Source organism: Mesorhizobium salmacidum (SeqCode), from assembly GCF_037179605.1.
Lineage (GTDB): Bacteria > Pseudomonadota > Alphaproteobacteria > Rhizobiales > Rhizobiaceae > Mesorhizobium > Mesorhizobium salmacidum.
In genome coordinates this window covers 1-56,622 of record NZ_JAPYKS010000012.1, presented here as the reverse complement: position 1 = coordinate 56,622, position 56,622 = coordinate 1, and the positions used below count along the sequence as shown (strand labels likewise).

The following is a 56,622-nucleotide window of genomic DNA, read 5'->3' as shown; positions in this document are numbered from 1 at the left end:
TTTGGCGATCACTTCCGGCGTCATCATGTAGTTGATGAATTCAAGCGCCTCGGCGACATGCGGCGCGTCGGCGGGGATCGCCATCTGATCGAACCACATCTGGGCGCCTTCCTTCGGCACGGAATAGCCGATTTCCACGCCTTGCTTGGCTTCGACCGCCCGGTTGCGAGCCTGGAACACGTCACCCGACCAGCCGACCGCCAGGCAGATGTCGCCATTGGCAAGTGCGTTGATGTATTCGGACGAGTGGAATTTCCTGATATAGGGACGGATCTTGAGAAGAGCTTCCTCGGCCTTGGCAATGTCGTCAGGCGAGGTGCTGTTGGGGTCCAGACCGAGATATTTCAGCGCCGCCGGCAGGATGTCGGAGGGAGAATCCAGCACATAGACCCCGCAATCCTTCAATTTGGCCAGGCTGTCCGGATTGAAGAAAGCATCCCAGCTGTCGATCTTGTCGGTGCCGAGCGCTGCCTGCACTTTCTTGGTGTTGTAACCGATGCCGACCGTGCCCCACATGTAATTGACCGAATATTCGTTACCGGGGTCGTATTTGGCGGTGCGCTCCGTAACCGTATCCCACATGTTGGAGAGGTTCGGCAGCTTCGACTTGTCGAGCTTCTGGAACACACCGGCCTGGATCTGGCGAGCCAGGAAATTGCCGCTCGGCACGACGACGTCGTAGCCGCTGCCGCCGGCGAGCAGTTTGGTTTCAAGGATTTCGTTGGAATCGAAGGTGTCGTAGACGACTTTGATGCCGGTCTTCTTGGTGAAATCGTCGATGATCGAACTGTCGATATAATCCGACCAGTTGAAGACGTTGACGACGCGGTCGGCGGCGTGACCGGCGGGCGTCAAAAGCGCCAGAAATACCGAGGTTGCCGAAAGCCAGAGCGCTTTGCGGATCATGCTATTCTCCTTTGGTGAGTGTTCCATTGCCGGCGCGTCGCGACATGCTCGCGCTGCCGGGCATTTTGCTTCAGACTATTGAGCTTTCCAGGGGCCGACAAGCGCCATCCGGCACGCCGCCTGCGGCAACCCGGCCGTTCGGGGCGGGAAGGAATTGCGGTGCCGTCAGAAGCTTTCGCCGCCGCGCGGAGAGAGATACAAGAATGTGGTCCGGTCTCGATCGAGCCGCCGGGGAGACTTGGCAAGATAAGCCTGTCTTGTTGTTGCCGTAGTCCCAGCCTGCCCGGGCGGCAGCGACATTGTCAATGGGCAAAGCTTCGGCGCCGGCATCAATTAGGCGAAGGCACTCCGGTGACCCCAGCCCGCTGCGGCCGCGCCTGGCGCTTGAATTCCAGCCCAATATGGACAAGCAGCGCCGTGACCACCACCGCGCCGCCGATCATGGTGCGCCCGGACGGCACCTCGGAATGAATGAGCCAGACCCATATCGGCCCCAGGATCGGCTCGAACGTGCCGAGCAGTGCCGCGATCGCCGCCGGGATCAGGCGCGCGCCGGTGGCGAAGAAAGCAAGGCCAAGGCCGAGATTGACCACGCCGAAGACGAAGAGAAAGCACATGTCACCGGCCGACACCATGAAGGTCGAGGCTTGCGAGGCAGCCAAGCCCGCCGCCAGGATCGTGCCGAGACAGGTCGCCGGCGTCATGCGCACGCTGGAGAAGCGCCGGGTGATGACGGTGGCGATCGAGAACATGAACGCGATCAGCAACGCAAGTCCATCGCCTATGGGCGAGACGGCACCATCCAGTGATTCCGACACCATGATGGCTACGCCGGCGATAACGGCGGCAATGGCCATCCAGGTCGCGACGGTTACTCTTTCGCGAAACAGTGCCCAGGCAAACAAGGCCGCCAGGAGCGGCACGCCGGCCTGCATCAAGAGGATGTTGGCGACGGTGGTATAGGCAAGCGCCACGACGAATGAGGTCGAGGCAATGGCGAAGCAGAATCCCACGGCAATGCCTGGCAAGCCCATGTCCCGGAATGACGTCACCATGCCGCGCCAGCCGTCACGCCAGACCATGAAGCAGAGCAGGAAGGCGGCGGCCCAAACGGAGCGCCAGAAAATAACCGTCCAGCTGTCACCGGCGCTGAGGAAGCGAGCGATGGTGCCGCCGAAACTCCACATCAGCGCCGACAGGAAGACCAGAAGCATGCCGACTCGTTCGTCGCGCGGCGAGACTGTCGAGGTAGCAAGGCCGGTCGATGCAACAAGGGTCGGAGATGATGCTGTGTCTGTCATGGGCGCGACTGTCGAGCTTTTGTGGACGGGACGATGCGCAAGGGACGACAAAGAACTACTCTGTTCACGTAACGCAAAGACTTAAACCGCGGGTGATCCAGAGACCGGCGACGATTGTGGCACCTTTGCCGCAACGTTACTGAAAATCGAACGCGCTCAGGCCGGTCACCATCTCGTCGAGGCCGAGGGGTCGCGTCACCGGCGGCTCGGCGCGCGCCAGGCAGCCGACGCGCTCGCAAAGCCGGCAGGCCGGGCCGACAGGCGTCGCCGCGATGGTGCCTGCCCCCACCTTCGCGCCGACTGCCGCGCCAGGCAGCACCGCGCCATAGACGATGTCGTCGCGAAAGCCGATGTCGCAGCCGAGCAGCAGTGCCGTGCGGCGCGGGCGTTCGGAGAATGCGCCTTGCGGCCCCTCCAGCGTGCGGGCGATGCACAGGAACTCGGCGCCATCAGGCATTTCCACCGCCTCGACGAAGACCTGACCGGGCTGGGTGAAGGCGACATGCACGGGAAGCTTGGGACAGCCGCCGCCAAAGCGGCTTTGCGGAAACCCCTGGCTGCCGGCCTTGCGAAAGCGGTTTCCGGCATTGTCGACCTCGAGCATGAAGAAAGGCACGCCAGAAGCACCTGGCCGCTGCAGCATGGTCAGCCGGTTTGCCGCCTGCTCGAAGGAGACGCCAAAGCGCGAGCGCAGGACTTCGATGTCGTAGCGTGAGCGAACGGCCGCCGCGTGAAAAGGCTGATAGGGCATCATCAGCGCGTGGGCGGCATAGCGGCCGAGTTCGAAGCGGGCAAGGCGGCGCGCCTCGTCCGTGGCCAGCCTCAGCGCCTGGATCTCGCCGGCGATCGCGACGGTCATGCGGATCAGGCAGGCCTCCATCGCGACTTCACGCAACTGGTCGAATGGTGACAGGCGCTCGGACAGGAACAGGCGCTGCGAGTGGCGGTCGTAGCGGCGGCGCCAGTTCGGCATGGTGGCGACCGGCAGAACCTTGACCACGATGCCGTATTCGCGCTTCAGCCATGCCTTCAATGCGCCAAACAAGTCGTCGCCGGGGTCAAGCACCGACGTGAACGCCTCGGCCTCTTCCTCGAGCGAGGAAAAATGGTTCGGCTGCCGCTCGAAAATCTCGCGCACCTCGTCGATCGGCAGGCGGGCGCCGGAGAGCGCTGTCGTCCGACCCTCGCGCGCCAGAAGCTCGTTGATGTCGGACAGCCGCTCGGCCTGCTCGCGATAGGCGCGGAACAGTTTTATCACCCCGGCGGAGGCATTTGGCGCCGCCTCGGCAAGCTCGATCAGTTCCTGATCTCCCAGCAGTTCGCCAACCAGCAGCGGATCGGTGAACACCTCCTTCAGGGCAGCGACCGATCCCCTTGCCTCGCCCTGAAGCTCGTGCGGATCTACCTTGTAGACGGAGGCCAGCTTCAGGATCAGCTGCACAGTCAGCGGCCGCTGGTTGCGCTCGATCAGGTTGAGATAGGACGGCGAGATGCCGAGCCCCTCGGCCATTGCCGTCTGGGTCAGGCCCTTGGCGTTGCGGATGCGGCGAATGCGCGGCCCGGCGAAAATCTTCTGATCAGCCATCGACCATCCTTGACAGGACTTTACACGACATCAGCCGCGATCCCAGCCTGCTTGTCTTTACAGGATTGACAAATTTACAGCGCCTCCCTGTCAAACGCAACACAGATTTTCCCTTATGTCCGGTGAGGTTTTCTGATTTTTCTGGCTCATTTTGCATCGCAATGTAAATTCAGTCACACAGAAATATTCCCACAACTGGCGCGCGGACGTCGTGCAGAAACCCTTCGGAGCGACCAATGACTGATTTTTACAACCTCGTCCCCTCGGCGCCTGAAGGCCGCTTCGACGGCATTGAGCGTCCCTATTCGCCGGAGGATGTGAAGCGGCTGCGAGGTTCGGTGCAGATCAGGCAGAGCCTTGCCGAAATGGGTGCCAACCGGCTGTGGAAGCTCATCCACGAGGAGGACTTCGTCAACGCATTGGGCGCCATGTCCGGCAACCAGGCGATGCAGCAGGTGCGCGCCGGGCTGAAGGCGATCTATCTGTCGGGCTGGCAGGTTGCCGCCGACGCGAACACCGCCTCGGCGATGTATCCGGACCAGTCGCTCTATCCGGCCAATGCGGCGCCCGAACTGGTCAAGCGCATCAACCGCACGCTGCAGCGCGCCGACCAGATCGAGACCTCCGAAGGCAACGGGCTTTCGGTCGAGACCTGGTTCGCGCCGATCGTCGCCGACGCGGAAGCCGGCTTCGGCGGCCCGCTCAACGCCTTCGAGATCATGAAGGCGTTCATCGAGGCGGGTGCCGCCGGCGTCCACTATGAGGACCAGCTGGCGTCGGAGAAGAAGTGCGGCCATCTCGGCGGCAAGGTGCTGATCCCGACCGCGGCGCATATCCGCAACCTCAACGCCGCGCGGCTCGCGGCCGACGTGATGGCCACGCCCACCCTGGTCGTGGCGCGCACCGACGCGGAAGCGGCAAAGCTGCTCACCTCCGATATCGATGAGCGCGACCAGCCCTTTGTCGACTATGATGCCGGCCGTACGGTGGAAGGCTTCTACCAGGTCAGGAACGGCATCGAGCCTTGTATCGCACGGGCCGTTGCCTATGCGCCCCACGCCGACCTGATCTGGTGCGAGACCTCGAAGCCCGACCTGGCGCAGGCCAAGAAATTCGCGGAGGGGGTGCGCAGGCACCATCCAGGCAAGCTGCTCGCCTATAATTGCTCGCCGTCGTTCAACTGGAAGAAGAACCTCGATGACGCGACGATCGCCAAGTTCCAGCGGGAACTGGGCGCCATGGGTTACAAGTTCCAGTTCATTACGCTGGCCGGCTTCCACCAGCTCAACTACGGCATGTTCGAACTCGCCCGCGGCTACAAGGCGCGGCAGATGTCGGCCTATTCCGAGTTGCAGGAAGCGGAATTCGCGGCGGAGGCCAATGGCTATACCGCGACCAAGCACCAGCGTGAGGTCGGCACCGGCTATTTCGATGCCGTCTCGATGGCGATCACCGGCGGCCGGTCATCGACCACCGCCATGCATGAGTCGACCGAGCACGCGCAGTTCAAGCCGGCGGCGGAGTGAGTTCGCCAAAAAAGACGACCAACAGAGGAAACGCCCGAGAGGGCAAGGACATAGGAGACGACCAATGGCATCCATAAGCCGCGTCAAGGAACGGGCAGAAGAGCAATCGACCACGATGAGCGTCGACCAGCAGGCGACGATCCGCATGCTGGCCAACGATCTGCACAGGCTCAACCAGTCGGTGATGAAGGCGGTGGAGGCGGGCGTCTCGGTGGAGCTCGTGCGCTCCGCAAGGCATCATGGCGGTGACGGCAATTGGGGTGACCTTTTGATCCCGGTCATCGTCACGCAACAGAGCCATGGCTGATCCGAAATCGTCTAGGCGGCCTTTCACCTGCGCAATGAATGCGCAGGTGAATTTTATTTTTACGCAACCAAGCCATGGACAGAGCAGTACAGTACTGTTGCTTTGAATCCACTGTTGTGGAGGACGCCTCCAGGTTCTTTTATTTCAACTTGACAAGGGTGCGATCTCACGCCAATTGTCGCCCAGATTTCAACTCTGCATTGAAATAGGGGCGAACTTCTTGGCCGACTTGGGTGCCCAGTGAACCGCGAGAGCGAGACCGCAAAACATGTGAATCTGGGGACCCGGGATTCAAGCACCAACACGATCCGCGATCTCTCGCGGGTGCTTGTTGTCGGGAAATCGCCGATCAACCGGGTCGTCGTATCAAAGATCGTCGAACGGTCCGGGCTCAGACCAATCTCGGAACCGCCTGATATCGCAGCGAAAACCTTGCGGACGCTGGTGCCGGGAGCGATCGTCCTCGATGGTGGCCCCGACAACAAGGACTGCGACAATCTGATGCCCGGCATCGAAATGTTGCGCCGGACTTCGGGCAAATCGCTTCCTCCCGTGATCCTGCTTTCAACCAAGAATGGCACGCCGGAGAGCCTTGGCCTGGCGAAAGTCGTCGACGTGGTGGTGGCAAAGCCGATCACGCCCGAACGGCTGCAACCGGTGATCGATCGCCTGATCAACCGCTGAGGCAATTCCGGGAAAGTCGTGCCGCGGTTTTCCGCCCGGATTTATTCAAAAAGCAAATAATCGCAGTCGCGATCAGCTTGGCTTCGCGATGCTTTCTATCAGTTCCGGCAATTGACCGAGATCCGATATCTGGCGGAAACGCGGCTCTGCGACTGGCGCCTCGACATGTTCGAGCACCCAGGTCAGTTCGTGCGGCACATGGACACCCCAGCCGCCGGCCTCGATGGCGGGCACCACGTCCGACTTCAGCGAATTGCCAACCATCATGCTCCTCGCCGGGCCGTCGCCATGGCGGTTGAAAAGGCGCGCATAGGTCGCGGCCGTCTTGTCGCTGACGATCTCGACGGCATCGAACAGATCGCCCAGCCCGGAGCCGGCCAGCTTGCGCTCCTGATCGAACAAATCGCCCTTGGTGATCAGCACGAGGCGGAAGGTGCCGGCGAGTTTCTCGACCGTCTCGCGCGCATAGGGCAAGGGCTCGATCGGATGGCCCAGCATCTCGCGACCGGCGTCGAGAATCTCCGATATGACCGAGGCCGGCACGCGCCCGTCGGTGACCTCGATCGCCGTTTCGATCATCGAGAGTGTAAATCCCTTGATGCCGAAACCATAGATCGCAAGGTTGCGCCTCTCGGCCTCCAGCAGTCGCGCCGAGATCTGCTTCTCCTCGCCATGATCGGCCAGCATGGCGGCAAAGCGCTTCTCCGTCATGCGGAAGAATTGTTCGTTTTGCCAAAGCGTGTCGTCGGCATCGAAGCCGATCGTGGTCAGTTCGCTGCTGGTTCGCATCACCGGCTTCTTGAATGCGGGAAGACACCAAACCTAAGCCGAGCGGCGGGCGGTTTTCAACCTGCAACGGAAAATGCCGGCGGTGGCTCCCTTCCCTTCCATCGCGCGGCACGGCTATACTCCGAAATCCGCAACCCAATCTGGTGAATGATGCCGCCTGCAAAAAAGGAAGTCCGTCCGTCGAGCCGCGGAGGACGGGCGCGCATGCCTGCCTTTGTGAAAAACCTGCGTGGTGTGAAGAACTGGAAGGAAGTCAGCGATTGGCTGGAATGGCGCGGCATCGAAGATATCGAATGCATCACACCCGATCAGGCCGGCGTGGCGCGCGGCAAGATGATGCCGTCGAAGAAATTCACCTCCAACACTTCGCTGGCGCTGCCTTCGGCCGTCTTCATGACGACGATTTCCGGCGGCTATCCAGAGGACGGCAACGGCTTCCACTACCCTGAAGACGACGGCGACCTCAAGCTGATGCCGGACCTGTCGACGCTGACGGTGGTACCTTGGGAAGAAGACCCGACGGCGGCCGTGATCTGCGATCTCGTCCACCAGGACGGCCGCTCGGTCGAGTTCACGCCGCGCAATGTGCTGAAGCGCGTCCTTGCAGCCTATGACAGGCTTGGGCTGAAGCCGGTCGTGGCGCCTGAGATCGAGTTCTACCTCGTGCGCAAGAACCCGGACCCGGACTATCCGTTGACCCCGCCCGTCGGCCGCTCGGGGCGCGCGATCGGCGGCGGCGCCGGCTATTCGATCGCCGGCGTCAACGAGTTCGACGAACTGATCGACGACATCTACCATTTCTCCGAAAGCCAGGGGCTGGAGATCGACACGCTCATCCACGAAGAGGGCGCCGGCCAGCTCGAGATCAATCTGCGCCATGGCGACCCGATCGAACTTGCCGACCAGGTGTTCATGTTCAAGCGCACCATCCGTGAGGCGGCACTCAAGCACGAGATCTACGCGACCTTCATGGCCAAGCCGATCCAGGGCCAACCGGGCTCGGCCATGCATATCCACCAGTCGATCGTCGACAAGAAGACGGGCAGGAACATCTTTTCGGCCGAGGATGGTTCCGAAACCGAGGATTTCTTCCATTTCATCGGCGGCATGCAGAAGCACGTGCCGAACGCGTTGGTGATGTTCGCGCCCTACGTCAACTCCTACCGGCGGCTGACGCAGGCGGCGTCGGCTCCCGTCAACAACAAATGGGGCTACGACAACCGCACCACGGCGTTCCGGGTGCCGCGCTCCGACCCCGCGGCGCGGCGCGTCGAGAACCGCATTCCGTCCTCCGACGCCAATCCCTACCTGGCGCTGGCAGCCTCGCTCGCCTGCGGGCTGATCGGCATCACCAGGAAGATCAAGGCCGAGCCGCCCGTGCTGACAACCGCCAACGCGGACGAGATAGACCTGCCGCGCAGCCTGCTCGAAGCCGTGGACCTGTTCGAAGGCGACGAGGAACTCTGCGCGTTGCTGGGCAAGTCCTTCGCCGCCACCTATGCCGCGATCAAGCGCGCGGAATTCGAGACGTTCATGGAAGTGATCAGTCCGTGGGAGCGGGAATATCTGCTGCTCAACGTTTAGGGGAGTAGGGGAGTAGGGGAGTAGGGGAGTAGGGGAGTAGGGGAAAATGACGGAGAAAACGGGCTCCTACAAGGATCTGGTAGTCTGGCAACAAGCAATGGATCTTGTGGTGGCGGTTACGGCGCGACGAAATCCTGGCCCAAGGAGGAGCTTTACGGACTGACCAGCCAAGTGCGGCGAGCCGCAACCTCGGTGCCAGCGAACATAGCCGAGGGCTATGGCAGAGAAGTCCGAGGTTCCTACCAGCAATTTCTCCGTATCGCTCAAGGCTCATTGAAGGAGCTGGAAACTCAGCTTCTCATCGCCGGGCGTATCGGTATCGCGCCGCAAACGACGGCATCCTCGTTGTTGGTAAGCACCGAAAGTGTGGGAAAACTCCTTCGGCTGCTAATCCGTAAACTTGTACTCGACTAGCTTCCCCTACTCCCCTACTCCCCTACTCCCCTAACAGAGCATCATGCCTTATCAATCCCCAATCTCCCCTGGCCGTTCCTGGTATGAGGACACGGCCGGCCCGCGGCCTGAATATCCGGCGCTCGATGGCGACCGGACCTGCGATGTGGTTATTGTCGGCGGCGGCTTTACCGGTTTGTCGGCGGCAACGCATCTGGCAAAGGCAGGGACCAATGTCGTTTTGATCGAGTCCTACCGCTTCGGCGATGGCGCTTCGGGACGCAATGGCGGTCAGCTTGGCACCGGCCAGCGGGCCTGGGCCGAGGATCTGGAGGCCGAATACGGCCTTTCCCGCGCCAGGGCGCTGTTCGATCTTGCCGAGGAGGCCAAAGCCCACCTGCTTGATTTCGCGGCCATCAACCAGATCGATATCGACTACATGCCGGGCCAGCTTTCGGTTGCGCACAAGCCGCGCTATGTCGACGACTACAAGGCTCATGCCGAGATCATGGCCGGCCGTTTCTCCTACCCGCATATTTCCTTCATGGATGCGAAGGAGACGGCGGAGCGGCTGGGCTCGAGCGCCTATTTCGGCGGCACGCGCGACACCGGCACCGGCCATATCCATCCGATGAAGCTGGTGATCGGCACGGCGCGGGTGGCGGCACAAGCCGGCGCGCACCTGTTCGAAGGGACGCCGTCGACCGGCATCATTTCCATCGGGGGCAAGGTCAGGGTCTCCACGCCGAGAGGGACGATCTCGGCGCAGAAATGCCTGATCGCGGTCAATGCCTATGGCGGAACGCTCGAGCCGGTGAGTGCCGCGCACATCATGCCGATCGGATCCTTCATCGGCGCGACCGTGCCGCTGGGTTCGGATTCGAAAGTGTTGCCGGGGGGCGAATCGGTCGACGATTCCCGTTTCGTCGTGCGTTATTTTCGCAAATCCAGGGATGGCCGGCTGTTGTTCGGCGGACGCGAGGTCTATGGCGTCAACGATCCGAAGGACATCCACATCCACATTCGCCGCCAGATCGCGGAACTCTATCCGGCGCTGAGCGATGTCGAGATCACCCACGGCTGGGGCGGTTATGTCGGGATCACGGTGCCAAGAAAGCCGTTCGTGCGTGAAGTGATGCCGAATGTGATCTCGGCCGGCGGCTATTCGGGTCACGGCGTCATGCTGTCCAACTTCTTCGGCAAACTCTATGCCGAAACCGTCACCGGCAACCGCGACCGGATGAAGCTGATCGAGGAATTGAAAATTCCGCCATTTCCTGGCGGCCGCCGGTTTCGGGCGCCGCTGCTTTTCCTCGCACTAAACTGGTTTGCGCTGCGGGACAGGATCTAATGCGTCGTGCAAAAGTGATCTGCCTGGGAAGAACGACGCGCATCAAAACAAGATCTAAAAGCGCGTTGTATAAGTCCGTTTCCACGCGACGTGCTTTAGGCAGGGATTGGATGGCCGTTATCCCATACGATCACGATCTCATGTAATATTGTAATATCTATGTAACATTTGTTGCCCGGGCGACACATTGCGGAATTGCCGGCGAAGGTGCAGAATCCTTGGTAATGGCGTACTGATGCCACAATCGCGAGCGAAAGGTCCGCGTCTGGGCGATTGTTCGGGGATTGTTGCGGGCCTGTCCGCGTTTTGGGACCGATGCTGATCGAACGCATGATTTGCGATATCTGATCGAAAGAACACCGGCCCGCTTATGGAGGTGGCAAGAGTGAGAGAGCCCTTCAGTTTCGGTGCTCCGGAACGTCGGCGCTTTGCCATGCAGTTCGGCTATGACATGCGCCCGTCATTCTGGCAGGGAGTCCGCTCGAACTCGCACCTGGTCATTGCCGCGGTCGGTACCGCAGCCCTGCTTGGCGTTGCCGCGGTGGCACTCTGGCTGGCATTGCCGACCAGCGAGAGGCAAGCGGTCGCCAGCCCCGAGCAGAGCATTCCGAGCATTCCGGTGAAGACGACGAAAGTTTCCCCTTCGGGAACTACGGTGACAGCGGCTGCCGTGACACCGCGGGTAGAGCGCAAGTCCAGCCAGGTCCCACCGACCATGATAGCGGCGGCGGGCAACATACAAGCGCTTGCGGCCAACGATCCTCGCTGGACCGGGGCACAGCAGAAGGCTGCTGCCGCAGCAGCAGATCCCGATCAAACGGCTGCCCCCAGCCAGGTAGCCAAGCAGCCTGAGCCGACGCCTGACAAAACAGCGGCAGCATTCGCCCAATCGTCTACCGATACCGATGCCACCGACGAGCTTGCCAAGGTTGCCGCGCCGAGCCCACCTGCGAACAGCAGCAATCCCGATGGCGCGCAGACCGCCGCCATTCCGGAGACGCAGCCGCAAGTGGCGGACCAAAAGCCCGCGAATGCACAAGACGAGGACAACGCAGCCAAAGCGAAGCCGCGCAAGGTGGCGGCGGCGGGCGGCGGCCGTATCCTCAGGACTGTGACCATGCGCAGTGCTCCGAAGAAGGGCGCTACCTCCATCGGCACGGTGCCTGCCCGGACTTCAGTGCAACTGATAGGCTGCAAGAAGTGGTGCGAGATCGTCTACAACGGCAAGCACGGCTGGGTGTACAAGAGCTACGTCAAGCCCGGCGCGTAATATCCGAAGATTGCCGCATTCAGATGCAGCGGCCGCCATCGACCTCCAGCGCCACGCCGGTGATGAAGGCGGCCTCGTCCGATGCCAGCCATAGCGCCGCGTTGGCGATATCGAGCGGGGTCGACAGCCGCCCGAGCGGGATCGAGGCGCGGAATGTCTCGCGGATCTCGGGCGTGTCGGCGCCCATGAATTTCTCCAGCATGCCGGTCTCGCCGGCGACCGGGCAGAGGCAGTTGACGCGGATGTTCCTGGGCGCGAGTTCCACCGCCATCGACTTGGTGGCGGTGATCGCCCAGCCCTTCGAGGCATTGTACCAGGTGAGGCCGGGCCGAGGCCGCAGGCCAGCGGTGGACGCCGTGGTCAGGATGACGCCACCGCCCTGCCGCTCCATAATCGGCACGACGGCACGCGCGGCGTGATAGATCGCCTTCATGTTGACTGATGTGATCAGGTCGAAAGTTTCCTCGTCGACCTTGAGCATGTCGCCATTGCGGTGGGTGAACCCGGCGTTGTTGACCATGATGTCGATGCGGCCGAAGGCGCTTTTGGCCGCATAGACCATCTCGTCGAACTCGGAGCGCAAAGAAACATCGGTCTGCGTCCAGATCGCCGCGTCGCCGATCTCGCCTGCGACGCGTTCCGCCCCCTTGGCGTTGAGATCGGCGACAACGACCCTGGCGCCCTCTTGCGCGAAGCGCTTGGCCATACCTTCGCCGAAGCCTGATGCCGCACCGGTGATAATGGCGACCTTGTTTTCCAGACGCATGCGTTACCGCTCCTTGGGTACATCGCGCAGCTTGCGCGAAAGGGCTGACAGTCCGGCCGGTGCCGCGACAGGTACGATTTCTCCCTTACAGCATGTCGCGGCGAATAGGATTCGCCCGACCTGCTGCAAGCTTCTGATTTTATGCATGTCGTTATCCCGGAACCGAGGACACTTCCGGGCGACATGCATTAGCTTTCGTCACATTCACGTTCTATGCTGCAACTGCGAAAGCTTCCGGAGTCTTCGTTCACCGACAAGCCTCCCGGTACCGTCAGTGTCAAGCGCACAGGGCGACCCAATCAATATCCAGCGATTGGTCCTCGATGTGACAGCATGGCACTGGAAAATTTAAATCGATTAGAATATATCAGCCGCGTACTCGCGACCGGCGTCACAGCGGACAGACCATGACCAGCCAGATCATCCCCGTCGACCCTTTCGACTTCATCATCTTCGGTGGTACCGGCGACCTGTCGGAGCGCAAGTTGCTGCCGTCGCTCTACTATCGCCAGCGCGACCATCAATTCTCCGAGCCGACGCGCATCATCGGCACGTCGCGCTCGAAAATGAGCGACGAGGAGTTCCAGGCCTTCGCCAGGCAGGCGATTTCGGACCACGTCAAGTCGGCCGATATCGATGCCAAGGAGTTGAAGACCTTCCTCGCACGGCTTTCCTACGTCCCGGCCGATGCGACGAGCGGCGCCGGCTTCGACAAGCTAAAAAAGGCGATTGGCGAAAGCGACCACATCCGCGCCTTCTACCTGGCCGTGGCGCCGGCGCTGTTCGGCGATATCTCGCACAAGCTCAAGGAGCACAATCTGATCACGCCGAATTCGCGCATCGTGCTGGAGAAGCCGATCGGCCGCGACCTCGCCTCGGCGCAGGCGCTCAACGACCTGGTCGGCGACGACTTCCATGAAAGCCAGATTTTCCGCATCGATCATTATCTCGGCAAGGAGACAGTGCAGAACCTGATGGCGCTGCGCTTTGCCAATGCGCTCTACGAGCCGCTGTGGAACTCCGCCCATATCGACCACGTGCAGATCACCGTCGCCGAGACCGTCGGCCTGGAAGATCGCGTCACCTATTACGATAAGGCCGGTGCGCTGCGCGACATGGTGCAGAACCACATGCTGCAGCTGCTTTGCCTGGTCGCCATGGAAGCGCCGTCGTCGATGGACGCCGACGCGGTGCGCGACGAGAAGCTGAAGGTGTTGCGGGCGCTGAAGCGCATCAACGGCAATGAAGCGCCGAAGCACACCGTGCGTGGCCAGTATCGTGCCGGTGCGTCGGCGGGCGGACCGGTGAAAGGTTATGTCGAGGAACTCGGCAAGGACAGCGACACCGAGACCTTCGTCGCCATCAAGGCCGAGATCGGCACCTGGCGCTGGGCAGGTGTTCCGTTCTATCTCAGGACCGGAAAGCGGCTGGCGACCCGGGTTTCTGAAATCGTCATCGAGTTCAAGCCGATCCCGCATTCGATCTTCGGCGACAGCGGCGCTGGGCCGATCTTCGCCAACCAGTTGGTCATCCGGCTGCAGCCGGACGAAGGCGTCAAACAGTTCATCATGATCAAGGATCCAGGCCCGGGCGGCATGCGGCTGCGCCAGATCTCGCTCGACATGAGTTTCGCGCAGTCTTTCGACGGCCGCGCGCCCGACGCCTATGAACGGCTGATCATGGATGTCATCCGTGGCAACCAGACCCTGTTCATGCGTCGCGACGAGGTGGAAGCCGCCTGGAAGTGGATCGACCCGATCCAGAATGCCTGGGAAGGCGCCAAGCAGGAAGCACAGGGCTATACGGCAGGCACATGGGGGCCGTCGGCCTCGATAGCGCTGATCGAACGCGACGGGCGGACATGGCACGAGAGCAATTGAACAGCGCCAGCTATAACTGGAATGCCTTTGCCGACCGTCCGCAGCTGGCCTCGGCGCTGGCTGCAAAGGTGGCCGATCGCCTAACGAGGGCGATCGACCGGCGCGGCAGGGCGTTTCTGGCTGTCTCCGGCGGCACGACGCCGGCAAAATTCTTTGCCGATCTCTCCGCAGCGCCGATCGCCTGGGACAAGGTGATCGTGACGCTGGTCGACGAACGCTTCGTGCCGGCCTCCTCGCCGCGATCGAATGCCGGGCTGGTGGCCGCGAACCTGCTGCAGAACGCGGCCAAGGCCGCCCGTTTCGTTCCGCTCTACCACGAGGCGGCCGGCATCGAGGATGCCGCGACATCCGACGATGCGGCACTGCGATCCCTGCCCTGGCCGCTCGACGTCGTGGTGCTCGGCATGGGACCAGACGGCCACACCGCCTCGTTCTTTCCTGACGCCGACGATCTGCCGAAGTTGCTCGACCCGGCCTCCGACAGGATGATCCTGCCGGTCCATGCCAAAAGCGCCGGAGAGCCGCGGCTGACCCTGACGCTCGCCCGCATCATCGATGCGGATTTCCTCGCCTTGCACATAGAGGGCGAGGACAAGCGCGTCGCCTTCGACAACGCTGTCGCGCCCGGACCGCGCAAGCCGATCCGCGCCGTGCTCGACGCATCGCCCAAACCCGTGGAGGTTTTCTGGGCGCCCTGATTTCAAGTTTACAAATGGTCCCGGCAACGGCGGGAGGATGTTTCCGGGACCTCGGCTGAAAGGACCTGATGCCATGACCGCAAGACGCGATATCGAAACCATCACCGAGCGGATACGCCAGCGCTCCAAACCGGGCCGAGAGCGTTACCTGAGCCGTATCGCCGAAGCGTCGAACCAGACCGCCAACCGGTCGGTGCTGTCCTGCGGCAATCTTGCCCACGGCTTCGCGGTGTGCAGCCCCTCGGAAAAGCTGGCGCTCGGCGCCGACAAGGTGCCCAATCTCGGCATCATCACCTCCTATAACGACATGCTGTCGGCGCATCAGCCCTTCGAGACCTTCCCTGCCCTGATCAAGCAAGCCGCGCACGAGGCCGGAGGCATCGCCCAGGTCGCAGGCGGCGTGCCGGCGATGTGCGATGGCGTGACACAAGGCCAGCCCGGCATGGAGCTGTCGCTGTTTTCGCGCGACGTGATCGCCATGGCAGCCGCGATCGGCCTGTCGCACAACATGTTTGACGCCGCCGTCTATCTGGGCGTCTGCGACAAGATCGTGCCGGGACTGGTGATCGCCGCACTCACCTTCGGCCATCTGCCGGCAGTGTTCATCCCGGCCGGGCCGATGACGACAGGCCTGCCCAACGACGAGAAGGCCAAGGTTCGCCAGCTCTATGCCGAGGGCAAGGCAGGTCGCGCCGAACTCTTGGAAGCCGAGTCCAAGTCTTACCATGGGCCGGGCACCTGCACCTTCTACGGCACGGCGAACTCCAACCAGATGCTGATGGAGATGATGGGCCTGCACACGCCGGGCGCGTCCTTCGTCAATCCAGGCACGCCGCTGCGTGATGCCTTGACCCGCGAAGCGACGAAGCGGGCGCTGGCGATCACCGCACTCGGCAACGCCTATACGCCTGTCGGCCGGATGATCGACGAACGCTCGTTCGTCAACGGCATCGTCGGCCTGCACGCCACCGGCGGCTCGACCAACCACACCATCCACCTGATCGCCATGGCGGCGGCCGCCGGCATCGCGCTGACCTGGCAGGACATTTCCGATCTCTCGGAAGCGGTGCCGCTGCTCGCGCGCGTCTATCCGAACGGCCTAGCCGACGTGAACCATTTCCACGCGGCGGGCGGGCTCGGCTTCCTGATCCGCGAACTGCTCGACGAAGGTGTCCTGCACGAGGATGTGCAGACAGTGTGGGGCGAAGGCCTGCGGCCCTATGCGGTCGAGGCAAAGCTCGGCGCCGACGGCAGCGTGCTGCGCGAGGCTTCGCCGCGCATAAGCGGCGACGAAAAGGTGCTGGCGCCGTTCAACAAGGCGTTCCAGCCGACGGGCGGGCTGAAAGTGCTGGCGGGCAATCTCGGCCACGCTGTCATCAAGACCTCCGCCGTCAAGCCGGAGCGGCGCGTCATCGAGGCGCCGGCCAAGGTGTTCGACAGCCAGCAGGGGCTGAACGACGCCTTCAAGGCCGGCACGCTCACCGGTGATTTCATCGCCGTCATCCGCTTCCAGGGGCCGAAGGCGAACGGCATGCCGGAACTGCACAAGCTGACCACCGTGCTTGGCATCCTGCAGGACCGCGGCCAGCGTGTCGCGCTGGTCACGGACGGACGCATGTCGGGCGCCTCCGGCAAGGTGCCGGCGGCGATCCATGTGACGCCGGAAGCGGTCGAGGAAGGACCGATCGCGCGGATCCATGACGGCGACGTCATCCGCCTCGACGCCGATGCCGGCACGCTGGAGGTGCTGGTGCCAGGGACCGAGCTCGCGCTGCGCCGCACGGCCGAAGCCGACCTGATCGGCAACGAGTTCGGCTTCGGCCGCGAGCTGTTCGCCGGTTTCCGCCAATTGGTAGGGCGTGCCGACCACGGCGCCGGTGCGTTCGGAACCGTCTGACGCATTCTGTACGGCATGAAAAAGGGCGGCTCGTGGCCGCCCTTTTTGCTGGTCGACATCGCGAGCCTTATTGCACCGTCAATTCAACCCGCTCGCCAGCCTTCACGGTCACGGTGCCTTCCTTCTTGCTGTTGTCCGACTTCTCCGAGACCACCGCGTAGTCGCCCGCCGCTATCGCGGCCTGATACTTCTCGTCATAGGCGTAGCCGATCGACTTGCGATTGCCATTGATGTCCTTCTTCGTCTCGAAAATCTCGATCTTGGAGGTGCCGGGCGCCGTAATAGCCAGCACGCCGGCGTCCATGGCGACCTTGAGGTCCTGGAACTCGCCGACCTTGACGCTGAAAGGCTGTTCCACGACCGCGAGGTCAACCGTCGCGATCAACACATAGTCATCCGGCGGCAGGTCGAACTTGCTGTCGGGGCCATAGGCATACGTGACCTCGTCGCGGGTGCCATCGATCTTCTTCTTGGCCTTGAGCACCTTGAAGCCGATGCCTGAACCATCGGCCTTGTCGCCTCCGGCCGCATAATATGCGTTGGCAAGGACATGGCCGACGCCGACGATGATGTCCTTGTCGATCACCCTGCCGGCAGCGAGCGGAATCGTTTCGGTGACCACGCCCTGTCCGATCGTGACGGTCACTTTCTCGTCGCCGGCCGGCAACACGACTTTCGTGTCTCCATAATAGGTCGGGGGGTTGCCGACGCCCGGATAGGCGATCACGACAGCCGCCCCGCTCACGACATCCGCACCTTGGCTGGGACGCGGATGCAGGATAAGCGTGCCGGCATTCAAGGTGAACAGCGGCTTGTAGACCTGGCCTGCCTCGATCTTGACCTTCTGCTCCACCTTGGCCTCGCCGTCGCGCGCGACGACGATGTAGTCGCCTGGTTCCAGATTGGCTTTGTAGTCGCCGTATTCGGTGGTGATGTTGTCGCCGCGCGTGCCGTCCGATTTGGCCTTGTAGACTTCCCAGGCATTGCCGTCGGTGACGGGATCGCCGCCCTCGGCCAGCACAACGGTCGGCATGAAATTGAACTCGGACTTCGCCGGCTCAGGCGCTGGTGCCGGTGCTGGCTCGAGCGTCGGTGCCGGGGCCGCCACAGTCTCGACCAGCGCTTCCTGCAGCGCCTTCTCGTCGGATGCCTGGATGTATTTGCCGCCGGTGTTGTCGGCGAGGCAGGCGATCTGCTTGCCTTCGTCGGCGGTCAGGCCGAAGCCGACGACATCGGCGGTGAAATCGACGCCGGAGGCTTCGAGTTCCTTGCCAAGCGCACAAGGATCGCCGCCGCAGGTTTCGAGCCCGTCGGTGATGAGGACGACGGTCGCCTTGTCCTCGGTGTATCTCAGCGCTTCGGCCGCCTGCTTGACGGCTGCCGTCAGCGGCGTCTTGCCGAGGAACTTCATACTGTCGGCGGCCGCCGAGATGGCGCTTGCCGAGCCCGCCTGGGGCGGCACGATAAGCTGGATGTCGTCGCAGCTGCCTTTCTCACGATGGCCATAGGCCATGAAGCCGATCTCGTCGGCGGCGGGAACCGATTGAAGCACGGTCCTCAGCGATTCGCGGGCGATTTCGAGCTTGGGCTTGCCATCGATCTGCGCCCACATCGATCCCGACGCGTCGAGGATGATGATGATCTTGTTGGCGGCAAAGCCGAATGTCGTCGTCGACAAAAGGAGGATCGCCGCAGCGAAGCTCCGCGCAAGTATCGCCATCGAAATCTCCTGAATAGCCACCCCGTCCGCCGGCTGAAGCTATTTGAGCGCGTGCCGGGACACAAGCCATCGCTGTCAACGAAGCTCGCATAGGCTCTGCGTACCTAATTCAGTATGTGGTGCGGCGCTCTTCCGAGGGCGGGCGGCCAAATTGCAGCCGATAGCTCTGGGCAAAATAGGAATGCGAGGTGAAGCCGGTCGCGATCGCCACGTCGAGGATCGGCATGTTGGTCTGACGCAGCAATTCGCGGGCCCGCTCCAGCCGAAGCCGCATATAGTAGCGCCCGGGCGTGACGTTGAGATGGCGCAGGAACAGCCGCTCCACCTGGCGCACCGAAAGGCCCGCCGACTTGGCGAGCTGTACCGCCGACAGCGGCTCGTCGAGATGGTCGGCCATCAGTTCGACGATGCGCCTGAGCTTCTCCGACTTGCCCGTCAGGTCACGCTCCGGCCCGACGCGCTGGCGGTCTCCGGCGGAGCGGATGCGCTCGTGCTGAAACTGGTTGGCGACGCCATTGGCGAGGTTGGAGCCGAAATCGCCGCGCACGATCTCCAGCATCAGATCGATCGAGGTGGTGCCGCCGGCGCAGGTGTAGCGCTTGCGGTCGATCTCGAAGACATTGCCCGTGCAGTTGATGTCGGGAAAGCGCTCGACGAAGCCGGCGCGGTTTTCCCAATGGATGGTGCAGCGATAGCCTTCGAGCTGGCCGGCCTCGGCCAGCAGGTAGGATCCGACCGACAAAGCACCCAGCGCGTTGCCGCGCCGGCCCCAGCTGCGCAAGGCCGCCAGAACCTTGCTCTTGCCCGGAAATTCCGTCGTCAGGCCGACCGAGACGAAGAGTATGTCGACCGGCGGCAGATCGGCGACGGCGTAGTCGATCTTGAGCGGCAGGCCGTTGGAGGCCATCACCGGATCGCCATCGGCGGACACCGTCGTCCAACCGTAGAAATCGCGACCGAGCAGGCGGTTTGCCGACCGGAACGTGTCGATCGCGGCGGCCAGCGAGAACATGGAGAACTTGTCGACCAGCAGGAAAGCGAACTGCCGGCCTCCTTGAACGGGATCATTCGTGACCGGCCGTTCCGGGGAAATAGTGGGATTCGGCAAAGCTGCGGCTTTCAGGGTCAACCCGGGCTTAGAAGGAAGGCCGCTTCAATCCGGCCGCAAGGTAGGCCGAAGCTAACGTATTGGCCATCAGCATGGCAATGGTCATCGGCCCGACACCGCCGGGCACCGGGGTAATCGCGCCCGCCGCCTTGGCCGCCTCGGCATAGGCGACATCGCCGACGAGACGCGACTTGCCTTCGCCCTTCTCGGGCGCGGGAATGCGGTTGATGCCGACATCGATAACGGTGGCGCCAGGCTTGACCCAATCACCCCTGATCATTTCCGGCCGGCCAACGGCGGCGACAAGGATGTCGGCCGTGCGGGCAAGCTCCGGCAGGTCCTTGGTGCGGCTGTGGGCGATGGTGACGGTGCAGTTGGCGGCAAGCAGCAGACTGGCCATTGGCTTGCCGACGATGTTGGAGCGGCCGACGACGACCGCGTTGAGGCCGGACAGGTCCTTGCCGCGCACGCGCTCGATCAGGAGCATAGAGCCGGCGGGCGTGCAGGGAACGAACGCCGTGTCGAGTTCGCCGGTGCCGAGCTTGCCGACATTGATGAAATGGAAGCCGTCGACATCTTTCTGCGGCGCGATGGCCTGGATGATCTTGCCGGCATCGACATGGGCGGGCAGCGGAAGCTGGACCAGGATACCGTTGATGGCCGGGTCGGCGTTGAGCTCGGCGATGAGCTTGAGCAGTGCCGCCTCTGACGTCTCGGCCGGCAGCGTGTGCTGAAGCGAGTGAAAGCCGCATTCCTTGGCGGTGCGGGATTTGGAAGCGACATAGACCTGGCTCGCCGGATCCTCGCCGACGATGACCACGGCCAGACCTGGCTTGGCCTTGCCCTTGACAACCAGCTCGGCGGTCAGCGCCTTGACCGATCGCACCACGTCTTCGGCAACGCTCTTTCCGTCAATCACTTCGGCCATGGACCACCCTCAATATCGTTCCGCCCAACGCCGCTTTCGAGAACACAATGCAGCGGCGCAGGCAATCTGCAGCGCGGCATTGTCACGAAAATACAAGCTCGCAATCCCGTCAAAGCGCCTTCCCATGCCGTTTACGCGAAACCGGCATGGTTTTGTTCGGCCTCCGCAACCTATCTGGTGGCTCAGAAGTAGCGGCGACGGGTGCGGCTTTCCGTGAGTTCGCGGACCGCTTCGTGGAATTCGCGCAGGCTGGCGCGAATCTCTTCGACCGATGGTTGTTCGCCACCCTCCTTGACCGGGATCGGCCTCGCATGCGGGGCGGCTGGTGGCCGCGTCGGAGCGGGCGGCGGCGGGTACGGCATCTGCGCCGCATAGGGTCCCGCCGTGGCTTGCGTATGACCCGCCTGCGACCAGGGCTGCGCCGGAGGATAGCCCATCGGCTGCGCATAGGGGGAGGATGGCAAGGGCGGAGCTGGATGCAGTCCCCATTGCGGCATCAGGGGCGAGCGCGAGGGCGACGCCATTTGCCGCCCATACCCGGCCTCGGAGCCTGGCTGGAAAGGCGACTGCGAATAATCCAGGCCGGCCGCCTGACGAGGTCCGAAACCAGGCTTCGGATACGTAGGGAATATCGGAACGTTGGCCGGCCGTCCGTTGTCGGCGAAGGCGGGTAGGCCGAACTCGCTGGACAGGTCGTCGGCTTCGACCGACGGCTTGCGGGACATGGCCTTGCGCAATCTCGATATGAGTGCGCCGATCCTTCCGGGGCTTTCGTCCGTACCGCCATTGGAAGATGGGCCGGCTCTGCCCGTTGCGCGGGATCCGGTTGCATCATGAGCGCGACCCGCCGCTGGAGGTTCTTCCGGCGCCAACCTTGCGCGCGGCATCTCGGGAGGCAGATCGCTGGTGCCGATCTGTCCCCGCGAACGCCAGGCGTCGTCGGCTTCAAACGGCTGCTCCTCGTCAGGGGGGAACCGCGAAGCCTCACCGGCGACAGACTGCGGCGGGCTCGCCTTCGTCTCGCGCCGGGAACGGGCCAGGCGATGTCGGGTGGCGGCATCCTCGCGCCATGAGGGGTCCGCGCGGTCTCCTATCGACACCAGCGACGCGTCGTCCTCGCCACGCAAGGCCTCGCCAAGCGCCAGCAAGGAGCGCTCGCGCTTCCAGTCCTCACGGTTTTTCCTGTCGACCATTGTCGTGGAGCTTTACTCTTTAGTCGCTTGGCGGCGGCGGTCGGCCATTCATTAAGCCACGCTAAACAGGCATGGGAAACAAAAGGTTAATTTGCGGAGGATGATGGCAGGAATTCACGCCATGGTTGCGGCAACTTTCAACACATCTGAAAGCTTCAGAACCGTGCTGATGGGCATCCCTGCCCTTTGCGTGGCGACCTATCTCATCGCACAGTTGCGCGACTACATGCGCATTCCGCTGCGCAAGGAGAACAGCTATCTCGGCGATTGCTTCATGATGGTGGTGCTGTTCACCGCATTCAACGCCGATCGCGGTGCGCATGCCCGTCCAGCGGTCCTGAGAGGGCTTCCCCACCGATCCGCGAGCGTCTATGTCATGGCCTTTCCTAGGAGGGCTCTCGATGACGATCAGGCTTGTTCTCGCCGGCTGCGGCAATATGGGTTACGCCATGCTCTCGGGCTGGCTGAAGTCCGGCAAGCTTGCACCCTCGGCGGTTTTCGTGGTCGAGCCCAATGGAGACCTGCGCCAGCGCGCGGCGACTCTGGGCTGCGGTACGGCGGCGGAAGCCGGAGGTATTCCGGCGGATGCCGTGCCTGAACTCGTCGTCATCGCCGTGAAGCCGCAGGTGATCCGTGACGTCGCCGCCGCCTACAAGCGCTTCGGCGACGGCCGCACCACTTTTGTAAGCATCGCCGCCGGCACGCCCGTCGCTACCTTCGAGCAGGTCCTGGGCAACCGTGCGCCGATCGCGCGCTGCATGCCCAACACGCCGGCCGCCATCGGCAAGGGCATGATGGTGGTGTTTTCCAATCCCCTGGTTTCCGGAGACACCAAGCGTTTCGTCGCCGACCTCTTGTCGGCCAGCGGCGAAGTGACCACCATCGATGACGAGAGCCTGATGGATGCGGTGACCGCCGTGTCCGGATCGGGTCCGGCCTACATCTTCCATTTCATCGAGGCACTGACCGTTGCCGCCGAGAAGGCCGGGCTCCCGACGGCAACCGCCAAGCTGCTTGCCATGCAGACCGTCTACGGCGCCGCATCGCTCGCCGCCGAAAGCCAGGAGGATCCGGGTGTGCTGCGCCAGCAGGTGACCAGCCCTAACGGCACGACGGCAGCCGCGCTTGCCGTGCTGATGGGCGAGGATCGGCTGACAAACCTGCTCACGCAAGCGGTGGAAGCGGCGCGACTAAGGTCGATCGAACTGGGCAAGTAGGCTGTGGGTCCGGCGTCATCAGGGCGACTGCGGGTACCGATGCGACGACGTTATGGATTGCTCCACATCTCGTCGATTTCGTCCTTGCTCACAGCCCGGCCAAGGCCGCCCGCTTTGGACCCGAGATCATCGGCAATGCGGCTAGGCGTCTGCAAGGGATGCTTGTTCTTGTTCTCTCACCAATTCATTTTCAAGCGCATCGATAACCGCTCTGGTCATAGAAACCTTGCGTCCTGCGGCAAGCTGAAAAGCTAACTCACGCGCACGTGGGTTGCTGATCCGAAGGTTCATGGGACCAACCTCTTAACGTCAAGCTCCGTACAGCATCTCATCTTGCAGCCGGCGCAGCGCAAACAACCTGGTCGTCTGGTCGGGCGCTGCATTGTCGGCGGTCAGCAACTCGCCTTTCCTGACCGGTTTCAGCACCTTGCCGCCCTCGAGCAGGCCGACCGGGACGGCGTGTTGGGCGCGGGCTTCGCCGACGGTCACGGTCCAGGAGCGGTAGCAGGTTTCGCCGATCGCATCGAAGGTCTCGCCAGCGGCGAGATCGCGCTTGGCGACGGCGCAGACCTCGGCGACCGGCCTCGGCAGCGGCACCATGTCGGGCTTGCCGAACAGCACGATGCGGGCCGCTGTCAGCGGCACTTCCAACGAGGTTAGGTGATATGGTCGAAACAGGCTGTAATAGGGGCCATGGCCGATATGCAGGTCATCCATGCGCTCGATGATGCGCGGATGCGTCGCCTCGACGATGACGAAGACACCAGGCGCCACACCCTTGCCGATCGTGTAATCGACAACGCCCTTTTTCAGCAGGAGGCCACCGTCCTCGCGCGGGATCAGCACCTTGACGAGGTCGTCGCGGTCGGCCTTGGGGCCGTGCATGCCAGGCACGTCGGGCACCAGTCCGGTCGCATTGGCGATGGCGCACATCTCGACCATGGTCTTGGAGCCATCGACGAACTCGACCAGCATGCGCGGGTTCATGTTGCGGCGGGCCGCCTCGTCGCGATAGTCGTCGGGCACGGCATCATGGTTGAGCGGGTTGTTCTTGCCCTTGCCGGCCGAGACGATGGTCAGGCCGAGTGCGGACGCGAACTCGATCAGTTCCATGCAGCTTGACGGCTCGTCGCCGGCGCCGACCGAATAGACGACGCCAAGCCGATCGGCCTGCTGCTTGAGATAGCAGCCGATGGTGACGTCGGCCTCGACATTCATCATCACCAGATGCTTGCCATGCTCCATCGCCATCAGGTCAAAATCGGCGGCAACGCCGGGTTTTCCCGTGGCGTCGATGACCACGTCGATCAGTGGATTGGTCACCAGCATCTCGTTCGAGGTGATGGCGATCCTGCCGCTTTCGATGGCGTCTGTGACTTTCGATGCAGTGTCGGCTTCAACCGCCATCGCCTCGTCGCCATAGGCGATGCGGATGGCGTCACGCGCGGTGTGCGGGCGCCGGGTCGAGACGGCGCAGACCGAAATGCCCGGCATCAGCATGCCTTGGGTGACCAGGTCGGTGCCCATTTCGCCCGAGCCGATGACGCCGATGCGCACGGGGCGGCCCTCGGCGGCGCGTCTGGCGAGATCGCGGGCAAGTCCCGTCAAAGCGACATTGGTCATGCAGGGAATGTCCACAGCTTCTTGATTTGGGGCCGAGTTAGCAGGGACTGGTCCCCTGTGCCAACGAAACCACTCGCGACCGGCGATTTCCAACGGAATCGCTGGGAAAATCCGCCTTCGCCGCGCATTATTGGCCCAGGGTTGCGAATTGACATTGTCGTGACGGCTTCAGACCACCCTGACGTAACTCGTCATGCCTGATTTCTGATGCTCGATGATGTGGCAATGCAGCAGCCAGTCGCCGGGATTGTCGGCGACGAAGCCCAGGCTCACCTTCTCATTGGGCTGGATGAGATAAGTGTCCGAAATCAGCGGCTGCACCGGACGCGTCGAGGACGACAGCACCTTGAAGCTCATGCCATGCAAATGCATTGGATGCGATTGCGGGGTCAGGTTCTCCATGTCGATGACGTAGCTTTTGCCGAGCTTCAGTTCGGCCAAAGGCGCGGTCGGATCGGGTGTATCGCCCGGCCACGGCACCTTGTTGATGGCCCAGAAACTGTAGCCGAGCGACCCGCAGATGCTGTCGCTCGGGACGTTCTCCGCCGTGGCGCTGAGCGCCAGCGAAATATGCTGGGCGGTAGTGAGATCGACCTCGGGCACCGGATTGGCCTCCAGCGGTGCGAGATCGCGGCTGTCGCGTTTGAGGGAAGCTCCAACCGCGCGCAGCGTCGCCAAGGCTTTCGGCTTGGTACCCCTGACGTCCCGCAAGGTCACAAGCGCGCCCTCGTTGTCGGGCATGCGGACAGCGAGTTCCAGACGCTGACCGGGTCCGATCAATAGGGCGTCGGGTGCAAAACGCTGCGGCACCGGGTTGCCGTCCAGCGCGATGACATCAGCTTCGGCGCCGTCGACGCGAAAGGCGTAGATTCGGGTGACATCGGTGATTGCAACGCGCAGTCGCACCAACCCGCCGGCCGGCGCGTCATATTGTGGCTGGTCGAGCCAGTTCGCCGTGCGCACCGTGCCGTAGGTGCCGGTCCTGGCCGCATCGCGCGGTCGGAACTGGTCGATGAACTGCGCGTCGTCGCCAAGGCGCCAGTCGCGCAGGTTGAGGACAAATTCGGCGTCGAACTTTGGGTCGTTCGGGTTTTCGACCACGATCACACCGGTCAGGCCGTGCCCCATCTGTTCCAGCGTGTTGCAATGCGGATGATACCAGAAGGTGCCGGCGTCGGGCGGCGTGAAGGCATAGTCGAAATGGTCGCCGGTGTAGACGTAAGGCTGCACCAGGAAGGGCACGCCATCCATCTTGTTCGGCAGGCGAATGCCGTGCCAGTGGATGGTTGTCGGATCATCGATGGCGTTGACCAGGCGCGCGGCAAAAGGCTCGCCCTTTTTCATCCTGATCACCGGAGGCATGCCGGCGTTGCCGTAGGTCAGCACATCCCTGGTCTGGCCGACATCCATCAGATTGGCCTGGATTTTCGCGGTCCGCAGCACCACCGGTTCAGGCGTGGTCGCGGCCCAGCCGCCAATCCTGCCGATCGCGGCAAGCCCAAAACCGCTCGCGCCAGCGATGGCGGCGGTTTTGAGAAGTGCGCGGCGTGTGATCATGATGCGCTCCAACGGAAAAGCTGACTAGCCTCCACATCTTTTGCCGTTCATAGCCGGACTGGCACCCGTTTGCCAACGACACCGGTCAGGACGGCGGCTTCTCGCTTGCCAGTGAACGGATGCGCTCAAGCTTTGTTATTTGAAGCTGGCGATGGGCAGGAATTTTACCGCCGAGCCGGTGAAGCGGCGGTGGTCGGAGGTCCGTCGTCGTGGCTGGAATCCATCGAGATAGACCTGCACCGGCGCCGTGCGAATGAAATTGGCGGCAATGATGGTCGAGCCGGTTCGGCCGGTGATGCGGCGACCTGTCTCAAGCGGCACGTTGACGGCGGTGGCTTCGGGATCGAGACCTGGCTGGACGCGGTCGGCCTTGGGGCTGGTCCTGATGCGATCTTCGGGTTTCGATGCGGGGAGTGCAACCCGCTGGCCGGCCAGCGGATCGAGACCGTCGTCGGCGTGATGCATGGCCAGCAAGGCACCGATTGCATCGGCAGGTCTGGCCGCCGCCGGCTGACGCGCGGGGCCAGTCTGGCCTTCGGGTCGCCATGTCGGGATAGGGATGTCGAGCGCCAGCATGTCGGCACCAGCAATCGCGGAGGCGGCATTCATCTTGGCCAAGGGAATTTCGCCGCCGGTCGCCGCCGGTTCAGCCGCCGTGGATGCGCTGGCTACGCCGAACGGCACGGTTTGCGGGGTTGGAATGCTGGCAGCGAGCCCGGCGCGCGGTGCGAAGGCGGGTACCGGCACCGTGCCGGGCGCCATCGCCATGACAATCGCTTCCGGCGTCTTCGCGGGCGTTTCTTCAGCCGGATCGGCGGAAGCCATCCGGATGTCCGCCCGCTGGGCCGCCTCCGGCGCCACGATAGCGATGCCCTGTCCGGCCGCCTTGGGTTCACCAGCCGTCTTGGGTTCACCAGCCATCCTGGGTTCAACGGACTTGGCCGAGTTGCGTGGCGCAGGCGCCGCTTGCGCGGCATCGTCGGCTTCGTCCGCGCCGGGCCCGCCCAAAAGCGTTGCCAGCAGACCACGCGCCGGCTTGCGCTGGCCGTTGTCGGCGCTTGCCAGCTCGATGCTGGGCGTGCCGGCGGCCTTGCGGGATTTGTAGGCGGCAAACGCCTGGTCGTAGCCAGGCAGCGGTCGGCCGTCGGTCGGCACATGCAGCGTATTGCCGTTCGGGAAGACCCTGGCCAGTTCCTGGCGGCTGATACCGGGCCAATGCCGCACATTGCCGACATCCATGTGTATGAACGGCGAACCGGAAGTCGGGTAATAGCCGACGCCGCCGCCCTGCATCTTCAGGCCGATGTCGCGCAGCTTTTTCAGCGGCACATCCGGCAGGAAGAAGTCCATGGCGCGGCCAACCATATGCTGGCTTTCCCGGGCCACCCCTTTCGAGCGGCCGCGCAGCATGGCGTTGGTCGCCGGCGAGCGATAGGCGCTGACCACATGGATATAGGCTGTAGAGCCGCTGGCGCGGTAAGCCTGCCAGACCAGGTCGAGCAGACGCGGATCCATCCTGGTCGGTTCGTTGCGGCGCCAGTCGCGCAGCATGAAATTGATCTTCTTCAGTCCCGCCTGATCGTAACGCCCGTTGCGCTTGAAGACGACCTCGGCCTTCTCGCCCGTATGGAGATGCTGAATTCGCAGAGAGCGCGTTTCGGCGAACGCATCGGTGATGCACATGCAGAAGAAAGCGACCATGAAGGCCGGCAACCGGGTCCACCAGCGGAAACCGCCGGGCGCGTTCTGTTGGCTTTCAATCACGCTCATGCCTTGGACATCGTTCCTGTTTCGGGCGATTTGAGGTCTTCGCCGGATGCGGAGCCTTCTTTTCAGCGCCCTCTCCGGCGATGGCTTGATCGGGCGAACAGGCAGCCGTCCCACAACACGTCATGTCGAAGAACAGCATCTTGGTTAATGAATCGTGTCATGCCGAGCATGCGTTTCGACTGAAGATTGCCGAAGCCTCGTCTTTGGGGAAGCCACGTTGTCTTCCGGCTGAACGCGCCAACGGCGGATGCCATCGCACTGTAGCTGGCGGCTGCCGACTGGTATGGACAGACCTGAAGTGCCAGCGTGACGGGTGGTTTCAAGCAGCGCCGCAAGGGCCGGCCGACTGCCAGCAACCCGGATAGTCGCTCCTGTACTCAGTTCCACCACCGCAGGAAACCTTTTGTGCAGTTGACCATTTTAGTTACAACAGGGAGGAGAAGCTGAATGGCATCCGTCCGATACATCGTTGAGAATGTCGACGAGGCGGTCGCGTTCTATCGAGACAATCTCGATTTCAAGGTCGACAAGCATAATCCGGGCAAGTTCGCCGCGCTGTTGCGCGATGACCTGACGCTGTATCTCAGCGCCCCAGGTGCTGGGAGCGGCGGTCAGGCGGGTGGCGATCCAAAGCCGGGCGGGTGGAACCGATTTATGATCGTTACGGCCGAGATCGATGTCCTCATTGAGCGGTTGCGCCGCGCTGACGCAAGATTCCGCGGCAAAATCAGCGACGGCGGTGCCGGCCGCGCCATCTTGCTCGAAGATCCATCGGGGAACGTTGTCGAGCTATTCGAGTTCAAGAAGGATTGAGCCTGACTTGAAGCTGATGGCGCTTACAAGAAATTTTTTGACATTGTAGCGACCACCGAGACGGCCCCGCTAACCTGTCCTGTGAAACTCAACATCCTTGCCTGGAATGCCCGCACCGATGTTGTGAAAGTTTTCTCAGGCGACCAATTGTCGATCGACATTATCCTGGCGGCGGCAACGGTCCCATTCCTGTTCCCGGCCGTGGAGATCAACGGCGACACCCACTGGGGTGACAGCGACGTTGCCGCTGCGTTACGATGAAGACGCGTTGGCGATCGTCGCGCGCAATGTCGAGACTGTCCAGGACACGCTGAAGCCCGGAAACGAGGCCTTGTAAGTCGAGCGCTTGAACGATTTCAAAGGGATGGACTGGTGCTGCGAGAGAGGATTGAACTCTCGACCTCTCCCTTACCAAGGGAGTGCTCTACCACTGAGCTACCGCAGCCGCCGATGGCGGGCTTCTGCCATATCGAACCGGCAAGCGCAAGGCCAAGAACAACGCTTCTGTGAAAGCCTTTGCCGGATAGCTTTCCATGACATGGCGGCGCCACAATGTTGGCTATCCCTGAATGGCGGGTTGGCTGGTCGCCAACCGGGGCGGGATGATGAACGACAAGACAAATCCACCGAAAAGCAGCGAAACAACCCGCAAGAGCCGGCTCGCCGAGCAGTTGCGTGCCAATCTGCAGAAGCGCAAGGCGCAGTCGCGCTCGCGCCGTACAGGTGAGGCCGACCAACGGCCCGACGGGCTCGGCGCGGCCAAGGAAATGAAGAAAGATTAACTCAAATCGGCCACTCTTGGGCCGGGGTGGGCGAAATCCTATTTCTTGAACCAGCCTAATTCTTGAACCAGATTGGTCAATGGTCTAGACGGGCCGATACACTCAAACGATTGAACCGGCCTTTTCTGGCTGAGAGGGACATTCTCTAATGGATCGCATCAGAATTGTCGGCGGCAACAAGCTTGCCGGAAGCATTCCGATCTCGGGCGCCAAAAACGCCGCTCTGCCGCTGATGATCGCCTCGCTTTTGACCGACGATACGCTGACACTCGAAAACGTGCCGCATCTGGCCGATGTCGAGCAACTGATCCGCATCCTCGGCAATCACGGCGTCGACTATTCGGTCAATGGCCGCCGCGAGAAGCAGAATGAGGGCTATTCGCGCACCATCAACTTCTCCGCCCGCAACATCGTCGATACCACCGCCCCTTACGAGCTGGTGTCCAAGATGCGCGCCTCGTTCTGGGTGATCGGGCCGCTGCTGGCCCGGATGGGCGAGGCCAAGGTCTCGCTGCCCGGCGGCTGCGCCATCGGCACGCGTCCGGTCGATCTGTTCCTCGAAGGCCTGCAGGCGCTGGGCGCCGATATCGATGTCGATACCGGCTATGTCATCGCCAAGACCCGGAATGGCCGCCTCGTCGGCAACCGTTACGCCTTCCCCAAGGTTTCGGTCGGCGCCACCCATGTGCTGATGATGGCGGCATCGCTCGCCAAGGGCGAGACGGTGCTCGAAAACGCCGCCTGCGAGCCCGAGATCGTCAACCTCGCCGAATGCCTCAACGCCATGGGCGCCAGGATTTCCGGCGCCGGCACGCCGACCATCACCATCGACGGCGTCGAAGCGCTGTCGGGGGCGCGCGTGCGCGTCATCCCCGACCGCATCGAGACCGGCACCTATGCCATGGCTGTGGCGATGACCGGCGGCGACGTCGTGCTCGAAGGCGCGCGGCCGGAGCTGCTGCAGACGGCGCTCGACGTGATTTCCCAGACGGGCGCGGAGATCACGCAGACCAATTCCGGCATCCGCGTGAGGCGCAACGGCGCCGGCATTTCGCCGGTCGATGTGACGACGGCGCCCTTCCCGGCCTTCCCGACCGACCTGCAGGCGCAGTTCATGGGCCTGATGACCATGGCCAAGGGCAAGTCGCGCATCACCGAGACGATCTTCGAAAACCGCTTCATGCACGTCCAGGAACTGGCTCGGCTCGGCGCCCACATCACGCTTTCGGGCCAGACGGCGATCGTCGACGGCGTGGCGAAGCTGAAAGGCGCGCCGGTCATGGCGACCGATCTTCGCGCTTCCGTCTCGCTGGTCATCGCTGGCCTGGCGGCCGAAGGCGAGACCACGGTCAACCGCGTCTACCATCTCGACCGCGGTTTCGAGCGGCTGGAGGAAAAGCTTTCCAATTGCGGCGCGGTGATCGAGCGTATTTCGGCTTAACGATCCGCGGTCCCTTGGCGAAATCATCTGCGAAGCGTCCTTCTCCCGCCACTATACGGGGAGAAGTGCCGGCAGGGCCGATGAGGGGTGCGCAAAACCTGAGGCAATTGCCTCCGGCAGCATTCTTGGTGCGGTTGCACCGATCGGAAAGACCGCCTAACAGAAAGGCTGATTGCCAACCTCTAGGTGTGAAATCCGCATGGTCTTAAAACTGATCGCGCTCGACGACCAGGATCTGAGCATCGTCTCGGCCCATCTCCAGGACGCCGTGATGAAGGTTTCGGACCTCGAATTCCTGCCCAAAGCCAAGCGTTTCGTGCTGACCATGAACCGTTTCGTGTGGGAAGCCAAATCCGGCCTGTTTCGCCAACACAATGAGCGACGGCAGGCCGTGCTGCATTTCGACCGGGTGCTGGGCGCCAAGACCAACGGCATCGCGCGCGACAAGCCGGCCGAAATTCTCTCCCTGCTGGCGATCAGCTTCATCGAGATCAGCAAGCCCGCGGGCATCGTCGAACTGATCTTTTCGGGCGGCGGCACGATCATGCTCGATGTCGAATGCATCGAGGCTCGCCTTGCCGATATTGGCGGCGCGTGGGAAGCCACGTCGCGCCCCATACACAGGGCTTGAGCATACGATGGCCATCACGCTTCGCCAGTCCGACGCCGATTTCGAGCAGCGTTTCGCCGCGTTCCTCCTGACCAAGCGCGAGGTATCGACCGATGTCGACGCCGTGGTGCGCGACATCATCGCGCGCGTGCGTGCCGAGGGCGACGCGGCACTGATCGACTACACGAAGAAATTCGGCGGAGGCGACCTCGCCGAACTCGGCGTTGCCGTCTCGGCGGAACACATCGCCGGCGCCTATGCCGAGGCCGATCCGGCCACGGTCGAGGCGCTGAAATTCGCGCGTGACCGCATCCGGTCCCATCACCAGCGGCAAAAGCCGCAGGACGAACGCTACACGGATGCCGCCGGCGTCGAGCTCGGCTCGCGCTGGACCGCGATCGAGGCGGTCGGGCTCTATGTGCCGGGCGGCACGGCAAGCTATCCGAGCTCGGTGCTTATGAACGCCTTGCCGGCCAAGGTAGCCGGCGTCGAGCGCATCGTCATGGTCGTGCCGGCACCGCACGGCATCGTCAACCCGCTGGTGCTGGTGGCGGCGGATATATCAGGCGTCTCCGAAATCTACCGCGTCGGCGGCGCGCAGGCGATCGCGGCACTTGCCTATGGCACGCAGACGATCAAGCCGGTGGCCAAGATCGTCGGCCCCGGCAATGCCTATGTCGCCGCGGCCAAGCGGCGGGTATTCGGGACTGTCGGCATCGACATGATCGCCGGGCCGTCGGAGGTGCTTGTCGTGGCCGACGGCGGCAATGATCCGGAGTGGATCGCGGCGGACCTGCTTGCCCAGGCCGAACATGACGTGTCGTCGCAGTCGATCCTGATCACCGACAACCCGGCTTTCGGCAAAGCGGTCGAACGTGCGGTCGAACGCCAGCTGCAGAGCCTGTCGCGCGCGGAAACGGCGGCCCAGAGCTGGCGCGATTTCGGCGCGGTGATCGAAGTCGAAACGATCGAGGCATCGCTGCCGCTGGTCGACCGTATCGCCGCCGAACATGTCGAACTGGCCATCGACGATGCCGAGGGCTTCCTCGCAAAGATGCGCAACGCCGGCGCGGTTTTTCTCGGCCGCCACACGCCCGAGGTCATCGGCGACTATGTCGGCGGCTCCAACCACGTGCTGCCGACGGCGCGCTCGGCGCGCTTCTCGTCGGGCCTTTCCGTGCTCGACTTCGTCAAGCGCACCTCGGTCCTGAAGCTCGGACCGGAGCAGTTGCGCATGCTGGCACCGGCGGCGATCGCACTCGCGCAGGCGGAAGGGCTCGACGCGCATGGCCGCTCTGTCGCCATACGTCTGAACATGTAGGCCGGCATGACGGGCTACGATCAAACCCGCGCAAAACTGATCGATGTCGAACTCGATGAATCGATCGGCCGTTCGACGCCCGATGTCGAGCATGAACGGGCGGTGGCGATCTTCGACCTGATCGAGGAGAACAGTTTTAAGCCTGTCAACGACAGCGGTACAGGTCCTTACCGGCTGAAGCTGTCGCTGGCCGAGTCCCGCCTGGTCTTTGCCGTGGCGCGCGAGGACGGCGCCGCCGTCGTCACCCACATCCTGTCGCTGACGCCGCTCAGGCGCATCGTCAAGGACTACTATATCATCTGCGAGAGCTATTACGACGCCATCCGCTCCTCGACGCCGAGCCACATCGAGGCGATCGACATGGGCCGCCGTGGCCTGCACAATGAGGGCTCGCAGACACTGATGGATCGGCTCTCCGGCAAGATCGACATCGACTTCGACACGGCGCGACGGCTGTTCACGCTGGTCTGCGTGCTGCACTGGCGGGGCTGATCCTGGTCGCCGGCGCCCTGCCCCGTTCGGTCCTGTTCCTGTGCGGCATGAATGCCGTGCGCTCGCCAATGGCCGAGCAGCTGGCGCGCCGGATGCTTCCCGCTACCATTTTCGTCGCCTCGGCGGGTGTGCGCGCCGGCGAGCGCGACCCGTTCGTCGATGCCGTGCTTGCCGAAGACGGTCTGACGCTGGGCGAACGCCATCCACGGACGCTGGACGATCTCGAGGACGACTATTTCGACCTGATCGTGACACTGGCGCCGGAGGCGCACCATGCCGCGCTCGAACTCACCCGCTCGCTTGCCGTCGAGGTGGAATACTGGCCTACGCCGGACCCGACCGGTGCCGACGGCACGCGGGAACAGATCATGGCCAGCTATCGCGACGTGCGCGAGCGGCTGAAGTTGCGCATAAGCCGACGTTTTTTGCTTCCCGAAGCAAAAAACGCGACGGATTAAGCGTGTTCACAAGCGCACGATTATCATATAGGTTCCGCCGAAATTCCGGCTGGAGTCGGATGATTTCAGGTCTGTCCGACCTGAAATCATTCGACTCTAGGTCAAAGAAGTAGAGCAAGATGTCGTCGGAAAACCGCTTCACACTTTTCGGCATCATGCTCTAGGCGCCGGAACTGCCATCCAAGCAAAGGTATCGAATGCCGAAGGAAGAAGTCCTCGAGTTTCCGGGTATCGTCACGGAATTGTTGCCCAACGCGATGTTCAGGGTAAAGCTCGAAAACGAACACGAGATTATCGCCCATACGGCCGGCCGCATGCGCAAGAACCGCATCCGCGTGCTGACCGGCGACAAGGTTCTGGTCGAGATGACGCCATACGACCTGACCAAGGGCCGCATCACCTACCGTTTCAAGTAAGATCAAGACCCGAGCGCGATGAGCATTTTGCATAAGCTGGTGCTTGCCTCGGGTTCGCCGCGTCGCATCGAACTCTTGCAGCAGGCCGGCATCGAGCCGGACCGCATCCTGCCAGCCGATATCGACGAAACGCCGCTGCGTGCCGAGCATCCGCGCTCGCTGGCCAAACGGCTGTCGAAGGAAAAGGCCGAGAAGGCGTTCGCGTCGCTGAAGGCCGAGACCGACTATGCGCCAAGCTTCGTGCTGGCCGCCGACACCGTGGTCGCCGTCGGGCGGCGCATCCTGCCCAAGGCCGAGACACTGGATGACGCCGCCAACTGCCTCGGGCTGTTGTCCGGCCGTTCGCACCGGGTTTATTCCGGCATCTGCCTGATCACGCCGGGGGGCAAAATGCGCCAGCGGCTGGTCGAGACGCGGGTGCGTTTCAAGCGGCTGCCACGCGAGGAAATCGACGCCTATGTCGCCTCGGGCGAATGGCGGGGCAAGGCCGGCGGCTATGCCGTCCAGGGTCTCGCCGGCGCCTTCGTCGTCAAGCTCGTCGGCTCCTACACCAATATTGTCGGCCTGCCGCTCTATGAGACGGCGGCGCTGCTGTCGGGCGAAGGTTTCAAGACCCATCAAAACTGGTTGTCTGCGCGACCATGAGCACGGACGACAAAGTCACGCCACTGCGGCCCAAGCGCCCTTGCCCCGAATGCGGCAAGCCATCGGCGCGCGAGACCTATCCGTTCTGCTCGACGCGCTGCAAGGACATCGACCTCAACCGCTGGCTGAAGGGCGCCTATGTCATCTCCGCTCGCGACGACGAGGAAGAACCGGACGCCGACGAGCCGAAATGAAGCCAGGGCCGAAATGAAGCCAGGGCCGCCGGTCAGGCGGCCTGGTTCTTGCGATCACCACGCGCCCAGGCCGGAAGCCAGTCGCCGTGGGCGGCCAGGAGATCGTCAACCAGTGACCAGATCTGGTCGAGGTCGAGTTCGGCCGCCGTGTGCGGGTCCATCATCGCCGCGTGATAGATGTGTTCGCGGTTTTCCGTCATCAGCGCCCGCACCGTCAGTTCCTGCACGTTGATGTTGGTACGGATCAGCGCCGTCAATTGCGGCGGCAGGTCGCCTATATAGGTCGGCTGGATGCCGGACGCGTCGACCAGGCACGGCACTTCGGCCGCGCAATCGCGGGGCAGCGAGGTGATGCAGCCATTGTTGCGGACATTGCCGTAGATCACCGACGGCTCGCCGGTCCACACAGAATTCATGATCGAGGAGGCATACTCCTTGGACTCCTCGACCTCGATACGTTGGGCCGAGCTATACGCCTGCGCCTGGTCCTTCCAGCGCTCGATCTGCTCGATGCAGCGCTTGGGGTATTCATCGAGCGGAATGCCGTATTTCTCGATCAAATCGGGGCGGCCGTCCTTGATGAAATAGGGCGTGTATTCGGCAAAATGCTCCGAGCTTTCGGTGACGAAATAGCCCAGCCGCGTCAGCATCTCGTAACGCACCTTGTTGGGGCAGCGCGGGTTCCAGCCGGGCTTCGGCGCGCGACCTTCGCGATAGGCGCGCACGAGATCGGGATAGAGGTCGCGGTAGGATCCGTCCGGCTGGCGATGCTCGAACTTCAGGTAGAAGGCCATGTGGTTGATACCAGCCGAGCGGTAACGAATCTCGTCGTAGGGAAGGTCGAGGTCGTGCGCCAGTTCCATCGCCGTGCCTTGCACCGAGTGGCACAGCCCGACCTGCCTGATCTCGGGATATTTCCCTGAGATCGCCCAGGTGTTGATCGCCATCGGGTTGACGTATTGCAGCATGATCGCCCGCGGGCAGACTGCAAGCATGTCCTCGCAGATCTTCCACAGATGCGGCACGGTCCTCAGGCCCCGCATGATGCCACCGACACCGAGCGTATCGGCGATCGTCTGGCGCAGCCCGTATCTCTTCGGCACCTCGAAGTCCGTGACGGTGCAGGGCTCATAGCCGCCGATCTGGAAGGCGACGACGACGAAATCGGCGCTCGCCAGCGCCTTGCGCTGGTCCGTGTAGGTCTCGGCCTTCGCCTTGACGCCGAGTGTGGCGATCAGCTTGTTGACGACGACGGCGCTTTCTTCCAGCCGCTGCGGATTGATGTCCATCAGCGCGATCGTGGCGCCCGAAAGTGCCGGGCGCTGCAGCACGTCGCCGACGATGTTCTTCATGAACACCGTCGAACCGGCGCCGATGAAAGTGATCCTGGGATGTCTTGCCAATGTAACCTCCGGCATGTGTTCAGGCCACGTCGAAAGCGGCCCTGACGAGCCGTTCGGTGTAGGCGGTCTTGGGATTGGTGAGGACCTCGTCGACAGGGCCCTGCTCGACGATCTTGCCGTGCTGCATGACGATGACGCGGTGGCACAGCGCGCGCACCACCTTGAGGTCGTGCGAGATGAAGAGATAGCTCAGACCACGCTCGTCCTGCAGCTTGCGCAGCAGGTCGATGATCTGCGCCTGGACGGAGAGGTCGAGCGCCGATGTCGGCTCGTCGAGCAGGATGAATTCGGGTTCGAGTGCTATGGCCCGCGCAATCGCGATGCGCTGGCGCTGGCCACCGGAGAACTCATGCGGAAACCGCGACAGGATATCGCCCGGCATGCCGGCACTGACCAGTGCCTCGCGCACCCGCTCGACCCGCTCACGCCGTGTCGCGCCGATGCTGTTGACGATCAGCCCTTCCTCGATGATCTGGCCGATCGTCATGCGCGGGTTGAGCGAGGAGAACGGATCCTGGAAGACGATCTGCATGCGCGAACGCAGCGGCCGCATCTCGCCTCGCGACAGGCCATGGATAGGCTGGCCATCGAAGCGGATCTCGCCGCGTTTGGCGTCGGTCAGCCTCAGCAACGCCTGGCCGAATGTGGTCTTGCCGGAACCGGATTCGCCGACCAGTCCCAGCGTCTCGTGGCGGCAAAGCTTGAGGTCGAGGTCGTCGACGGCAACCAGTTCGCGCCAGTCCGGCTTCAGGAACGTGCCGTGGCGCAGCATGAAGCAGACGCGCACACCGTTCGCCTCGAGGATGGTGCCGCTGCTCTCGGGCAGCGGTTGCGGCCGGCCGCGCGGCTCGGACGCAAGCAGCCGCTGGGTGTAGGGATGCCGCGGAGCGGCGAAGAGCCGTTCGGTGACGTTGTGCTCGCACATTTCGCCGTGCTGCATCACATAGACGTAGTCGGAAAACTTGCGCACCACGGTGAGATCGTGGGTGATCAGGATCACCGCCATCCGCAGCTCTTTCTGCAGATTGCGGATCAGGTTGAGTATCTGCGCCTGGACCGTGACATCAAGCGCGGTCGTCGGCTCATCGGCGATCAGCACGTCGGGATCGTTGGCGAGCGCCATGGCGATCATCACGCGCTGCCGCTGCCCGCCCGAGAGCTGGTGCGGATATTGTTTGAGCCGCGCTTCGGGTTCGGGGATCTGCACATGCCGCAGCAGCTCGAGCGCCCGCGCCCAGGCTTGCTTGCGGCTCACCTTGCGATGCACCCGGATTGCCTCGACGATCTGGCTGCCGACCGTATAGATCGGATTGAGCGAGCTCATCGGCTCCTGGAAGATCATCGAGATGCGGTTGCCGCGCAGCTTGCGCCGGGCGCTTTCGGGGAATTTCAGGATGTCCCGTCCGTCGTAACAGATACTTGATTTCGGCGACACGGTGGCGCGGCGCGATAGCAGCCCCATGACGGTGCGCGCCGTCACCGACTTGCCGGAACCGGATTCGCCGACGATCGCTATCGTCTCGCCGCGATAGAGCTGAAACGAGATGTCCTTGACCGCCTCGACGACACCGTGTTCGACCTTGAAGGCCACCTCGATGTTGCGGGCATCGATGACGGGCTCTCCCTGGCGCCCATCATGGTCAAGGCGGAAAGCTGGTGCGAAGGGCTCGGCGAGTACAATGGTCATCCCGGTCCCCTCAATACGGATCGACGGCATCGCGCAGGCCGTCGCCCAGCGCGTTGAAGGCAAAGACGGTGACGAGCACGAAACCGACCGGCGACAGGATCCACGGATAAGTGCCGATGACCGAATAGGTCGCGGTGTCCTGCAGCATCAGGCCCCAGGAGATCAGCGGCGGCTTGACGGCAAAACCGAGGAACCCGAGGAAGGATTCGAGCAGCACCACCGTCGGGATCGCCAGGGTCACGGCGACAATCACGTGGCTCATCACATTGGGAAAGATGTGCTGCAGGATGATGCGCCGGTTTGTCGCGCCGACCGCCATGGCGGCGCGCACATACTCTATGCGCGCCAGCGCCAGCGTCTTGCCGCGCACCTCGCGCGACATCTGCGCCCAGCCCAGCGCCGACATGACGATGATGACGAAGGCGAGGAACACATTGGTCGGCGCGGTGACCGGGATCAACGTCGTCAGCGCCAGGTAGAGCGGCAGTTGCGGGAAGGCGAGCACCAGTTCGACGAAGCGCTGCATCCAGACGTCGAACCGGCCGCCGAAATAGCCGGAGACCATGCCGACGGTGGTGCCGATGACGGTGATGATGAAGACGACCGTCAGCGCGATCATCAGTGAGACGCGCGAGCCGTGGATGGCGCGCGACAGCACGTCGCGGCCGAATTTGTCGGTGCCGAGGAAATGCACCGGCTGGCCATCCGTCGAGGCGAAGAAATGCCGGTTCGCCGGTATCAGTCCGAAGAGCTTGTACGGTGCGCCTTCGACGAAGAAGCCAAGCAGCCTCGGGTGGTCGTAGTCGGGGCCGACGATGGGCTGGAAAGTGACCGGATCGAGGTCGGCCGAATCAGACAGTGCATAGACCCTCGGCCGCGCGACGAAATTGCCGTCCTTGTCGTGGAAGGACGGAAGCTGCGGCGGGGCGAAGCCGACATCGGTCGCCTTCGGGTCCATCGGCGCCAGGAATTCGGCGAATACGGCCATGACCAGGAGCAGCACGACCAGCCAAAGCCCGGCCATGCCGGTCCAGGAGCGCTTCAGCCGGCGCCAGACAAGCGCCATGTAGCTCTCATTGCCGCGTGCGGGCGCCACTGTGGCTCGCTCGGCTGGCAGTGGCGGTGGTGCAGGATCTCGTGCCAGCATCTAACCCTCCCCGAACTGGCGCACGCGCGGATCGAGCAGGACGAGCAGCATGTCGGCGATGATGTTGCCGACGATCAGCGTCGCCGACAGCACCATCATGAAGGTGGCGGTGACATAGACGTCGCCGACCGCCATCGAGCCGACGATCGCCGGACCGACGGTCGGCAGCGCGAAGATGATCGCCGTCTCGATCTCGCCGGTCAGCATATAGGGCAGCACCACGCCCTGATACATGACCAGCGGATGCAGGGCATTCGGCACGGCGTGGCGCATCACGACGGCGCTCCCGGTCAAGCCCTTGGCCTTGGCCGTCTCGACATATTGCGCGTTGAGCGTATCGAGCAGATTGCCGCGCATGACGCGCATATTGTAGGCAAGGCCGCCGAAGGTGGCGATCGCCACCACCGGCCAGACATGCTTGACCAGGTCGACGAACTTCGCCCACGACCATGGCGCGCCGCCATATTGCGGCGAGAAGAATGAGCCGATCTCCGAGACATTGAACTGGAAGACCAGGAGATAGACGATGATCAGCGCCATCAGGAAGCGCGGCACCGTCATACCGAGGAACGAAATCGCCGACAGGGTCGAGTCGATCCAGGTGTATTGCCGGGTCGCCGCCCAGATGCCGAAGGTGATGCCCAGCACCGAGGCGAGCAGATGGCAGACCAAAGCCAGAAGCAGCGTGCGCGGCAGGCGCTCGCCGACGACGTCGGCCACCGGCTTGTTGTAATAGAGGCTGTAGCCGAAATCACCGTGGGTGACGATGCCGCCGATCCAGTTGAGATACTGGACGGGCAGCGGCTTATCGAGGCCGTGCTCGACGCGATAGGCCTGAGCCTGCGCATCGGCCTCGGCGAAGGAGGCTCCGCCCTGGTTGATCAATTGCGAGCGGATGTAATCGGCATAGTCGCCAGGCGGCGCCTGGATGATGGCAAAGGTGACGAGGCTCAGAATAGCGAGAACCGGTATTGCCGACGCTATGCGCGTGAGCAGGAATCGCAGCATGGGCGGTCCGCTTCCTCATCTCGCCGGACGCTCCTTGGGGGCGCTCGGAGGGTTGGTTTGTCCCGGCCGCGCCAGCGGCGCGGCCGGGTCTCTCTCAGTCAGGGGAGGCAAACTTACATCGGACCCTTGTCTCCAGGCTTGCCGGGAAGCTCTTCCGGGAACAATTCGTATTTGGCCTGCTTGTCGGCCGCGACGAAGACCCGTTCGCGGATGATGGAATCCTCAGCCCAGTTGAACATGAAGATCGGCGTGCCTTGCGGAATGTTCGAGAAGCGCTTGTTGATGATCAGCGCGCCGGGATATTCCGTCAGGCCGATATTGTAGACGTGTTCGGTCGAGATTTTCTGGAAGTCCCGCATCAGACTGGCGCGCTGGTTATTATCCGCCGACGAGACGAACTTGTTGACGATGTCGACGAGATCCTTCTCGAAAGGCATCAGATCGACCTCCCCGCTCTCAGGCGCGCGGTGATCCCAGCTGGTCTTGGGGCCGACTGGAGCGAGCTGCACGGTGTTCTGCACCACTGAGGTCAGCTCCTGCTCATTGCGCCGGATCAGCCAGTCGAAACGGCCTGAATATTGCGTGGCATCGCGCTGGGTACCGTTGAGCCCGTTCAGCACGATCCGCAGGCCAAGCTTCTCCATCTGCGCGACCACGCCTTCGGCGAGGCTTTTGTCGGTGGTGTAGTCGTTGTTGACCAGCATCACGATCTCGACATTCTTGCCGCCGGCGGTACCGGCCGGGAAGTTGACGAAACCATCGCCGTCGGTGTCCTTCAGGCCGGCCTTGGCGAGTTCGGCTTTGGCGCCCTCGAGGTCGAAAGGATAGTAGACGGTGGATTTGCGGTCGTAGAAGCTGGTGCCCGAGGAGAGGCCGCCAGGATAGATCGCGGTGAACGGCCCCTTGACGAGGGAATCGCCCAGTGCCTTGCGGTCAAGCGCCATGGTGACGGCCTTGCGGAAATCCTCGTTGCGGTTCAGTTCGCGGATCGCCTGGCCGCGCTCGTCCGGATTGCCCCAGCCATTGGCGGAGAAGTTCAGGCGCAGATTGTAGCCGATCAACCGCGGGCCGAAGGCCAGACGTGCCGGCGCATTCGGCTCCGCCGCGCGCTTCAGAGAGGCAACGAAGTTTTCCGGCTGCTCGAGATTGGAGAAGTCGCCCGCGCCGGCGACCGCCTGAACGTCCCGGTCGGCCCAGGTCGACAGCTTGTAATGCAATTCGTTGAGATAGGGGAGCTGGTTGCCCTTCTCGTCCACCTTCCAATAGTAGGGATTGCGGCGCATGACGATGATGTCGTCGGCCCGATATTCGACCGGCACCCAGGCGCCCATGACCGGCATGTTCATATATTCCGGTGGGAAGGCGTTCTTGAACTGGTCGTAGGTGTTCTTCGAATATTTCGGGTGCTGCGGCTTCAAGATATGCGAGGGACCGGGGCAGAAGGTGCCATAGGCCATTGCGTAGAGGTGCTGTTTCGGGAAGGCGTCCTTGAAGGTCCACTCGACCGTATAGTCGTCGATCTTCTTGAGCGTCGTGCCGACACCGAAGGTTTCCTGAGTGGCGCCATTGAGCGGCGAGACGTTGGGATCCATGACCTCGTCGTCCCAATAGAACATGACATCGTCGGCGTCGAATGGCACGCCGTCGGACCATTTGGCACCTTCGACGAGATGCATGGTCAGCTTGTGGCCATCGGCTGACCAATCCCAGCTTTTGGCGAGGTTGGGCAGCGGCTCGGTATCCTTCGCCTCGACCTGGAACAGCGGCGCTGTGCGCGTCAGGCACTCGGAAAGGCCGATGTCGATGCCGCCCCAGCCTTGGGTCTGGCCGGCGCCGTAGTTCCAGCCTTCCGGCCGGCCACCGATGACATGGCGCATCGTATCGCCGTAGACGCCGACGCCGTTCGGCATGTTGCCCGTCTTGAAGACAAGCGGCTCCTTCGGCAGCCTTTCCTTGACCGGCGGCAGCTTGCCGGCCTTGACGAATTTTTCCGTCACCCAGCCGGGCTCGTGATACTCGGGCAGCGCCTTGAACTCCAGGATGGAGTCGCGCGCCACGTATTTGATCTTGCCCTCCGCCGGAAACGTCGCCGGCACCGGCGGGACGGTCGGTTCGGAAGCGAAAGCGTTGAGCGCTGGAACGGAGACGCTCAGCGCCAGTCCAGCGGCAATGCCAATACTGCGTAGGTTCCTCATTAGTGTCCTCCCTCGTGTTCAGACGTTTGCTGCTGCTCGTCTTGTCTATGTCTCTATGCAATTGCGGACGGAGAACCGCTTCACACTTCTCCCGTGATTTCTCCGGACGGCTGACTGCGGTGGACCTGCCTCCCGAGGGTCCGCCGCCGCGCCGGTTTTCAGACGGCCTGTTTCAGCGCGGCCTTTTCTGCCCGCAGCTCCTCGATCGAGCGCACGTTCCGCCGCGCGGCACCCGCCCATTCCCGGGTCTTGACCGTGGATTTCGACAGCCGCTCTTTGGCCGCAGGAACCGCGTGGGCATATTGCGGCAACCATTGCGCCTGGGCGACGACCATTTCGTCCACCATCTGCCAGACCTCCTCCGGCGTCGACACGGCGCCGACCAGCGGGTCGTGCAGCACGGCAAGCTTCAGAAGATCGATGTCGCCAGAGATGGCGGCATGGACCGACATGCGCTGGACGTTAATAGAGGCCATGCAGGTGGCGGCACAGGCTTCCGGCAGTGTGATGCCGGCGGCCATGTTGATGCCGAAACGGTCGACGAAACCGGGCGATTCGATGATGGCGTCGCGCGGCAGATTGGTGATCACGCCGTCATTCTTGACGTTGAAGTGGCCGCGATAGACGCGGTTTGTTTCCAGCGCCTCCAATATGTGGCTGGCATGCTCGTTGGAGCGCTTTGAGGCGTCGATCGGCTTCGATGCCGCTTCCAGGAATTGCGGATATTCGGTCTCGAACCAATTGCGGGTTTCCGTGGAATAGCGGAGATAGCCGCCCGTTTCGCCATGGATCCAGTCCGACATGTCGATCCAGCGCGTGATCTCGTCGGGGCGCTTGCGGTACCAGGGCAGATATTCGGAGAGATGCCCGTTGCTTTCAGTCGAATAGACGCCGAAACGCTTGAGCACATCGATGCGAAGCTTTTCCTGCTGGGAATAGACCGGGTGCGCCTCGAAGGCGGCGACCAGCTCATCTTTGTCGATCTTTCGGCCGTTCAGCCGCAAATCGATGAACCAGGTCTGGTGGTTGATGCCGGAACAGACATAGTCGAGTTCCCGCGGCGATTTCGCGCCCAGCACCGCGGCGATCTGTTCGGCGCCGTGCTGCACACCATGGCAGAGGCCGACCGTGTCGACCTTGCCGTATTCGATCGCCGCCCAGGTGTTCATCGCCATCGGGTTGGCGTAGTTGAGGAATTTGGCGTTGGTGTCGGCGACTTCGCGGATGTCCTTGCAGAAATCGAGGATCACCGGAATATTGCGCTGCCCGTAGAGGATGCCGCCGGCGCAGATCGTGTCGCCGACACACTGGTCGATACCGTATTTCAAGGGAATGCGGATATCGTCGGCATAGGCTTCGAGGCCGCCGACCCGCACGCAGCTGATGATATAGCGAGCGCCCTCGATTGCCTTGCGGCGGTCGGTTGTCGCGGTCACCCTGGTCGGCAATCCGTTCGCCTCGACGATCCTGTCGAGGATCGCCTTGATCATCCCCAGATTGTGCTCGCTGAGGTCCGTCAGCGCGAATTCGATGTCCTTGAATTCAGGCACGCAGAGAATGTCGGTGAACAGCTTCTTGGTGAAACCGACGCTGCCGGCGCCGATAATAGCGATTTTGAAACTCATCACCTTCACCTCGATCCATTCGAATGCTAGGCAAGGAGCAGCAAGGGAGGAAGACGGCTACACGTCTTGACGTGCAAGCCATTCAAGCCGGAATCCGGCTTTCTCTCCTCCCGCCCGCTCCTCGATCGCGGGTTATTCGCGTTCTTCGAGGCGGGATTATGCGCATATTCGCGGGCGCGGCCAGAGAAGGATTATGCTTTCAGGGGTAATTTTGTGCTGCGGGATTTGATCGCCAAGGGACAGTCGATGCGGACGGTCTCGCTGCCGCGCGGCCGCCAGCGCCTGCATGCCATGCCGACAAGCACGGGCTATGAGGTGCGCGAGGACGTGACCTATGACTGGGACGGGCGAAAGCGCGGCCAGACACCATTCACGGTACTGCAGCATACGATCAGCGGCACCGGCCGGCTCCGCTACGAGAACCGCGATTACCGCCTGCAGACGAACGACACGCTGCTGGTGCTGGTGCCGCACAACCACCGCTACTGGCTGGCCAGGGACGAGCGCTGGGAATATTTCTGGATCTCGATGAACGGCGAGGAGGCGTTGCGCATCCACAAGTCGATCCTCGACGTGTCGGGACCGGTCTTTCGGCTGCAGCCGGCGACGATCGATCATCTTGCCGATTGCAGCCTGCGTCTCATCAAGGGGGCTGCTTCGCCAGGTGCTGCTTCGGCGATCGCCTACGAGGCGGCGATGGCGCTCTATGACGATGTGTTCGGCTCGCATGCCTTTGCCGAAAAACAGAGCGCGATGCAGCCGGTCATCGATCACATCAACGCCAATCTCGACAAAGCCCTGCCGGTGGCGGACCTCGTCCAGATCAGCGGGCTCAGCCGGGCTCATTTCTCGCGCTGTTTCGCCGAGAGCGAGGGCCTGCCGCCCGCCGAGTTTGTACTGCAGCAGCGGCTGCAACGGGCCGCGAAGCTTTTGACGAAAGCGGACTTCCTGCCGGTAAAGGAGGTCGCCATCCTGTGCGGTTTCGAGGACGCGAATTATTTTTCGAAGGTCTTCCGCCGGCTCTACGGCACGACGCCCAGCCAATTCCGCACGACCGGCATGTATGCCAGCTTGCGAACCCCGGCCAGGCGCGGCATCAGACTGTCGGACGACGAGACCTGACGCCGCTTGGGGCCGTGTTTTGTCAGGCCGCGTGCAGGCTGCCGCCGTCCAGCCACTCGAGTTCGGCGGGCGAAAGCGCGATGTCCAGCGCCCGCAGACTGTCGTCCAGTTCGCCAAGCGTGCGCGGCCCGATCAGCGGAATCGATGGGAAAGGCTGGTTGAGCACATAGGCCAGCGCAATATGGATCGGGCTCTTGCGCAGCCGGGCGGCGAGTTCGATCGCGCGGTCGCGGCGGCCGAAATTGCGCTCCGAGTACCAGACCCGCACCAGTTCCTCGCTGTCCAGCCTGTCGCGCCCGGCGCGGTCGGTGAAGAAGCCGCGTCCCTGGCTCGACCAGGCAAAGTTCGGCATCTGCCTGGACGTCAGCCAGGCCTTCCAGTCATCGGTGGAGGAGGTGACACAACCAGCCCAGATCGGCTCCAGCATTTCGGCCAGCGAAAAATTGTTGGAGAGCACGCCGGGCTTCTGCTTGCCGGTTCGCTCGGCATAGGCAATCGCCTCGTCCATGCGCTGCATCGTCCAGTTCGAGCCGCCGAAGGGGCCGCGAATGCGCCCGGCTTTGACCTCGCGGTCCATGGCATCGACGAATTCGCCGACCGGCACGTCCGGATTGTCGCGATGCATGAAATAGATATCGACATGGTCGGTCTGCAGGCGGTCGAGCGACTGGGCAAGCTGCTTGCCGATCACGTCGGGATAGCAGAGCGGCGAATGCGCTCCCTTGGCGATAACAACCGATTGCTCGCGCACGCCACGGTTCCTCAGCCATTGGCCGAGCAGCGTCTCGGTGTAGCCGCCGCCATAGACATAGCCGGTGTCGAAGAGATTGCCGCCGGCCTCGAAAAAGGCATCGAGCAGGATCGACCCGGAGGAGAAGGTGCGGAAATCCTCGAAGCCGAGCGCCACCACGGAGGCCGGCTTCGCCAGGCCCGGAATGGTGCGCTTGCCGATCGCGGTGCCGCCCGGGCGCAGGGGTCGCCCGGAGATGGTGTTGGTGCGCAGCGAGGCCTTCTCGATCTCATATTCCAGCCCGACCGCCGCGCGCCATCTGTCAAGCACGCGCAAGGTGCCGAGGCTGTCGGCCCAGCCCATGCCCGGCCAGGCGAATTCCCGACGCCCGGCGCGGATCGCCTCGCCGGCGGCATCGACCTCGAAGGAATAGACATGGCGCTTCTCGTTGACGCTGATGGTCTCTTGCGCGCCGTCGGCACCGATCACGTCGATCCGGCCTGGGCCGACATCGCGGTCGCCGCCGGCGAACCAGAAGTCGGGCACCTGGATACGCCCCTTGGTGCCGAAGATGCGCAGGACATTGTCCTGGTTGAGCGAGATGCTGCAGGAAACCTCGGCGACGATACCGCCGGGAAAATGCAGGACAGCGGAGGCCCATTCGTCGACCCCGGATTGACCAAGATGGGCGGTGCCGGCGACCTTGTCGGGTTCGGCGAATGGCTCTCCAGCGGCAGCGCCGGCAATGAGGCGCACCATCGAAACGGGATAACCGCCGACATCGAGGATGCCGCCGCCGGCGAGATCGTTGGCGTAGAGCCGGTGCCGCGGCATGAAATCAGGCATGGCGAAGCCAAAGCTCGACTTGATCATCCTGATCTCGCCGATGACGCCCGACTTGATCAGGTCCACCAGTTGCAGCATCTGCGGATGCAGCCGGTACATGAAGGCTTCGCCGAGGAAGGTGCCGGCCTTGCGCGCCGCATGCATCATGGCGTCGGCCTCGAAGGCCGTCAGCCCGAGCGGCTTTTCGCAGAGCACATGCTTTCCGGCTTCCGCCGCCCTGATCGCCCATTGCGCATGGCCTGGATGCGGGATCGCGATATAGATCGCGTCGATCTCCGGGTCGGCAAGAAGAGCGTCATAACCGTCGAGGATGCGGGCGCCGGGAAAGCTCTCGGCCAGGCCCGGCTTGCCGGGATTGCGCGCGCCGATGGCAACCAGTTTGCCGGTGCGCGAGCCGGCGACGCCGCCGGCAAAGGCCTTGGCGATGCCGCCCGGCCCAAGAATGCCCCAGCGAATGGGCGTTGATGCAGTCATGTCATTCTCCTTGCAGGCTGGGAAAGGGGCGGCCGGTCAGCGCAGCCGCATCCCTTTTTCGTCGAACAGGTAGGATTTACGGATGGAAACGGTGACATCTGATGTCTCGGGGACCTTTGCCGCGTCGCGCTGGATCACCACGTCCTCGCCATGGGCCGTCCTGGCGTAGAGAAAACTCGTGCCGCCCAGGTGCTCGACCACGTCGATGGCGACGGTAAGGTCAGCGTCGCCTTCACCGGCAACGCCGAAATGTTCGGGCCGCACGCCGACGATGACCTTGCTGCCCGGCTCGGGCGCGACGCCTGTCAACGGCTGGACGACACGGGTCTTCTCCTCGCCCGCCAATTCGACCACAACGCCTTTTGCATCGCGCCCGACAATATGGGCCTTGATGAAGTTCATCTTCGGTGAACCGACAAAGCCGGCCACGAAAATATTGTCGGGATTGTCATAGAGTTCGAGCGGCCTGCCGATCTGCTCGATATGGCCGGCGCGCAGCACGACGATCCGGTCGGCGAGCGTCATTGCCTCGGTCTGGTCATGGGTGACATAGACCATGGTGGCGCCGAGTTCCTTATGCAGCCTTGAGATCTCGACCCGCATCTGGACGCGCAGTTCGGCATCGAGATTGGAGAGCGGCTCGTCGAACAGGAACACTTGCGGCTCGCGCACGATGGCGCGGCCGATGGCGACACGCTGGCGCTGGCCACCGGAAAGTTTCTTCGGGCGGCGCTCCATCAATTCGCTGATGCGCAGGATCTCGGCCGCGCGCTTCACCCGCCGCTCGGTGTCGGCCTTGGGATTGCCGGTCATGCGCAACCCGAAGGAGAGGTTCTGTTCGACGCTCATATGCGGATAAAGCGCGTAGGACTGGAACACCATGGCGATGCCGCGGTCGGCGGGCTCGACATCATTGACCACCTTGCCACCGATGGCGATCTCGCCGCCGCTGATGTCCTCCAGCCCGGCGATCATCCTGAGCAGCGTGGACTTGCCGCAGCCCGACGGGCCGACGAAGACGACGAACTCACCATCGGCGATGTCGATGTTGGCACCGTGGACGACCTCGAACGCGCCGAAGCGCTTGGCGACATTGGTGAGCGTGACGGTTGCCATTCTGCTCCTTATTTGACCGCGCCGGCGGCGATGCCGGCGATGAAATGACGCTGCAGGAGCACGAAGACGACGAGCATCGGCACGGTCAGCATCACCGCGCCCGCCATGATGCCGCCCCACGACACTTTGGTCAGGCCGATCAGCGTGCCGAGCGCCACGGGTGCTGTCATCGAACCCGGCTGGCTGTTGATCAAAAGCGGCCAGAGATAATTGTTCCAGGAGGCGAGAAACAGGATGATGCAGAGTGCGGCCAGCATCGGCCGCGCCAACGGCAAGGCGATGAAGACGAAGATGCGCCACTCCTTGACGCCCTCGACGCGGGCGGCATCGAACAGATCGTCCGGCATCATGGAAAAGCTCTGGCGCATGAACAGCACGCCAAGCGAATTGAACAGCGGCGGCACGATCAGCGCCACCCATGTGTTGGCGAGCTTGAAGTCACGCGCCACCATGATGAATTGCGGGATCAGCACCACCGCATAGGGCAGCGTGATGGTGCCCAGGATGATGGCGACGACGACGCTTTTGCCGAAGAACTGGTAGCGGGCCAGCGCCCATCCGGCCATCGAGGTCAAAAGCACCGACAGGACGGTGTAGGTCACCGCCACGCAAACGGAGATGATGATGGCGCCGACGAAGTCGGTGTCGCGCTGCAGATTGTTGAAATTGTCGATGAAGTTGCCGTGCGGCAACAGTTCGATGCCGGGGCTGAAGATGCCGTTGTCGGGCATGGTCGAGAACACCACCATCATCCACAGCGGAAACAGCCAGATCAGCGCCAGGGGCGTCAGGAAGAGGTGCAGTGCGATGCTTCGTTTCAGTCTTGCCGACGAGAGCGAACTCATTTCGGTTCCCTCGTCAGCCAAAGCTGCACCAGCGTGATGGCGATGGCGAGCCCCGCCATGGTGTAGGCGACGGCCGAGGCATAGCCGAAGTTGAGCGAGCGGAAACCCTGGCGGTAAAGCAGCAGGCCGAGCGTCTCTGTGCCGCCGCCCGGCCCGCCGCGCTCGGTGATCAGGAACGGCTCGGTGAACAATTGCATGGTGCCGATGATCGACAGCACGGCGCAGAAGACGATGACCGGCTTCAACAGCGGCAGGGTGATGTAGAAGAATTGCTTGAGCTTGCTCACCCGGTCGAGCGTCGCCGCCTCGTAGACGTCATCGGGAATGGATTGCATGCCTGCCAGCAGGATAATGGCGTTGTACCCGGCCCAGCGCCAGGTGACCGCGATCATGATCAGCGCCATGGCCGGCGTGACATTGGAGAACCAGTCGACCTTCGGCAGGCCGATGCTGTTCAAGAGCTTGTTGACGATGCCGAAATCGAGGCTGAACATTAGCCGGAACACCGCGGAATAGGCGACCTCGCCGACGACGACCGGGGCGAAGAAGGCGAAACGGTAGAGGCCGCGCGCCTTGAGCAGCGGCGAATTCAGCAACACCGCCATCACCATGGCCAGGGCGATCATCACCGGAACCTGGATGACGAGGATGAGCAGCGTGTTCTTCAGCGCGTTGAAGAAGGCAGGGTCGCCGATCAGCCGGCCCCAGTTGAAGCCGGGTGCGAAGCGCCACGGCACGGTACGCGTCGCCTGGAACGAGATCAGGAACGAGGAGATGATCGGCCACACCCAGAAGATGGCGAAGATCAGGAGATAGGGCGTGAGGAAGCGATAGGCCGTGGCATTGCGGTTGCGCATCTTTTCTCCTCCTTCATCCCTGGTGTTGAAGACAAGCGAGCAAGTGGCGGGTCCAGGACGGCACTTCTGCCATCCCGGACCCCGTCCTGGGAGGTCAGGACTTGACAGGCAGCCCAGTCGCCGAGGCGATCTGGCTAGCGGCGTCGTCGAGTGCCGCCTTGGCGTCGGGATAGCCGCCGGCGAGATATTTGGTCTGCACCGCGCGGACGATGATCTCGGCATCGCTCTGGAACTGCGTGCCGCGGCTCGGAACAACCTTGGGCAAGGTGCCCAGAATATCCTTCCACACCGCCTGGCCCCCCCAGTAGGGCAGGCCCTGGCTGACATAGGGGTCGTTCAGGGCCGAGACCAGCGAGGGGACAAGACCGAACTCCTTCAGCATGGTGATCTGGCCTTCATTGGTGCCGAGCGTGTATTTCAGATACTCGTAGGCCGCTTCCTTGTTCTTCGACGCCGAAGTGATGGCCAGCGACGAGCCGCCGAGATTGGCGGCGCGCGGGCCGTCCGCGGTCAGGCTCGGCATCAGGTAGACGCCCCATTTGCCGTTTTCGCCCGCCGATTCGGTGCGGATAGTGCCCTCGTACCAGCCGCCATAGACCTGGGTGGCGACGGCTCCGGCGGTGTTGTTGGTGATCTTGGTGCCCCAGTCGGCGGACGAGACGATGCCAGCGTCCTTCATCTCCTTGACCTTGGTCATGGCGTCGACGCATTTGGGCTGGTTGACCGTGATCGACTGGCCGTCCTCGGCGAAATAGGCGCAGCCCTGTTCGTTGGAGATCATGCGGAAGAATTCACTGTCGCCGTTGAAATCGGCATTGGTCATCGAGACCCCCGGATTGGCGGCCTGGATCTTCTTGCCGGCGGCGATGAAATCGTCCCAGGTCTTGATCGATGCCGGATCGACGCCGGCCTTCTCATAGAAGTCGCGGCGATAGAAGGCGGCGACCGGGCCGGAATCCCACGGCATCGCATAGGCCTTGTCGCCGACTTCGAGTTCGGTGCGCTTGAAATCGGGGAATTTCTTCTGGTCTTCCGCCGTATAGCCCAGCGTATGCAGGTCGACGAAACAGTCGGGGAACTGGCTCCAATAGTTCTCGGCCTCGCCATTCTCGATGGTGACGATATCGGGCAGCCCGACGCCGCCGGCCGCGCATCCGGCGATCGACTTGTCGTAGGTCGGCTGGTTGCCGAGATCCTGGACCGTGACTTTGATGTCGGGATGCAGCTTGTTGAAGCCGGCAACCGTTGCCTTCAGGGATGAAGCGGCAATGTTCCAGCTCCAGATCGTGATTTCGCCGGATTGCGCGAAGGCCGGGGCGGAGCCCAGGGCAAGCGCTAGCGCGGCGCAGGACAGTGTGATGCGCATTGAAATCCTCCCATTTCATTTGCTCTCTCTGTGAGCGTGGCTAGACTAGGCACCGGTAAGGGCCTGTCCCTGACAGAGGGAATATGGAATTGGCGGAAAGTAAGATGCCTGACAGGCCGTTTTACCAGCCCGGCGCCAGCAGCGTTGAGGGTTTTCCGCTGGCGCTGCAGATGTTCCACACCAACCCGCTGGTGATGCTGAAGCCGCATTGGCATGCCCAGGTCGAGGTGAATTTCATCGTCCGCGGCTCCGTCCACTACCGCATGAACGAGCACGAAATATCGCTTTCGGCCGGCGAGATGTGCCTGTTCTGGGGCGGCTTGCCGCATCAGATGGACGATTTGAGCGACGACGCCATCTATGCCGGCGCGCATCTGCCGCTGGTGCATTTCTTCCGGCTGCACCTACCGGCGGACATACGCCATCGGCTGATGACGGGCGCGACGCTGGTGACCAGCGCCACCGATCAATCCGACAACGACAATTTCGCCCGCTGGAACCGCTATGCCCGCTCAGGCGATCCGGCCAAGGCCGAGCACGCCGTCAACGAACTTCTGCTGCGGCTGGAGCGGGTGCGGTTCGAGCCCTACCGGCTGGTGCCGGGAAACGCCGCCGGGCAGGAAGCGGGCAGCCCCTTCGATCAGCAGTCGTCGCGCAATGTCGGGCGCATGTGCGATTTCATCGCCGAGAATTTCCTCTACGACATCGATTGCGTGAACATAGCGGCGGCCGCCGACATCCACCCCAAATACGCCATGAGCCTGTTCAAGAAATCGACCGGCATGACGCTCAACGAATATGTCAACCTTCTGCGGCTGAGCTACGCGCAGGCGCTGTTGATGCATCAGGACGCCAATGTGCTGCGCGTGGCCATGGATAGTGGCTTCGGCTCGCTCAGCGCCTTCAACAAATCCTTCCGCAAGCTCGCCGGCATGACGCCATCCGACTTCCGCAAGGGACTGGCAAGCGCCAGATAGGCGGGCGCACGGCATGGAAACCAGCCCATCGGGCGGCATTTCTTTTCCTGCGGGAAATCCACATCTGGGCGCTGGACAGGCCGGATTCCCATGCTATAACCCACGCGCTTTCAAGGGGTGCCCACGGTGCCTTTATGAAATCCGGAGCACGAGTTTTCGTTAGCCGGAACAGGCCCAGATAGCTCAGTTGGTAGAGCAGCGGACTGAAAATCCGCGTGTCGGTGGTTCGAATCCGCCTCTGGGCACCATCCCCTTTTGGTCCGTTCTGGACACATAGGTTACGGTTTATACCGGAGACATGGGTAACACTTTTGGCCCGAACGGGTTTTGGAGTGGTTCGAGCCTGCATGTCTCATCGTCGAAATATCCCAAATCATAGTCCATGAAGCTAGCCAACCAGATGTGATCCTCGACCTGTTTGATGCCGATGGTCTGGCCGGCAAAGACGAGGCTGAGATTGATCTTCTTGCTGTTATAGCAGATGCGGCCGCAGGTGGTGACGATGACGGCCTTGTCGTGAAACGGATAATCGAGATCGGGCAGGCCGGCATAGGGCCGCGTTGAGGGTGCGTAAGGCTCTGCCGGGCAGTCCATGCCGAGCGCCTGGTGGGGGCGTTCTGAGTTGAACTCGTCGATGAAGTCATCGAACCTGGCCTGCTGCTGAAGAAAGTTGGCGCCTGCCGGTTTGGTGGTTTCCTTCTTCAGGTGAGGTGCATGCGTTCATGGCGCCCGTTCTGCTGCGGGCAGCCCGGTTTGATGCGCTCGATGTCGATGCCCAGGCGCAGCCACCAGACCGACAGCTTGCTGAGGTTGAACAGCGCATTGGGGCTGGCGAAGGGAACGCCATTGTCGGTCCTGATCGCGCTAGGCAGGCCGAACTCTTTGAAAATGCTTTCGAACACGGTGAAGGCATAGGCTTCCCTGGTGGTCGAGAGCGCCTCGCAGGCGATGAGATAGCGGCTGGCGAAGTCGGTGATGGTCAGCGGATAGCAATAGCGCCGATCGGCGAGCATGAACTCGCCCTTGTAGTCGGCACACCAAAGATCATTGGGCCGATAGCCGTTTGAAAGCGGTGTCCCCGTCGCCCTGTTGCGCCTTCGCTTGCGGTGCTCGACCATGCGGTGCCGGTCGAGCACCGCATGCACCGTCGAGATCGCAGGCCTGTGCACGTCCGGATAAAGCCGAGCCAGCCGCTCGCGTATCTTCGGCGCACGCCATGTCGGCTTGTCCTGCTTGAGGCGCACAATCAGCTTCTCGATTTGAAACGGAAGCTGATTGGCGTGGCGGTAAGGCCGACGCGACCGATCCGTCAGTCCTTCCAAGCCGCTATCATTGTAGCGTGTGAGGATCTTGTAGCCCGTCTTGCGCGAGATATCGAACTCCCGGCAAAGCACGGCCATCTTCTCGCCGTCCAGCAGACGGGCGATGAACTTCAGCCGCTCTTCCATGACGTTACACTCCTTCCAAGGCACCTTGCTCTCCTTGCAAAGGGCCGAAAGTTCTAACCCATCTATCCGGAATGAACTGTCACCCATCTCTCGGGAAGGGCATTTCTCCCGACATTCCTCTCGCCGAAGCCTCTACGCTTCTGCGTCTGCAAATCCATGAAATCGCTCTGCTTTTGTAGCGAATGGCGCGGCTAGGCGCGTTTTACGGAGATCTGGGCGTACTTGGTCCAACGGGCCGCCGGGATGGTATTTCCGTTGGTATTGGGCATCCTGTTGGTATCAACAAGCCAAAGTGAGGTCCGATCAATGGCCCTATCCGATTTAAAATGCCGAAATGCCAGACCTGCCTCCAAACTCGTTAAACTGTCTGACGGTGGTGGGCTCCAGCTTTGGGTACAGCCCACCGGATCCCGCCTATGGCGCCTCGCCTATCGTTTGAAGGCAAGCAGAAACTTTTGGCGCTAGGCAGCTATCCTCTCAGTTCCCTCGCCGAGGCACGCCAAGCCCGCGATGACGCAAAGCGTCTACTGCTGGCTGGCATCAACCCCGCACAGGAACGCAGCTTGCGAAAGGCCAGTTCGACAAAGGACACCTTTCGCTCAATCGCGGGCGAATATGTTGACAAGCTGAAGAAGGAAGGACGAGCGGACCGGACGATCAGCAAGGTCAAATGGCTGCTCGACTTTGCCTATCCGTCAATCGGCGACAAGTGCATTCGGGAGATCGATCCGGCCTCAATCCTTACCGCCCTCCGTCGCGTGGAGGTTCGCGGTCGATATGAGTCGGCCAGGCGACTTCGCTCCACCATCGGGAGCGTGTTTCGATACGCAATCGCGACCGCACGCGCTGAGACAGATCCGACGCTCGTCCTGAGAGGTGCACTCATCAGTCCGACGGTCACGCCGCGCGCTGCGATTACCGATCCAAAGGCCTTCGGCGGCTTGCTAAGGGCGATCAATACATTTGACGGACAGCTTACAGCCCGAGCCGCACTGAAGCTAGTCTAATGACGTTGCTGTTCCCCCGCCCCGGCGAGCTGCGCGCCGCCAAATGGGAAGAGTTCGATTTCGAAAGCTCAGTATGGGTCGTCCCTGAAGCACGCATGAAAATGAGGCGACCGCACCGTGTACCCTTTTCAAGCTGCCCAGTGTGCTGACCTCACTCAGAGAAATCTCTGGTGGAGGATAGCTTCTGTTTCCTAGCGTTCGATCGGTTTTGCGTCCGATCTCCGACAACACGCTTAACGCCGCCCTGCGCCGGATGGGTTATTGCAAGGAAGAAGCTACCGCGCACGGTTTTCGAGCAACGGCATCAACTCTGCTGAACGAATGCGGAAAGTGGCATCCGGACGCCATAGAGCGGCAACTGGCCCACATTGAGAACAACGACGTTCGCCGAGCGCACTGGGAAGAACGCGTCAGGATGATGCAATGGTGGGCCGATTATCTGGATGAACTCCAGAACCTGCGGGGGATCTCAATCGGGGAACGCGGCAAGCCTCTCCGTACATCTAACCTTTCTACTAAGCGTGAGCGCTCGTCTTGAATCTCAGCCCACCGATCCAACGCATCGGCGACGTCATAGGCCATTGGTTCGCCACGATCATCATCTGCGAGCGCCATCAATGCTGGTCGCAGCGCACCGGGGATGCTGTCGCGCAAGGCAGCGACCCGCCCTAGGGAAGGACCATAGGTCGGCGACTGCTCGCCGCGCGGAACGCGCTTCGAGGGATCCAGAAGGTCGAGCGCAATGGCCGCGTCTCGGGCCGCACCGCCAAAAGCACCCAACAGAACACATGACATGCCGCCTTCAAGGGCAAAAAATTGCCTCTTGGATGATGCCTGGCATCGCTCCCTGGTAGGTGTCGCCGGGATTATCTAACAGGCCCATTTTGCCGCCGAGTACGACACGCGCATCTGAAACCTCGGTCATGGCTTTCCGGGCCGCCGAATATGCGGAGACGCTGTCGAGGGGTTGTCGCGCCTCGAGCCAATCGTTGAACTCGGCCTCGTTTCCGAGCCTGGTTCTCGACCCACCTTTTCCAACGCGCAAACCATCCTCCACCGCTCGAATCGGAGGAAGTTGCACATTTAGGTGCTTTGGCAACCGCCGGTAATCAGATGCGTTGCCGATCACGCAGATTCTGCACATAGACATTGATGATCAGTGCGACGAGCAGAATGATGCCGCGGATGAGGATTTTCAAAAAACTGTCGATCTGGACGTGATCGAGGCCATTGTTGAGGACGCCCAGTATGCACAGGCCGATGATCGTGTTGCCGATCCCGCCACGGCCGCCAAAGAGGCTGGTGCCACCGACCACCACCGCTGCGATGGCGTCAAGCAGATAGCCGTCGAACTCGTTCTGCTGGGCGCTGCCAAAATGGGCCACGCCAATCATCCCTGCGACACCGGAACAGACGGCCGAAATCACCATCACCGCACCTAAGACCAGTTTGACGTTGACACCGGAATATTCGGCCGCTTCGCGGTTGCCGCCGACCATGTAGACGTATCGGCCGAAGCGCGTGTAGGTCAAAACGATATGACC

At 62.5% G+C, this 56,622-nt stretch carries 50 protein-coding genes, 2 tRNA genes and 4 pseudogenes (1 of these 56 only partly in view); 28 read left to right on the top strand and 28 right to left on the bottom strand.

The features are described from left to right. From O7A60_RS17455 to O7A60_RS17445, 3 genes are all read right to left on the bottom strand, one after another. Nucleotides 1-906 carry the 5' portion of a polyamine ABC transporter substrate-binding protein gene (locus O7A60_RS17455; RefSeq protein ID WP_337107295.1) on the bottom strand. Its footprint begins 192 nt before the window's first position, so only the first 906 of its 1,098 coding nucleotides appear in the window; the start codon lies at nucleotides 904-906; its stop codon lies off the left edge, out of view. Nucleotides 907-1,235: 329 nt separating this feature from the next. Next, complete coding sequence (locus O7A60_RS17450) at nucleotides 1,236-2,207, bottom strand: DMT family transporter (protein WP_337107294.1); 972 nt, start codon at nucleotides 2,205-2,207, stop codon at nucleotides 1,236-1,238. 136 nt (nucleotides 2,208-2,343) lie between these two features. Further along, nucleotides 2,344-3,792 carry a helix-turn-helix domain-containing protein gene (locus O7A60_RS17445; RefSeq protein ID WP_337107293.1) on the bottom strand — a complete coding sequence of 483 codons (1,449 nt, stop codon included), beginning with the start codon at nucleotides 3,790-3,792 and terminating at the stop codon, nucleotides 2,344-2,346. A gap of 236 nt (nucleotides 3,793-4,028) precedes the next feature. Here O7A60_RS17445 and aceA point away from each other — a divergent pair, with 236 nt between their 5' ends. The 3 genes from aceA to O7A60_RS17430 all read left to right on the top strand — a co-directional run bounded on the left by aceA (nucleotide 4,029) and on the right by O7A60_RS17430 (nucleotide 6,309). Beyond that, nucleotides 4,029-5,318: an isocitrate lyase gene (aceA, locus tag O7A60_RS17440; protein ID WP_027144805.1), complete on the top strand. Its 1,290-nt coding sequence runs from the start codon at nucleotides 4,029-4,031 to the stop codon at nucleotides 5,316-5,318. 64 nt (nucleotides 5,319-5,382) lie between these two features. After that, entirely contained in the window at nucleotides 5,383-5,625 is a 243-nt protein-coding gene (locus O7A60_RS17435) for an SMc00767 family acetate metabolism repressor (RefSeq protein ID WP_006202762.1), read from the top strand. A 270-nt stretch (nucleotides 5,626-5,895) separates the two neighbouring features. Further along, complete coding sequence (locus O7A60_RS17430) at nucleotides 5,896-6,309, top strand: ANTAR domain-containing protein (RefSeq protein WP_246672679.1); 414 nt, start codon at nucleotides 5,896-5,898, stop codon at nucleotides 6,307-6,309. A 72-nt stretch (nucleotides 6,310-6,381) separates the two neighbouring features. Here O7A60_RS17430 and O7A60_RS17425 read toward each other — a convergent pair whose 3' ends face one another. Then, the gene (locus O7A60_RS17425; protein ID WP_140504700.1) at nucleotides 6,382-7,098 is read right to left on the bottom strand and encodes an HAD family hydrolase; all 717 of its coding nucleotides are present in this window, start codon (nucleotides 7,096-7,098) and stop codon (nucleotides 6,382-6,384) included. Nucleotides 7,099-7,245: 147 nt separating this feature from the next. Between O7A60_RS17425 and O7A60_RS17420 the strand changes: the two genes are divergently transcribed. The 4 genes and pseudogenes from O7A60_RS17420 to O7A60_RS17405 all read left to right on the top strand — a co-directional run bounded on the left by O7A60_RS17420 (nucleotide 7,246) and on the right by O7A60_RS17405 (nucleotide 11,696). After that, nucleotides 7,246-8,682: a glutamine synthetase family protein gene (locus tag O7A60_RS17420; protein ID WP_337107292.1), complete on the top strand. Its 1,437-nt coding sequence runs from the start codon at nucleotides 7,246-7,248 to the stop codon at nucleotides 8,680-8,682. Between the two features lie 46 nt (nucleotides 8,683-8,728). Beyond that, nucleotides 8,729-9,096, top strand: a pseudogene (locus tag O7A60_RS17415) (four helix bundle protein). 43 nt (nucleotides 9,097-9,139) lie between these two features. After that, nucleotides 9,140-10,426 carry an NAD(P)/FAD-dependent oxidoreductase gene (locus tag O7A60_RS17410; RefSeq protein WP_337107291.1) on the top strand — a complete coding sequence of 429 codons (1,287 nt, stop codon included), beginning with the start codon at nucleotides 9,140-9,142 and terminating at the stop codon, nucleotides 10,424-10,426. 385 nt (nucleotides 10,427-10,811) lie between these two features. Then, the gene (locus O7A60_RS17405) at nucleotides 10,812-11,696 is read left to right on the top strand and encodes an SH3 domain-containing protein (RefSeq protein ID WP_337107390.1); all 885 of its coding nucleotides are present in this window, start codon (nucleotides 10,812-10,814) and stop codon (nucleotides 11,694-11,696) included. Between the two features lie 19 nt (nucleotides 11,697-11,715). On the opposite strand, the gene O7A60_RS17400 is transcribed toward O7A60_RS17405, so the two are convergent. Further along, nucleotides 11,716-12,462 (bottom strand): SDR family oxidoreductase, encoded by a 747-nt coding sequence (locus O7A60_RS17400; RefSeq protein WP_337107290.1) that lies wholly within the window; start codon nucleotides 12,460-12,462, stop codon nucleotides 11,716-11,718. Nucleotides 12,463-12,869: 407 nt separating this feature from the next. Between O7A60_RS17400 and zwf the strand changes: the two genes are divergently transcribed. From zwf to edd, 3 genes are all read left to right on the top strand, one after another. Next, the gene (gene zwf / locus O7A60_RS17395) at nucleotides 12,870-14,342 is read left to right on the top strand and encodes a glucose-6-phosphate dehydrogenase (RefSeq protein ID WP_337107289.1); all 1,473 of its coding nucleotides are present in this window, start codon (nucleotides 12,870-12,872) and stop codon (nucleotides 14,340-14,342) included. Continuing rightward, nucleotides 14,324-15,040: a 6-phosphogluconolactonase gene (gene pgl, locus O7A60_RS17390; protein ID WP_337107288.1), complete on the top strand. Its 717-nt coding sequence runs from the start codon at nucleotides 14,324-14,326 to the stop codon at nucleotides 15,038-15,040. The genes zwf and pgl overlap by 19 nt, the downstream gene beginning before the upstream one ends. A 73-nt stretch (nucleotides 15,041-15,113) precedes the next feature. After that, nucleotides 15,114-16,937 (top strand): phosphogluconate dehydratase, encoded by a 1,824-nt coding sequence (edd, locus tag O7A60_RS17385; protein ID WP_337107287.1) that lies wholly within the window; start codon nucleotides 15,114-15,116, stop codon nucleotides 16,935-16,937. Nucleotides 16,938-17,004: 67 nt separating this feature from the next. Here the strand turns inward: edd and O7A60_RS17380 are convergent, their stop codons facing one another. From O7A60_RS17380 to O7A60_RS17365, 4 genes are all read right to left on the bottom strand, one after another. After that, entirely contained in the window at nucleotides 17,005-18,657 is a 1,653-nt protein-coding gene (locus O7A60_RS17380; protein ID WP_337107286.1) for a vWA domain-containing protein, read from the bottom strand. 109 nt (nucleotides 18,658-18,766) lie between these two features. Then, nucleotides 18,767-19,765, bottom strand: coding sequence for a GlxA family transcriptional regulator (locus O7A60_RS17375; protein WP_032922464.1), 999 nt, complete (start codon nucleotides 19,763-19,765; stop codon nucleotides 18,767-18,769). A gap of 28 nt (nucleotides 19,766-19,793) precedes the next feature. Beyond that, nucleotides 19,794-20,693, bottom strand: coding sequence for a bifunctional methylenetetrahydrofolate dehydrogenase/methenyltetrahydrofolate cyclohydrolase FolD (folD, locus tag O7A60_RS17370; RefSeq protein ID WP_337107285.1), 900 nt, complete (start codon nucleotides 20,691-20,693; stop codon nucleotides 19,794-19,796). Between the two features lie 182 nt (nucleotides 20,694-20,875). After that, nucleotides 20,876-21,886 (bottom strand): hypothetical protein, encoded by a 1,011-nt coding sequence (locus O7A60_RS17365; protein WP_337107284.1) that lies wholly within the window; start codon nucleotides 21,884-21,886, stop codon nucleotides 20,876-20,878. A gap of 163 nt (nucleotides 21,887-22,049) precedes the next feature. On the opposite strand from O7A60_RS17365, the pseudogene O7A60_RS17360 reads away from it, so the two are divergent. Both O7A60_RS17360 and proC read left to right on the top strand, forming a co-directional pair. Then, nucleotides 22,050-22,193 (top strand): annotated as a pseudogene (locus O7A60_RS17360) (O-antigen ligase family protein); the annotation flags it as partial. A 94-nt stretch (nucleotides 22,194-22,287) separates the two neighbouring features. Continuing rightward, entirely contained in the window at nucleotides 22,288-23,103 is an 816-nt protein-coding gene (gene proC, locus O7A60_RS17355) for a pyrroline-5-carboxylate reductase (protein ID WP_337107283.1), read from the top strand. 141 nt (nucleotides 23,104-23,244) lie between these two features. Here proC and O7A60_RS17350 read toward each other — a convergent pair whose 3' ends face one another. The 4 genes from O7A60_RS17350 to O7A60_RS17335 form a co-directional block, all read right to left on the bottom strand. After that, entirely contained in the window at nucleotides 23,245-23,394 is a 150-nt protein-coding gene (locus O7A60_RS17350) for a type II toxin-antitoxin system VapB family antitoxin (protein ID WP_337107282.1), read from the bottom strand. An 18-nt stretch (nucleotides 23,395-23,412) separates the two neighbouring features. Next, nucleotides 23,413-24,726 (bottom strand): NAD(P)H-dependent oxidoreductase, encoded by a 1,314-nt coding sequence (locus O7A60_RS17345; RefSeq protein WP_337107281.1) that lies wholly within the window; start codon nucleotides 24,724-24,726, stop codon nucleotides 23,413-23,415. Between the two features lie 168 nt (nucleotides 24,727-24,894). After that, nucleotides 24,895-26,283 carry a multicopper oxidase family protein gene (locus O7A60_RS17340; protein WP_337107280.1) on the bottom strand — a complete coding sequence of 463 codons (1,389 nt, stop codon included), beginning with the start codon at nucleotides 26,281-26,283 and terminating at the stop codon, nucleotides 24,895-24,897. Between the two features lie 135 nt (nucleotides 26,284-26,418). Next, on the bottom strand, nucleotides 26,419-28,053 hold the full coding sequence (locus O7A60_RS17335) for a peptidoglycan L,D-endopeptidase MepK (protein ID WP_337107279.1): 1,635 nt from the start codon (nucleotides 28,051-28,053) through the stop codon (nucleotides 26,419-26,421). A gap of 447 nt (nucleotides 28,054-28,500) precedes the next feature. Between O7A60_RS17335 and O7A60_RS17330 the strand changes: the two genes are divergently transcribed. Both O7A60_RS17330 and O7A60_RS17325 read left to right on the top strand, forming a co-directional pair. Continuing rightward, on the top strand, nucleotides 28,501-28,866 hold the full coding sequence (locus O7A60_RS17330) for a VOC family protein (RefSeq protein ID WP_337107278.1): 366 nt from the start codon (nucleotides 28,501-28,503) through the stop codon (nucleotides 28,864-28,866). A gap of 81 nt (nucleotides 28,867-28,947) precedes the next feature. Beyond that, nucleotides 28,948-29,127: a hypothetical protein gene (locus tag O7A60_RS17325; RefSeq protein ID WP_337107277.1), complete on the top strand. Its 180-nt coding sequence runs from the start codon at nucleotides 28,948-28,950 to the stop codon at nucleotides 29,125-29,127. Nucleotides 29,128-29,236: 109 nt separating this feature from the next. On the opposite strand, the gene O7A60_RS17320 is transcribed toward O7A60_RS17325, so the two are convergent. Beyond that, a tRNA-Thr gene (locus O7A60_RS17320) sits at nucleotides 29,237-29,311 on the bottom strand. A gap of 124 nt (nucleotides 29,312-29,435) precedes the next feature. On the opposite strand from O7A60_RS17320, the gene O7A60_RS17315 reads away from it, so the two are divergent. The 9 genes from O7A60_RS17315 to yacG all read left to right on the top strand — a co-directional run bounded on the left by O7A60_RS17315 (nucleotide 29,436) and on the right by yacG (nucleotide 35,225). Beyond that, nucleotides 29,436-29,648, top strand: coding sequence for a hypothetical protein (locus O7A60_RS17315; RefSeq protein ID WP_181166194.1), 213 nt, complete (start codon nucleotides 29,436-29,438; stop codon nucleotides 29,646-29,648). A 148-nt stretch (nucleotides 29,649-29,796) separates the two neighbouring features. Then, the gene (gene murA / locus O7A60_RS17310; RefSeq protein WP_027146553.1) at nucleotides 29,797-31,089 is read left to right on the top strand and encodes a UDP-N-acetylglucosamine 1-carboxyvinyltransferase; all 1,293 of its coding nucleotides are present in this window, start codon (nucleotides 29,797-29,799) and stop codon (nucleotides 31,087-31,089) included. Between the two features lie 199 nt (nucleotides 31,090-31,288). Further along, on the top strand, nucleotides 31,289-31,720 hold the full coding sequence (locus tag O7A60_RS17305) for a DUF2948 family protein (RefSeq protein WP_140504728.1): 432 nt from the start codon (nucleotides 31,289-31,291) through the stop codon (nucleotides 31,718-31,720). Between the two features lie 7 nt (nucleotides 31,721-31,727). Further along, a complete protein-coding gene (gene hisD, locus O7A60_RS17300; protein ID WP_337107276.1) occupies nucleotides 31,728-33,020 on the top strand; it encodes a histidinol dehydrogenase in 1,293 nt (430 codons plus the stop codon). 6 nt (nucleotides 33,021-33,026) lie between these two features. Beyond that, nucleotides 33,027-33,512, top strand: a complete 486-nt coding sequence (locus tag O7A60_RS17295; RefSeq protein ID WP_337107275.1) for a UPF0262 family protein — start codon at nucleotides 33,027-33,029, stop codon at nucleotides 33,510-33,512. Next, the gene (locus O7A60_RS17290) at nucleotides 33,500-33,970 is read left to right on the top strand and encodes an arsenate-mycothiol transferase ArsC (protein ID WP_140504733.1); all 471 of its coding nucleotides are present in this window, start codon (nucleotides 33,500-33,502) and stop codon (nucleotides 33,968-33,970) included. The genes O7A60_RS17295 and O7A60_RS17290 overlap by 13 nt, the downstream gene beginning before the upstream one ends. Before the next feature lie 197 nt (nucleotides 33,971-34,167). Beyond that, nucleotides 34,168-34,386, top strand: coding sequence for a translation initiation factor IF-1 (gene infA / locus O7A60_RS17285; protein WP_006329283.1), 219 nt, complete (start codon nucleotides 34,168-34,170; stop codon nucleotides 34,384-34,386). Between the two features lie 18 nt (nucleotides 34,387-34,404). After that, on the top strand, nucleotides 34,405-35,031 hold the full coding sequence (locus O7A60_RS17280; RefSeq protein WP_337107274.1) for a Maf-like protein: 627 nt from the start codon (nucleotides 34,405-34,407) through the stop codon (nucleotides 35,029-35,031). Then, entirely contained in the window at nucleotides 35,028-35,225 is a 198-nt protein-coding gene (gene yacG, locus O7A60_RS17275) for a DNA gyrase inhibitor YacG (protein WP_337107273.1), read from the top strand. The genes O7A60_RS17280 and yacG overlap by 4 nt, the downstream gene beginning before the upstream one ends. Before the next feature lie 32 nt (nucleotides 35,226-35,257). On the opposite strand, the gene melA (O7A60_RS17270) is transcribed toward yacG, so the two are convergent. The 6 genes from melA (O7A60_RS17270) to melA (O7A60_RS17245) form a co-directional block, all read right to left on the bottom strand. Further along, nucleotides 35,258-36,628: an alpha-glucosidase/alpha-galactosidase gene (gene melA / locus O7A60_RS17270; RefSeq protein ID WP_337107272.1), complete on the bottom strand. Its 1,371-nt coding sequence runs from the start codon at nucleotides 36,626-36,628 to the stop codon at nucleotides 35,258-35,260. Nucleotides 36,629-36,647: 19 nt separating this feature from the next. Next, nucleotides 36,648-38,315: an ABC transporter ATP-binding protein gene (locus O7A60_RS17265; RefSeq protein ID WP_337107271.1), complete on the bottom strand. Its 1,668-nt coding sequence runs from the start codon at nucleotides 38,313-38,315 to the stop codon at nucleotides 36,648-36,650. 10 nt (nucleotides 38,316-38,325) lie between these two features. Continuing rightward, nucleotides 38,326-39,462, bottom strand: a complete 1,137-nt coding sequence (locus tag O7A60_RS17260) for an ABC transporter permease (RefSeq protein ID WP_337107270.1) — start codon at nucleotides 39,460-39,462, stop codon at nucleotides 38,326-38,328. After that, nucleotides 39,463-40,470, bottom strand: coding sequence for an ABC transporter permease (locus O7A60_RS17255; RefSeq protein WP_140713390.1), 1,008 nt, complete (start codon nucleotides 40,468-40,470; stop codon nucleotides 39,463-39,465). It abuts the gene before it with no gap. 113 nt (nucleotides 40,471-40,583) lie between these two features. Continuing rightward, on the bottom strand, nucleotides 40,584-42,665 hold the full coding sequence (locus tag O7A60_RS17250) for an ABC transporter substrate-binding protein (RefSeq protein WP_337107269.1): 2,082 nt from the start codon (nucleotides 42,663-42,665) through the stop codon (nucleotides 40,584-40,586). A gap of 158 nt (nucleotides 42,666-42,823) precedes the next feature. Beyond that, nucleotides 42,824-44,290 (bottom strand): alpha-glucosidase/alpha-galactosidase, encoded by a 1,467-nt coding sequence (melA, locus tag O7A60_RS17245; RefSeq protein ID WP_337107268.1) that lies wholly within the window; start codon nucleotides 44,288-44,290, stop codon nucleotides 42,824-42,826. 213 nt (nucleotides 44,291-44,503) lie between these two features. On the opposite strand from melA (O7A60_RS17245), the gene O7A60_RS17240 reads away from it, so the two are divergent. Then, nucleotides 44,504-45,412: an AraC family transcriptional regulator gene (locus O7A60_RS17240; protein ID WP_415926827.1), complete on the top strand. Its 909-nt coding sequence runs from the start codon at nucleotides 44,504-44,506 to the stop codon at nucleotides 45,410-45,412. Between the two features lie 22 nt (nucleotides 45,413-45,434). On the opposite strand, the gene O7A60_RS17235 is transcribed toward O7A60_RS17240, so the two are convergent. The 5 genes from O7A60_RS17235 to O7A60_RS17215 all read right to left on the bottom strand — a co-directional run bounded on the left by O7A60_RS17235 (nucleotide 45,435) and on the right by O7A60_RS17215 (nucleotide 51,646). Continuing rightward, nucleotides 45,435-47,462 carry an aldo/keto reductase gene (locus O7A60_RS17235; protein WP_337107267.1) on the bottom strand — a complete coding sequence of 676 codons (2,028 nt, stop codon included), beginning with the start codon at nucleotides 47,460-47,462 and terminating at the stop codon, nucleotides 45,435-45,437. A 36-nt stretch (nucleotides 47,463-47,498) separates the two neighbouring features. After that, nucleotides 47,499-48,578: an ABC transporter ATP-binding protein gene (locus O7A60_RS17230; RefSeq protein ID WP_337107266.1), complete on the bottom strand. Its 1,080-nt coding sequence runs from the start codon at nucleotides 48,576-48,578 to the stop codon at nucleotides 47,499-47,501. 8 nt (nucleotides 48,579-48,586) lie between these two features. Next, entirely contained in the window at nucleotides 48,587-49,423 is an 837-nt protein-coding gene (locus tag O7A60_RS17225; RefSeq protein WP_337107265.1) for a carbohydrate ABC transporter permease, read from the bottom strand. After that, entirely contained in the window at nucleotides 49,420-50,280 is an 861-nt protein-coding gene (locus tag O7A60_RS17220) for a carbohydrate ABC transporter permease (RefSeq protein WP_027146570.1), read from the bottom strand. The genes O7A60_RS17225 and O7A60_RS17220 overlap by 4 nt, the downstream gene beginning before the upstream one ends. Nucleotides 50,281-50,374: 94 nt before the next feature. Then, on the bottom strand, nucleotides 50,375-51,646 hold the full coding sequence (locus O7A60_RS17215; protein ID WP_140504757.1) for an ABC transporter substrate-binding protein: 1,272 nt from the start codon (nucleotides 51,644-51,646) through the stop codon (nucleotides 50,375-50,377). A 104-nt stretch (nucleotides 51,647-51,750) separates the two neighbouring features. Between O7A60_RS17215 and O7A60_RS17210 the strand changes: the two genes are divergently transcribed. Together O7A60_RS17210 and O7A60_RS17205 are read left to right on the top strand one after the other, a co-directional pair. Continuing rightward, complete coding sequence (locus tag O7A60_RS17210) at nucleotides 51,751-52,623, top strand: helix-turn-helix domain-containing protein (RefSeq protein WP_140713384.1); 873 nt, start codon at nucleotides 51,751-51,753, stop codon at nucleotides 52,621-52,623. 172 nt (nucleotides 52,624-52,795) lie between these two features. After that, a tRNA-Phe gene (locus O7A60_RS17205) sits at nucleotides 52,796-52,871 on the top strand. 37 nt (nucleotides 52,872-52,908) lie between these two features. On the opposite strand, the pseudogene O7A60_RS17200 reads toward O7A60_RS17205, so the two are convergent. Next, nucleotides 52,909-54,095: pseudogene (locus O7A60_RS17200) on the bottom strand (helix-turn-helix domain-containing protein). A gap of 282 nt (nucleotides 54,096-54,377) precedes the next feature. Between O7A60_RS17200 and O7A60_RS17195 the strand changes: the two are divergent. Further along, nucleotides 54,378-55,616 (top strand): annotated as a pseudogene (locus O7A60_RS17195) (tyrosine-type recombinase/integrase). After that, nucleotides 55,613-55,750 (top strand): hypothetical protein, encoded by a 138-nt coding sequence (locus tag O7A60_RS17190; protein ID WP_337107264.1) that lies wholly within the window; start codon nucleotides 55,613-55,615, stop codon nucleotides 55,748-55,750. Before O7A60_RS17195 ends, O7A60_RS17190 begins: the two are co-directional and overlap by 4 nt. Before the next feature lie 130 nt (nucleotides 55,751-55,880). Here O7A60_RS17190 and O7A60_RS17185 read toward each other — a convergent pair whose 3' ends face one another. Both O7A60_RS17185 and O7A60_RS17180 read right to left on the bottom strand, forming a co-directional pair. After that, nucleotides 55,881-56,207 (bottom strand): hypothetical protein, encoded by a 327-nt coding sequence (locus tag O7A60_RS17185; RefSeq protein WP_337107263.1) that lies wholly within the window; start codon nucleotides 56,205-56,207, stop codon nucleotides 55,881-55,883. After that, on the bottom strand, nucleotides 56,188-56,622 hold a 435-nt coding region (locus tag O7A60_RS17180; protein WP_337107262.1), incomplete at its 5' end, for an ABC transporter permease. The genes O7A60_RS17185 and O7A60_RS17180, both read right to left, overlap by 20 nt.

Excerpts from the sequence above, each read along its gene's own strand:
- O7A60_RS17280 (WP_337107274.1), top strand. The coding sequence starts at position 34,405 with ATGAGCATTTTGCATAAGCTGGTGCTTGCCTCGGGTTCGCCGCGTCGC.
- O7A60_RS17265 (WP_337107271.1), bottom strand. The coding sequence starts at position 38,315 with ATGACCATTGTACTCGCCGAGCCCTTCGCACCAGCTTTCCGCCTTGAC.
- infA (WP_006329283.1), top strand. The coding sequence starts at position 34,168 with ATGCCGAAGGAAGAAGTCCTCGAGTTTCCGGGTATCGTCACGGAATTG.
- O7A60_RS17345 (WP_337107281.1), bottom strand. The coding sequence starts at position 24,726 with ATGACCAATGTCGCTTTGACGGGACTTGCCCGCGATCTCGCCAGACGC.
- O7A60_RS17420 (WP_337107292.1), top strand. The coding sequence starts at position 7,246 with ATGATGCCGCCTGCAAAAAAGGAAGTCCGTCCGTCGAGCCGCGGAGGA.
- O7A60_RS17425 (WP_140504700.1), bottom strand. The coding sequence starts at position 7,098 with ATGCGAACCAGCAGCGAACTGACCACGATCGGCTTCGATGCCGACGAC.
- hisD (WP_337107276.1), top strand. The coding sequence starts at position 31,728 with ATGGCCATCACGCTTCGCCAGTCCGACGCCGATTTCGAGCAGCGTTTC.
- O7A60_RS17335 (WP_337107279.1), bottom strand. The coding sequence starts at position 28,053 with ATGAGCGTGATTGAAAGCCAACAGAACGCGCCCGGCGGTTTCCGCTGG.
- O7A60_RS17315 (WP_181166194.1), top strand. The coding sequence starts at position 29,436 with ATGGCGGGTTGGCTGGTCGCCAACCGGGGCGGGATGATGAACGACAAG.
- O7A60_RS17220 (WP_027146570.1), bottom strand. The coding sequence starts at position 50,280 with ATGCGCAACCGCAATGCCACGGCCTATCGCTTCCTCACGCCCTATCTC.
- edd (WP_337107287.1), top strand. The coding sequence starts at position 15,114 with ATGACCGCAAGACGCGATATCGAAACCATCACCGAGCGGATACGCCAG.
- O7A60_RS17410 (WP_337107291.1), top strand. The coding sequence starts at position 9,140 with ATGCCTTATCAATCCCCAATCTCCCCTGGCCGTTCCTGGTATGAGGAC.
- O7A60_RS17225 (WP_337107265.1), bottom strand. The coding sequence starts at position 49,423 with ATGAGTTCGCTCTCGTCGGCAAGACTGAAACGAAGCATCGCACTGCAC.
- O7A60_RS17365 (WP_337107284.1), bottom strand. The coding sequence starts at position 21,886 with ATGGTCGACAGGAAAAACCGTGAGGACTGGAAGCGCGAGCGCTCCTTG.
- O7A60_RS17435 (WP_006202762.1), top strand. The coding sequence starts at position 5,383 with ATGGCATCCATAAGCCGCGTCAAGGAACGGGCAGAAGAGCAATCGACC.
- zwf (WP_337107289.1), top strand. The coding sequence starts at position 12,870 with ATGACCAGCCAGATCATCCCCGTCGACCCTTTCGACTTCATCATCTTC.
- O7A60_RS17215 (WP_140504757.1), bottom strand. The coding sequence starts at position 51,646 with ATGCGCATCACACTGTCCTGCGCCGCGCTAGCGCTTGCCCTGGGCTCC.
- O7A60_RS17210 (WP_140713384.1), top strand. The coding sequence starts at position 51,751 with ATGCCTGACAGGCCGTTTTACCAGCCCGGCGCCAGCAGCGTTGAGGGT.
- yacG (WP_337107273.1), top strand. The coding sequence starts at position 35,028 with ATGAGCACGGACGACAAAGTCACGCCACTGCGGCCCAAGCGCCCTTGC.
- melA (WP_337107268.1), bottom strand. The coding sequence starts at position 44,290 with ATGAGTTTCAAAATCGCTATTATCGGCGCCGGCAGCGTCGGTTTCACC.
- O7A60_RS17380 (WP_337107286.1), bottom strand. The coding sequence starts at position 18,657 with ATGGCGATACTTGCGCGGAGCTTCGCTGCGGCGATCCTCCTTTTGTCG.
- O7A60_RS17260 (WP_337107270.1), bottom strand. The coding sequence starts at position 39,462 with ATGCTGGCACGAGATCCTGCACCACCGCCACTGCCAGCCGAGCGAGCC.
- proC (WP_337107283.1), top strand. The coding sequence starts at position 22,288 with ATGACGATCAGGCTTGTTCTCGCCGGCTGCGGCAATATGGGTTACGCC.
- O7A60_RS17255 (WP_140713390.1), bottom strand. The coding sequence starts at position 40,470 with ATGCTGCGATTCCTGCTCACGCGCATAGCGTCGGCAATACCGGTTCTC.
- aceA (WP_027144805.1), top strand. The coding sequence starts at position 4,029 with ATGACTGATTTTTACAACCTCGTCCCCTCGGCGCCTGAAGGCCGCTTC.
- O7A60_RS17330 (WP_337107278.1), top strand. The coding sequence starts at position 28,501 with ATGGCATCCGTCCGATACATCGTTGAGAATGTCGACGAGGCGGTCGCG.
- O7A60_RS17250 (WP_337107269.1), bottom strand. The coding sequence starts at position 42,665 with ATGAGGAACCTACGCAGTATTGGCATTGCCGCTGGACTGGCGCTGAGC.
- O7A60_RS17450 (WP_337107294.1), bottom strand. The coding sequence starts at position 2,207 with ATGACAGACACAGCATCATCTCCGACCCTTGTTGCATCGACCGGCCTT.
- O7A60_RS17235 (WP_337107267.1), bottom strand. The coding sequence starts at position 47,462 with ATGACTGCATCAACGCCCATTCGCTGGGGCATTCTTGGGCCGGGCGGC.
- O7A60_RS17350 (WP_337107282.1), bottom strand. The coding sequence starts at position 23,394 with ATGAACCTTCGGATCAGCAACCCACGTGCGCGTGAGTTAGCTTTTCAG.
- O7A60_RS17400 (WP_337107290.1), bottom strand. The coding sequence starts at position 12,462 with ATGCGTCTGGAAAACAAGGTCGCCATTATCACCGGTGCGGCATCAGGC.
- murA (WP_027146553.1), top strand. The coding sequence starts at position 29,797 with ATGGATCGCATCAGAATTGTCGGCGGCAACAAGCTTGCCGGAAGCATT.
- folD (WP_337107285.1), bottom strand. The coding sequence starts at position 20,693 with ATGGCCGAAGTGATTGACGGAAAGAGCGTTGCCGAAGACGTGGTGCGA.
- O7A60_RS17340 (WP_337107280.1), bottom strand. The coding sequence starts at position 26,283 with ATGATCACACGCCGCGCACTTCTCAAAACCGCCGCCATCGCTGGCGCG.
- O7A60_RS17295 (WP_337107275.1), top strand. The coding sequence starts at position 33,027 with ATGACGGGCTACGATCAAACCCGCGCAAAACTGATCGATGTCGAACTC.
- pgl (WP_337107288.1), top strand. The coding sequence starts at position 14,324 with ATGGCACGAGAGCAATTGAACAGCGCCAGCTATAACTGGAATGCCTTT.
- O7A60_RS17230 (WP_337107266.1), bottom strand. The coding sequence starts at position 48,578 with ATGGCAACCGTCACGCTCACCAATGTCGCCAAGCGCTTCGGCGCGTTC.
- O7A60_RS17445 (WP_337107293.1), bottom strand. The coding sequence starts at position 3,792 with ATGGCTGATCAGAAGATTTTCGCCGGGCCGCGCATTCGCCGCATCCGC.
- O7A60_RS17305 (WP_140504728.1), top strand. The coding sequence starts at position 31,289 with ATGGTCTTAAAACTGATCGCGCTCGACGACCAGGATCTGAGCATCGTC.